The organism is Nitrosomonas sp. Is37 (assembly GCF_033063275.1).
Lineage (GTDB): Bacteria > Pseudomonadota > Gammaproteobacteria > Burkholderiales > Nitrosomonadaceae > Nitrosomonas.
Window position 1 is genome coordinate 1 of sequence record NZ_JAWJYP010000005.1, and the last position, 57,671, is coordinate 57,671.

The window sequence follows — 57,671 nt, forward strand, 5'->3', positions numbered from 1 at the left end:
GATGGTTTTGGCAAAGCAGGCGGCTATACGATCGACGCGCCCAAGAAACCGCTGGCTGCAGTAGGCTGTGAATCCTGCCATGGACCTGGCCGGAATTTCCGTGGCGATCATCGCAAGGCAGGACAAGCCTTTGAGAAATCGGGCAAGACCATGCAACGTAAAGTATTGGCAGACAAAGGTCAAGATTTTACGTTTGAAGAAAGCTGCAATGCCTGTCACATGAACTATGAAGGATCGCCCTGGAAAGGAGCGAAACCGCCTTACACCCCATTTACCCCGGCTGTTGATGCGAAATACACCTTTGACTTTGATAAAATGGTAAAAGATGTTAAGGCAATGCACGAGCACTACAAACTGGATGGTGTTTTTGAGGGCGAACCTAAATTCAAGTATCACGATGAATTCCAGGCAAGTGCTAAAGTAGGTGAAAAAGGAAAAGAGTAAAACTGTAAAAAAGGAAAAGAATAATGACCGCACTACAAAAAGGATCGATTGGTAGTCTGTTGATTGGCGGACTACTGGGAATAGTATTGGTAGCAGTCGTATTCGGCGGGGAAGCTGCGCTTTCCACAGAAGGGTTCTGTACCAGCTGCCACTCTATGGCATATCCGCAAGAAGAATTGAAGCAATCCTCACACTATGGTGCATTAGGGGTTAATCCTGGATGCAAGGATTGCCATATTCCTCAGGGTTTTGAGAATTTTCATTTGGCAGTTGCTACTCATATTGTGGATGGTGCGAGAGAGCTCTACCTTGAATTGGTTAATGATTACTCCACGCTGGAAAAATTTAATGAACGCAGGCTAATCATGGCGCATGATGCGCGCATGAACCTCAAGAAATGGGACAGCATCACCTGCAAAACCTGCCATAAAAATCCGCAGCCGCCAGGAGAGAGCGCTCAAGCTGAGCATAAAAAAATGCAAACTGAGGGTGCGACCTGTATAGATTGTCATCAGAATCTAGTCCATGCGGAAGTTCCGATGACTGATTTGAATGCGAGTCGCGCGGCTGGCAAGATGGTATTGAAGCCAGAGGAAGGCGAGGAAGATACTGAGGAAGAAGACGACGAAGAAGAAGGCAGTGGTGAAGAAGCTAAAGGGGAAGACTCTGCCGAAGAAGACTCCGCTGATGAGGATGATGATTAGTTGTATTTGAGTCAAACAGAAGCTGAGGGATTTTAATTCCTATGAAATCAACACTTCACTCTATTGAGTGAAGTGTTGATTCAAAATCGATGGATTGATGAGTGTAGTAAGCTGTGGTGGGATGCTTTATTAATTTTCTGTTTACTAAGCAATAGTTGATGGAATATAGGTTGATTAACTTCCATAGTACGATTACACATTCCTAGCAAGAAGTTAAGTTATCAGTAGAAAATGGCTAATAGCTTAAGGTTTTTTTATTAGCTATAAATAACATTTTCTGCGAAAACGAAAACTAAATTTATCTGGATCTAACTTACTTCTATAGTTAGCATAGATATTTCATGAATAAACTAATAATTTGAGAAGTTAGAATTGAAATTAGTTTATGATCTATATTTATATATTCAATATAAGCCAATATCTGAATTGATTAGGTATAGAAAGATATTTATTAAATAAATAAAATTATTTAATCATACTTAATAAAAATAAAGAATTAATTTTAATATTTTTTCAATACTTAATATTGATGTAATGCTTGTCATAAAAATGAAATGATTTTTATTTTAAAATAAACACAAATTAAATTTGTACAGAAAATTAATATGTATTCCAAAAATGTAAAGAGTACATGGGAGAAGAAAGATAGATCAACTGGTAATCTTCGGTATAGCTATAGGCGTCATTTAAAAGAAAAATTTATAGAACTGTTGCTGCTTTTAGCAGCTTTTTTTTCGATTTTAATTACCTTCTCTATTATTTTCATGCTGGTAAAAGAATCGATCATATTTTTTCAGCATGTTTCAATTTGGGAATTTCTTACAGACACACAATGGACGCCATTATTTGATGATGCACACTATGGTATCCTTCCCTTAGTTTCAGGAACAGTGGTGAGTTCAGTTATTGCGCTTCTAGTGGCGCTTCCATTAGGTACAACCATAGCTATTTATCTTTCTGAATTTGCATCTTATACAGTACGAGAGACTGCAAAACCATTTCTTGAATTGCTAGGAGGTATTCCTACTATAGTTTATGGTTATTTCGCTCTCTTATTCGTTACACCATTATTGCAGTTAATTATTCCTGATCTACCCGGATTTAGCTTGTTGTCTGCTGGATTAGTAATGGGAATAATGATTATTCCATATGTAAGCTCAATGACTGAAGATGCTATGCGTTCTGTGCCTATGCATTTACGGGAAGGATCTTATGCTATGGGTGCTACGAAATTTCAAACAGCTATCAAAGTTGTAATGCCCGCAGCTTTCTCAGGCATAGCAGCTGCTTATATTTTAGCTATTTCTCGGGCAGTTGGAGAAACTATGGTAGTAGCTATAGCTGCTGGAATGCAACCAAATTTAACATGGAATCCAATGGAACCGGCTGCAACAATTACCGCATATATTGTTCAGGTAAGTTTAGGTGATTTGCCACATGGTAGCATTGGCTATCAAACTATTTTTGCAGCCGGACTAACTTTATTATTGATCACATTGATTTTTAATATACTTGGTCATTTATTACGTAAGCGATATCGTGAAACATATTAAAAAAGATAGTTCTCAATTCTAAAATAATTCAGATTATATTTAAGTTAAGCCTTGATGCTATTAAATCTAATGCAATTATTAACCAATGCTTTATTAAGTATGTTTGAAAAATTTTATTGTGATTGACCAGCGTTTATGAGTGATGAAAAGAAATTAGAAGAACTACGCGTTGTTATTGCGCGACATAAACGTAGGGATTTGATGTTTTTAATTGCGGGTGTGCTTGCTTTAATGATTGCTCTATTGACATTTATAGCTTTATTTACACAAATGCTCATAGATGGTGCGCCTCGTTTATCCTGGGAATTTTTTACATCATTTCCTTCGCGTCGCCCAGAATCTGCAGGCATACTTTCAGCTTGGGTTGGAACTACGCTAGTAATGTTGGTTACAGCAATATCTGCTATACCACTTGGGGTAGCAGCCGGAATTTATTTAGAAGAATACGCACCTAAAAATTTATTCACGGAACTAATAGAAATTAATGTTACCAATCTTGCAGGGGTACCTTCTATTATCTATGGTTTATTAGCATTGGGTCTGTTTGTTTATCAATTGGGTCTGGGGCAGAGTATTTTGGCTGCTGGATTAACTCTGGCTCTTTTGATTTTACCTATTGTTATTGTAGCAACTCGTGAGGCGATACGATCTATTCCAGTTGCAATTCGTGAGGGTTCTTATGCATTAGGTGCCACTAAGTGGGAAACAGTTGCTGATCATTTATTACCTTATTCTGCTCCGGGTATATTGACAGGTATCATCATTGGCTTAGCTCGGGCAATTGGTGAAACAGCACCTATTATAACAATTGGTGCATTGACTTTTATTGCGTTTCTACCCCCCTCACCAATAAAAAGTGAATTTCCATTTATATCATTTGAATGGTTGACAGCGCCTTTCACAGTGATGCCAATACAAATGTTTAATTGGGTATCACGACCTGAAGAGGAATTTCAGTTTAATGCGGCAGCAGCAGGATTGATTCTGGTTGTTATGACACTTGCGATGAATGCATTGGCTATTTATCTCCGTTATCGTATGCGTAAAAAAATCAAATGGTAAAAAATAGTTTAGTAGAATCTGAAGTGAATAGTCTCTCCCTTAACCAATATAAATCAATAGTTAAGAATTTGAATTTCTACTATGGGAGCTTTAATGCGCTGAAAAATATTGATATGGTTTTACATGAGAAGCAGGTAACTGCACTAATAGGTCCATCAGGCTGTGGTAAATCTACTTTTCTGCGATGCTTTAATAGAATGCACGATCTTTATCCTGGTAATCGGTATGAAGGTGATATAGTTCTTTATCCAGATAACGAGAATATTCTTTCTCCTCATGTTGATCCGATCGAAGTAAGAATGCGTATCAGTATGGTATTTCAAAAGCCGAACCCTTTTCCGAAATCGATCTATGAAAATGTCGCTTATGGATTGAAAGTGAGAGGTGTTAAACAACGTGCCATGCTAGATGAAAAAGTAGAAGATGCATTACGTAATGCAGCATTATGGGATGAAGTCAAAGACCGACTGAATGACCTTGCATTTAACTTATCTGGCGGACAACAACAGCGATTATGTATTGCAAGGGCGCTTGCAACTGATCCTGAAATATTATTATTTGATGAACCTACTTCGGCATTAGATCCAATTGCAACTGCTAGTATCGAAGAATTGATTGCTGATCTTAAAAATAAAGTAACTATACTTATAGTCACTCATAATATGCAACAAGCAGCTCGGGTTTCTGATTATACTGCTTATATGTATTTAGGTCAGTTAATAGAATTTGATACAACAGACACTATTTTTATCAAACCAAAGAATAAGCAAACAGAAGACTATATTACAGGGCGCTTTGGTTAGATTTTTTAATTTGGCGTATACGTATATTTAAGCAGATAAATTGTTCAAGATGCGAATGCCGTGAGGTAGATGGTTTTTACCAATGGTTGGTAGGTTGAAAGAAACACATTTACTCAGTTGTTGATAAAGTCAGAGTCCAGCTGCTACTGTTGATTTCTTGTTTGCTGAAGCAGCTTGGGAGCGATAATCAAGTTCTTCCAGGTTTTTGTTTAGGATTATCTATTTTGTCCTGGATAAATCATAATTGATTAATGATCAATTACTTACTTTGATACTCTCTCTTTCTATTAGAAATTTGAGTCACTAATGGAAAATCTGGTTAATCAATTCAACTTCGAGCTGAATCTTTAAGCTATCGTAAAATATTTACCAAGTTCTGTTGACGTTTAAGTGAAGCAAAATCAATGCTGAGATAAACCGTATACATCCTATATAATTTCTGGCCATTTTTATATCATTAGAATATTCTTCTGTAACGTTTAATTTTATTGAAGAAACATTCAGTCAAATAACGCTTGTGTTTAAATTATGTATTATCTTTTTTGGATTGAATAAGCTCTTTTACTGTTTCTAACAGTCGGTCAGCAACTGCCTCAGAATTAACTTTAAAACGACCTTCAATTATTGCCTGCCTAATCTTTGCCACCTTAGCTGCATCTACGATTTCATTATTACTTTCGATGGAATGCGATAAAATAAAAGAAGAATCAATGCGCAAATTATTTTTTGATTGAGAAAAATATGGTGATTTAGTAGAAGTAGTTTTGTCATTATATTTTTGCTCATCACTATTAATGCTAATTGCTTGTGTTGGATTCGTATTATCTATTTTCAAGATAAAATCCTTTTTAATAGAGATTATTGATAATTTAACGATATCTAACCAAACTATTTCAGCTTGGATGGATATAACAAATATTTTCTAATATCTATTGTATTACATGCAATATATTTATGTCCTTAATTAATTTCCAAGAAATGAAAAATAACTGAATGGCTTTGGCTCAGATATTTTTTATATTTTTAAAGAATTTTGAATTCTTAGAGTTGATATTACATGATACAGATCTTTAATGCATTTTCACTAGCTTTCCGTAATCTTTTTAACCTTAAAATTTTATGGATACTAGTTTGGCCTCTCTTGGTAGCTAGTTTATTCTGGCTAATAGTTGGTGTTTTTATTTGGACTCCTTCAATTGAATGGATTACTGAACTTATTCCATTTACCTTTATGGAGAATTGGTTTGATGAGTCTGTTCTACTCAAGATTACTGATAGTATCGGGGGAATATTAAATGTAATTATTCTTGTTATTTTAGTGATTGTGACAGCCATGATAATAACTGCTCTGTTTGTCATGTCATCACTGATTGATTTTGTTGCTAAGCGATACTATCCACTACTTGAGCGAAAAAATGGGGGAAGTCTTGTGGGTAGCCTAATTCACATTATCTCTGCAATTATCGTATTTATCGTGTTGCTGGGTATTGCTTTACCTTTTTGGTTTGTTGGTTTTGGAATATTAGTGTCTTTTCTGGCTGTAGCATATTTAAATCAGCGATTATTTAGCTACGATGCATTATCAGAGCACGCCAGTAAGGAAGAATTAGAAATTTTGCTGACTACAAATAAATTATCGCTATGGGGTTTAGGGTTGTTGACTGGTCTCGTTCAATTTATACCAATACTGAATTTATTTGCTCCGACATTAACAGCATTAGCATTTATCCATTTTGAATTAGCACGTCTAGATAATTACCGTCGTAAATCTAGCTTTGATTCTTCTCGAGAATAAACTTTCTGTTTTGGGGCAAAGCCTCTATGGTAATTTTTAAGGGATTATTGAGATCGAACAAAGTTAACTTTGAAAAATTGAACCAGGGGAATAAGTAAGATAGAAAAAACAAGTATGTCAGATCTTCTTATAGCAAAAACGGAATAGTTGCACCTAGATTTATGTATCACGCTGTTTTTACTTGGAGTATTATGAGAACAAACTGCTGCAATATGCTTTATAACACGCAACGCTCAATAGCCTATTATTTAATTTACTGGACAGTACATTATAATTCTGCTATTAAGAATACCGTCATTCTACATATGAATGGCCAAAGAGGTATTTAAATATAATTAATTCATCATATTTGTTTATATAGGAGATTAAGAAAATGAAATCTGCACTCTTAGTAGCAATACTTGCGGCATTGGCACTGACTGCTTGTGGTGAACCTAAACCAGCACAGTACCCACCTAGCGCTTCGATGGAGCGTGAATCAATGCCTGGCAAAGACGAAGGAAAAAAATAATTAATTTGATTAGATAGAATGATCAAAATTTTAAACCGCTCTACTAAGAGCGGTTTTTTTGATAGTAGTTACTCATAATTAATTTTGAGTACCAAAACTTTACATATATTGTGCCCGTATTACTACTGATAATAAAAGATACTATCGAGGGGATAATGGATTAGCTGTTCACTAAGCGTAAATCACAGGCCTTAGATGACCATCAAAGCACCTGCTGATGAGATACATATAGAGCAATGGTAATTTAGTGTAATCAAGCGGAATCAAAAGGCGATGACCGAGGGTTACTTACTCCTGAGTGCATGGTCATGGAAGGACAGGAATCTACTGAAAGAACCTTAATGTGACCCTATAGGGTAATAGGTATTCGGGAGTGAGGGTCTCGATGCTCGACACGTCAAACAAGCGCTCACAAGCTCACAACGTTATGCGGTTCAGCCACCTTAATGGAAGAATTTTAATAGCAAGTAATTTTATTCATAGCGTAATGCTTCTACTGGCTTTAATGAGGCTGCTTTATTAGCAGGATAGAAACCAAAAAATATGCCAATAATAGCTACAAAAGCAAAAGCTAAACCAATCATGCTGAGTGTAATAACGACAGGCATATCTACAATCTGACTTATCATCCATGCGCTACCGATACCTAACACAGCACCAGTTAATCCGCCCAGAATACAAATCATCAAAGCTTCCAATAAAAATTGCGTGAGGATTGCGCGATGGCTGGCACCTATCGCCATACGAATCCCAATTTCGCGGGTACGTTCCGTAACCGATACCAGCATGATATTCATGATGCCAATACCGCCAACCAACAGTGAGATCGAGGCAATAGCTCCTAGCATCCACGCCATTACTTTTGCTGTAGTGCTTGCAACAGCTGCTATAGCCGTTAGGTTCCGTACAGTGAAATCATTTTCCATTCTGTCAGATATACGGTGGCGTTGCCGCAGTAGCCGAGTAATTTCCATTTCTGCTTCTTCCATCATGTCTGCGGATTTTCCTTGAACTAGCATATGACCAATTGATCCAGGAAATTGGTTGCCTAGAATTTGACGTTGAGCAGTGGTAAGTGGGATAAGTACATTGTCATCCTGATCTCGCCCGCTAAGACTCTGCCCCTTGGCTGCAAGGACACCCACTACCAAAAATGGTTTGTTAGCGATACGAAATGTTTTTCCCGTAGGATCTTCGTTTCCGAATAAATTCTCAGCGGTTACCTTTCCCAGGACAGCAACGCGAGTAGCAGAGCGTAAGTCTGCTTCTGAAAATATCGAACCACTCTCTATAAGCCAATTACCGACAGAAAAATAATCTGGAGTCGTACCTGTTATCGTTGTACTCCAGTTATTTGCGCCATAGTTAAGTTGAGCGATTCCAGAAACAACGGGGGCAGCCGCTTCAACTGAAGATAATTCCGCAATGGCTTGTGCATCACCCGCAGTCAGTGTTTTTACAGTTCCGCTTCCAAATCGTAGCCCACCTGAGGAAGTTGCACCTGGTAGCACCAGTAAAAGGTGACTTCCCATAGAAGCTATTGTGTTGTTAATCTGGATTTGAGCTCCTTGCCCGATTGATAACATTAATACAACTGCTGCAACACCAATGATCATACCAAGCATGGTAAGCCCGGTACGCAAGCGATTGACCCGAAGGGCTTGGAAAGCTTCACCGATAATGGTCAGTAAATTCATGATGAAGTTGGAATTTTATTATCATGAAATAACATAAATTAACGCGTACATTTATTTTTATCTTGGATAATGCGACCATCTTTTAATCGAATGAGGCGGTTGGCATAGGAGGCAATATCATCTTCATGCGTTACCAGAATAATCGATATGCCTTGATTCTCATTAAGCTGCTTGAATAATGTCATGATTTCATGACTGGTTTGTGAATCAAGATTGCCAGTTGGCTCGTCAGCCAGGATAAGCTGTGGTTGATTAACTAATGCTCGACTGATTGCTACTCGCTGTTGCTGTCCTCCAGAAAGTTGATTGGGATAATGTAGCGTAAATTGGCCCAGACCGGTCTGTTGTAATAATGTTAACGCATGCTTGCGGCTTTCTTTGCGATTCATGCCTGCATACAGTAATGGTGTAGCTACATTATCCAGTGCCGTCATGCGCTTGAGTAAATTAAAACCTTGGAATACGAAGCCTATACTATGATTTCGCACATGTGCCAGCTCATCGTTGGAGAGGTATGCAACATTGCGACCTGCCAACCAATAATTGCCGCTTGTAGGTGTATCAAGGCAACCCAGTATATTCATCAAGGTAGATTTTCCTGAGCCGGATTGCCCCATGATAGCAATAAATTCTCCGGAGTGAATTTCAAGATTGATATCAAACAGCACCTGATGGTAAATCGGCTGATTTGCATGGCCCTCTAATTGATAAGCTTTGCACAAATTCTCCACCAGAATCAATGGTTGATTTTGGGTGAGGTCTTTATCTGACACTAGAACATCCTGAATCTAAAATTGCTCATGGATGATTCATTTTGCTTTTTGCCAGCAGCATCATTGATAATTACTTTATCTCCTTCTGCTAGGTCACCCGAAATAATTTCAGTGAAATTTCCATCTGTAATTCCGGTTACAACATTTATTGGTGTAGGTACATTATTTTCGAGGCGATAGAGAAGAGGCTGACGGGATCGTCCAGCAGAGGACAGGTTGGAGGCAGGCATTTCATTTCTTGGCTTATAACGAAGTGCTGCATTAGGTACACGAAGAGCAGTACATTTTTGGTTGACTATGAAGCGAACATTTGCCGTCATGCCCGGTAATAAAGTACTATCATCATTGATGACAGTTGCCACTACGTTATAAGTAACAACATTTTCCTGGATTATAGGATTCAATCGTATTTGTTTAACATGAGCAATGAATTCTCGTTCCCGAAATGCATCTACTGTAAAAGAAATTTCCTGATCAGCGTATATCTGACCAATGTCAGCTTCAGCAACACTGATATTGATTTGCATTTGTCGAAGATCACGGGCAATCTGGAACAGAATGGGTGTTTGGAAACTAGCTGCAACGGTTTGCCCAACGTTTATATCACGTGCAACAACTACCCCGGAAATCGGTGATCTAATAACACTGTAATTCAGATTAGCACGATCACGTTCCACGTTAGCTTTGCTGATAGCTACCTGAGCATGTGCAATGTCTAATTGTTGTTCGATTTCGTCTAGTGCTTCACTGGAAATAAATCCTTTTTGTAAAAGGATGCGACTACGAGTAGCTTTATTGGTTACATTTTTTAAGGTTGACTGTGCGCTTTTAAAATTAGCCTCAGATTGTTGTAGTTGTGCTTTCAGAAGAGCAGGATCAAGTTCCGCTAGTATTTGACCTATTTTTACCTGATCATTGAAATCAACATATATTTTGGATACAGTCCCCGATACCTGGGTACCAACATTGACAAGCTCAAGTGGATGCACTGTGCCATTTGCCGAAATAATCTGAACAATGTCTCCACGATCAACTGTTCTGGTTCGATACTCATCTTTTTCCGATTCTAGCTTTTTGTTTGTATATCCATAAATTGCGCCGGATACTAGAATGACTAATAAAACAATCGATTTATTTTTGAGATTAAGGCGTGTCATTCAGGAGGGCCAAATTAAATCTTATTTGAACAATGAAATTATTAAGCAGGGATTATTATAAGTTGATGGCTGATTTTAGGTATTAGTAGGCAGGGCTTATCGAGGTTACTACTTTTTCTCATTAGCAGCAACGAATTCCTTAAGCTGCCTCAAGCGTGCTTCTACACTGGATAATTGATAAAAATTACCATTATCTTTACGTAAAGCAATCTCTAATTGCTCGATTGCAGCTTTATATTTTCCTTCTCGAATATAAACTTCTGCCTGAGCACGATGTTGGAGCATATGGTTCCCTAGTGCAGAGTAACATTGTGCTTCTAGTCGATAAAGATTGATGTCATCCGAAATAATTTTTGATTGCTTATTGAGGAATTCAAGGGCAGCCTGGGCATTTTGGTGATTTAGTAAGGCCGTTATGTAATCATAAATAAGTGCGCGATGCTGTGGATATGCATTTAATGCAGTTTGGTAAATTTTAAATGCATCTTTAATTTGCTTGTTTGCCAGTTTAACTCGTGCAGCAAGTATTTCAATCATGACCTCGGATTGTAAATATTCACTTTCAACTCGGACGGGCTTACCCAAATAATGATTCTTAAGTAAGCTGATAGAATGATCAGATTGTATTATGCGGTATAATTCGTTTAATTCCTTGTCTGCACGCTTATACTGCTTATCACGTAACAATGCATAAATTAGGCCGTAGCGTTCTGCAATTTCATTTGCATAACGCTTATCTTGTATGCGTGCATCAAATTCCTTTACTGTATCAGTAGAATTTCCCAGAATGGCCTTCAGCTTAGCCCGAACTAAGTGGAAATCGAGACTGTCGGGAACTTGCCGGTAAGAAAATTCCCGTGTGCGATTCTCAATATCCGCTATCCGCTCATGAGTGAGCGGGTGCGTTCTCAGATAAGAAGGGGCTCCGTTTTCATAATATCGCCCAGCATTTTGCAAACGTTCAAAAAAAATCGACATCCCATGAGGATCAAATCCTGCTTTATGCAATATATTAAAACCGATTCGATCCGCTTCCTTTTCATGATTGCGTGTAAAGTTCAATTGAGATTGAATAGCCCCAGCCTGTGCCGTGGCTAGAATAGCTTGCCCTGCCTGGGGATTAGAACGGGAAGCGAGAATAGCTAGAGCAAGAGCAGCAATGGTAGTGATGAGTCCGATATGTTGCTGTCCAGAAATCATTCTTGCTAAATGTTTTTGGGTGACGTGAGCAATTTCATGTGCCATAACGCCCGCTAATTCAGATTCACTTTGTGCTGCGATAATCAGTCCACTGTTGAAACCCATAAATCCGCCTGGCAAAGCAAATGCATTGATGGATGGATCCTGGAGTGCAAAAAAATCGAATGATTGATCCGGTTTTGCTTCATTTGATGATGAAATGAGCCTATTACCTAGGTTATTGAGATAACCGTCTATTTCGGCATCATTTAGATAACTGGGATCTGCGCGAATTTGTCGCATAATCTCTAAACCGATCTGTCGTTCTTGTCGAGGAGTGATCGTGGTTTGTGAGATATCACCCAGATCTGGAAGATCGTCTTCTGCGAAAATATTTGCAGGAAAGAGTAGGGGTAATACTATAATCAGGTAGTAAAATTTCATGACAATTTGATGATTACTCACAAATCAAGTTCCCCTCTTTTGTGGGAGCATATTGCTGACCTGCTGACCTGCTGACCTGAAGAAAATGATTGAGTTTAACTTGACGGGTAGAATGTCATTGTAGAGCTGACTAACTTGATCGGTTGGGTTAACGCATAATCTAGAGATTGTCCTCGTAGTCCGATTGATATAGAAACGGTTATCCTGACCAGTGAGTTAATGACAAGTGGTTTACAAGTAACTTCGAGTACAGCAAAAAATTTTACTAAGCATCCGTTTAAAAGTTTCTATGTTTTTATTTAAAATTATCAGCCACCATTAGCCTCATTAACCTTTATGGTAGTAATTTACCTCAACTCAGGAAGACATAATTAATGTGTCTAATACCACTTAACTTTTGCTACCCTGCAGATTTTAGAAAGGTAATACAGCGTTAGGTTTAAACTGCAGGATAACATTACGAAAGTCATGCTGTATTCGTTGCATCGCTTCTGAAGTATCAGCTTCAAAGCGTAAAACTAAAACGGGGGTTGTATTCGAAGCGCGTATCAAACCAAATCCGTCCTTGTATTCGACTCTTAATCCATCAATGGTAACTATTCGTTCTGGGTTATCAAAGTGCGCATTTTTCTGAAGCTGTTCTATTAAGGCGTGATTTTCTCCTTCCTTTAGTTTGATTTGTAATTCCGGTGTATTAAGGGTATCTGGGAGAGCATGCAAGATAGCATTAATATTATTTTGCTTACTCAGCAACTCTAGTAATCTTGCTGCTGTATAAAGCGCATCGTCAAACCCATACCAGCGTTCCTTGAAAAAAATGTGACCGCTCATTTCTCCAGCTAGTAGTGCGCCAGTTTCTTTTAGCTTCCCTTTAATGAATGAATGGCCGGTTTTCCACATGATAGGTTTGCCCCCATGTTGCTCGATCCATTTTGCTAAATTGCGCGTGCATTTAACGTCGTAGATAATTTGTCCGCCTGGGTTTCGAGATAATACATCTGCAGCAAATAACATGAGTTGGCGATCAGGATAGATAATGCACCCATCTTTGGTTACCAAACCAAGCCGATCGCCATCACCGTCAAATGCAAAACCAATTTCTGCGTCGGTAGTAGCTAAAGCGTGAATGACATCCTGCAGATTTTTGGGTACTGATGGATCGGGATGATGATTGGGAAACGCCCCATCTACATCGCAAAATAACTCTATCACTTCACAACCTATATTCCGAAAGAGGGTCGGCGCAAAGGCTCCTGTTACCCCATTGCCACAATCGACAACGATTTTTATTGGGCGAGCTAATTTGACATCGCTGATAATGCGCTGTAAATAGGTTGGAGTAATATCGTGCGTTTTGTAGTTACCCTTACCATACATCAGGTTATTGTTCTCTATGCGAACACGTAATGCCTGAATTGTCTCAGCTGCTAGCGTCTCGCCACCTAAAACCATTTTTAGGCCATTGTAATCCGGAGGGTTATGACTGCCGGTGATCATTACGCCGCTATAGTTGCATAGCTCGTGTGCAGCGAAATAAAGGATCGGCGTGGGCACCATGCCCACATCGATGACTTGAATGCCGCTTTTTTGTAGCCCTGCTGCCAATGCTCGAGCAAGGGAGGGGCTAGATAGTCTGCCATCCCGTCCAATCGCAATAGAATTGAGTTTACGCTCACGCGCTTCAGAGCCAATGGCGTGACCAATCATTTCAACTACGTCGTTGGTTAGCGCGGTGTCTACGATACCTCGGATATCGTATGCTTTAAAAATTTCGTTTGGAACTTTATTCATGACGTAATAGCTTGATAGATTAGGATGTTAGAAGCAGATCAGAATAAAAATTATCTTTTGAAATTTACCATCAGCATCTCGATTGTTAATCGATCAGGAATATAATTTCCGTTTGATTCAATGATGGGCTGCTTTCGCCCCGCCTTTCAAGATATAGAGCGTACCGCAATAAGGGCATAGTGCTTCACCGGTGGCTTCAATAGGTAAGAATACACGTGGATGACCATTCCATAGTCGCATTGACGGTATTGGGCAATGCAAAGGTAAATCATCTTCAGTAATTTCAATTTGTCGTTGATTAAGGGTAGTTGGTTTATCCATGAAGTGCTCCATTAAACTAAGTCAAACATGATGTAGCCAATCGGTATGATTGGTTGCTTTACCGCTGACACAATCGAAAAACAAAGCTTGCAGTTGCTGAGTAATTGGGCCACGTTTGCCATTACCAATGATACGATTATCGAGTTCTCGAATTGGGGTGATCTCTGCTGCTGTTCCTGTAAAGAAAGCTTCATCCGCGCAGTAAACCTCATCTCTGGTAATGCGTTTCTCGATTACAGGAATATTCATTTCTTGTGCTAACTCGATTACTGAATTACGTGTGATACCTTCAAGGCAAGAAGTCAAATCTGGGGTGTAAAGCTTTTCCTGTTTGATGATAAAAATATTTTCTCCTGAGCCCTCAGCAACATATCCATCTACATCTAAGAGTAATGCTTCTTGATAACCATCCTGCGCAACTTCCTGGTGCGCTAAGATGGAATTGGTGTAGGTTGCTACTGATTTGGCACGACACATATTAATATTTACATGGTGACGGCAAAATGAAGAGGTTTTAACACGAATACCATTTTCTAAGCTATCTGGCCCTAAATAAGTACCCCATGGCCAAGCAGCAATTGCGACATGGACAGATAAGTTCTTGGCTGATAATCCCATTGCTTCTGCACCGTAAAAGACAATAGGCCGAATATAACCAGATTCAAGGTGATTTTGTTTCACTACTTCTTTTTGCGCTTGCATCAATGTAGCTTTGTCAAAAGGGATAGTCATTCTGAAGATATGCGCTGAATTAAACAGGCGATCAGTATGTTCAACTAAACGGAAAATAGCCGGTCCCCTGCTTGTTTGATAAGCACGTAGGCCTTCGAATACGCCCATTCCATAATGTAGAGTATGAGTAAGTACATGCGTGGTAGCATCTCGCCAAGGAATTATTTTTCCATCGTACCAGATTGCTCCATCGCGGTCTGCCATTGACATTAAAAGGCCCTCGATAAAAGTTCAAAAGCTACATTCTATCGTATTTTTCGGCAAGCAATGAAAGCTTGCTAATTACCTAGCAGTGCTGACTATAGAGAAATCATTTGGCTCATTCATTTATTATAAAAATCAAGAGAAATTCTAGTAAGACGAATGCCTAAGTAAAAAAGAAAGTAATAGATTTTGATTTAAAATGTAATATTTCTGATCAGTGAATACATGGGAAGTCAGTTAGCAATAAGGATTTACTTATTTTTATGGTTCTTTTGTTTGGCTGGGCTCTATATCTAAGAAGTATATGATTTAACGATGCGTAGTTATATTCCTTGGGGCCATGTTACCGCCTTGGTGATCTGGTTAACTGTTTTTGGCATAGCCTATTTATTTTTTGAGAATTTGCAAGCACCCAAAATTGCTGTGATTCAAGATGGCCTAGCGGACAGCGAAGTCATGATTTCTAGATCATGGGATGGGCATTATTATGTTCAGGGAGAAATCAATGGATATCCTATTGATTTTATGGTTGATACCGGGGCAAGTATGGTTTCTGTAAGCTATGAGTTAGCGCGCGAGGCGAATTTGCCAGCCGGTAGACCCGCAAGTTTTTCAGCTGCGGGCGGTAAATTTTTGGGTGAGATTGTATCGGGGCAAGATATCAAGGTGGGCGGTATTTTGGTAAAAGGACTAAGTGTAGGGATAGGTATGCAGGGAAAAGTAGGTCTGCTTGGGCAGAATTTCTTGCGTAGAGTTGAAGTTGTTCAGTCCGGGGATAAAATGATATTACGAGTTAGTATTGCTGATCAGACAAGAATTGAATGAATGGCAAATAGCAATTAAGGAAGTATCTGTATTGTTATTGATTTATCCAGCTTTATTCAAGATTAAATTAAAATATGTTCTTCTGTAACCTGTTATTTTATTGGAGATTTTATGTTTCAACATATAAAAGTGCCCCCTAATGGCGAAAAAATCCTTGTCAATAAGGATCTCTCGCTGATTGTGCCAGATTACCCAATTATTCCATTTATTGAGGGAGATGGAATAGGAATCGATATTACGCCTGTGATGATAAAAGTTGTGGATGCCGCAGTGAATAAAGTGTATGGCGATAGGCGAAAAATTTTCTGGATGGAGATTTATGCTGGAGAGAAATCAACCAGATTATATGGTGAGAATGTTTGGCTACCAGATGAAACATTACAGGCTGCAACTGAATATGTAGTTTCTATCAAAGGTCCTTTGACGACACCCGTAAGTGGAGGTATCCGCTCTATTAATGTTGCACTACGCCAATTGCTTGATTTATATGTTTGCTTGCGTCCTGTTCGTTATTTCGAAGGTGTGCCTAGTCCGGTAAAAAATCCAGAGAAAGTCGATATGGTTATTTTTCGTGAGAATTCAGAAGATATTTATGCAGGAATAGAATGGGAAGCAGAATCAGCATCTGCGAAGAAAGTAATCGATTTCTTGATAAAAGATATGCAAGTAAAGAGTATCCGCTTTCCTCAATCTTCTGGTATTGGTGTCAAACCTGTCTCAAGAGAGGGAACTGAGCGGTTAGTACGGAAGGCAATACAGTATGCGATCGATAATGAACGAAAATCGGTAACTTTGGTACATAAAGGTAACATTATGAAATTTACCGAGGGAGCTTTCAAGAATTGGGGCTATAACGTGGCCATGAAAGAATTCGGTGCTGAGTTGTTAAATGGAGGGCCGTGGATGAAATTGCCTGAGGATAAGGGAGGGATTGTAATAAAAGATGTTATCGCCGATGCTTTCCTACAGCAAATTTTATTGCGTCCTGATGAATATGATGTGATTGCTACCTTAAATTTAAATGGTGATTACATTTCTGATGCTTTAGCCGCGCAGGTAGGGGGAATTGGTATTGCCCCCGGGGCAAATTTAAGTAATTCAGTTGCGATGTTTGAGGCTACGCATGGAACTGCTCCTAAATATGCAGGCAAAGATCAGGTCAATCCTGGATCAATTATTCTTTCAGCTGAAATGATGTTAAGGCATATCGGCTGGAATGAAGCTGCAGATATGATTATTAAGGCGATGGAAAGAACTGTCCAAGATAAAATTGTAACTTATGATTTTGCGAGACAAATGCATGGAGCAACTGAAGTGACATGCTCTGGATTTGGAAATGCAATGATAGCAAGAATGGGCTAGATGTAGTGCGATCCAGTAAATTATATTTAATTTACTATATTCAGACGACTGCTCATCGCCAGCACAAAACTGGCGATGAGTATTTAGGATAACTAAAAGCAATTAGCTAGTTTTTGTACTGCTAACTACTTCTTTAAAAGAATGACCTATGAGTGTTGCAATATCTTAGGCAGACTGAATGTTTGAAGCTTGCTTTCCTTTGGGCCCTTGAGTAACTTCAAAGCTCACTTTCTGGCCTTCCTTGAGAGTTTTAAAACCTGTCATATTGATCGCTGAGAAATGAGCGAATAAATCTTCGCTACCATCATCAGGAGTTATAAAACCGAACCCTTTGGAGTCATTGAACCATTTTACTGTACCTGTTGCCATTTTTACTTCCTATTAAAAAAACTGGGCCGGAAACCCTAATACTATTTGAATTTCAAGACCGCAAACGGCTCTAACCAGTACTGCAGAAAACTTGAAGCCAAACGCCAGTTGCTGTTTTACGCAAATTTTTGACTTAAGTCAAGATGTCGTGTGAATTTTATCGTATAAATTTTAAGCTGGTTTTTGGATAAAGATAGAAAGATTTGTTTTAAGGCGCTTGAAAATTTTGTCGGAATCGTCAAATATGATAAAAATAAAAACTAAAAAAGAAATTATTTGATTTTTTGCTCGCGCTTTTCTTTTTTAAATTAAGTAGGTGAATCATGGTGACAAAAGATCGTGAGAGTGGAGTGCTAGAAGAAAATAAAAATAAGATTAAATTACCTCCCCTGTACAAAGTTATGTTATTAAATGATGATTTTACTCCGATGGATTTTGTAGTGATTGTGTTGCAAACATTCTTTTTTATGAGTCAAGAAAAGGCAACTCAAGTTATGCTTAAGATTCATACTGAAGGAGTTGGTATTTGCGGTATTTATCCCAATGATATTGCAATGACTAAAGTCCAACAGGTAAATAAATTTTCTAGACAGAATCAGCACCCATTAATGTGTGTTATGGAGAAAAACTGACATGATCGCACAAGAGTTAGAAGTAAGCTTACATATGGCATTCGTCGAGTCACGCCAGAAGCGCCATGAATTCATCACGGTAGAACATTTATTGCTCGCCTTGCTTGATAATCCTAGTGCTTCAGAAGTGTTGACTGCTTGCGCGATTGATATCGAGGATTTGCGAACTTTACTTCAGGATCATATTAATCGCCATACACCTATTGTAAGCGGGAGTGGAGAAGTAGACACTCAACCTACCCTTGGTTTTCAGCGTGTAATCCAACGCGCAATATTGCATGTTCAATCATCTGGGAAAAAGGAAGTTACCGGAGCTAATGTTTTGGTAGCGATTTTCGGTGAAAAAGATTCTCACGCAGTTTATTTCCTGCAGCAGAAGGGCGTAACACGATTGGATGTGGTGAACTATATTTCGCATAAGATTTGTAAGGTATCACAAAATAATGATCATAAGATTGAAGATGAAAATGATAACGAACAGCAACAGAATTCAGCCAATACGCTTGAGAGCTATACCATTAATCTCAACAATTTAGCACTTACGAATCGGATTGATCCTCTGATTGGGCGTGAAAAAGAAGTTGAACGTGTTATACAGATTTTATGTCGTCGCAGAAAGAACAATCCTTTACTGGTGGGCGAAGCTGGTGTGGGTAAAACAGCCATCGCAGAAGGGTTGGCTAGAAGAATTACTGAAGGAGAGGTGCCAGGGGTACTAGCATATCATCAGGTTTATGCTCTAGATATGGGTGCATTGTTAGCAGGCACAAAGTATCGGGGCGATTTTGAGCAGCGTTTCAAAGCAGTATTAAAACATTTGGTTGATAATCCAAAGGCTATTCTGTTTATAGATGAAATTCATACTTTAATCGGTGCAGGAGCTGCATCTGGCGGCACATTAGATGCTTCTAATTTGCTAAAGCCCATGTTAAGTGCGGGTCGCCTAAAATGTATTGGTGCTACCACTTATAACGAATACCGAGGAATTTTTGAAAAAGATCATGCATTATCGCGACGCTTTCAGAAGATTGAAGTTTCTGAACCAAGTATCGAGGAGACAGTGGCTATTTTACGCGGTCTGAAATCTCGTTATGAAAAGCATCATAATGTCAAATATACTGCAGGAGCGCTAACAGCTGCCGCGGAATTGTCAGCTCGCTTCATTGGTGATCGACATTTGCCGGATAAAGCAATTGATGTGATTGACGAAGCAGGTGCAGCACAACGTATTTTACCGAAATCAAAACAGCGCAGAATTATCGGTAAGCATGAGATCGAAGATATTATTGCCAAGATTGCTCGCATACCTCCACAAAGTATTTCAACCGATGATCGTAACAAACTGAAAACGCTCGACCGTGATCTGAAATCTATAGTTTTCGGGCAAGATGCGGCCATTGATGCGCTTACAGCAGCTATAAAAATGTCTAGAAGCGGCTTGGGAAATCCGCAGAAGCCTATTGGCTCATTTCTTTTTTCTGGCCCAACGGGTGTAGGAAAAACTGAAGTGGCGCGTCAGCTTGCCTATATTCTGGGTGTGCCTTTGCATCGTTTTGATATGTCTGAGTATATGGAACGCCATGCAGTCTCGAGACTGATTGGCGCCCCTCCTGGCTATGTCGGTTTTGAGCAAGGAGGATTGCTTACTGAAACGATTACTAAGCAACCTCATGCAGTTTTGTTGCTTGATGAAATAGAAAAAGCGCACCCAGATATATTCAATGTTCTGCTCCAAGTAATGGATCACGGTACGTTGACAGATAATAACGGACGCAAGGCAGATTTCCGCAATGTGATTATCATTATGACGACAAATGCTGGAGCTGATTCGTTGACCAAATCTACTATCGGATTTGCCAAATCTGCCAGAACAGGGGATGAAATGACGGAAATTAAACGCTTGTTTACTCCTGAATTTCGTAACCGATTAGATACAATCATTTCTTTTGCGCCATTGAGTAAAGAAATCATTTTACGTGTTACTGATAAGTTTTTAATGCAGCTTGAGACGCAATTACATGAGAAAAAGGTAGAAACCGTCTTCACTGATAATTTGCGTAACTACCTAGCTGAACACGGCTTTGATCCACTGATGGGTGCACGCCCAATGGCACGCCTTATTCAGGACATGATACGTAGCGCGTTAGCAGATGAATTGCTTTTTGGACGACTTTGCAATGGGGGTAAAGTAACGGTAGATATCAGTAGTGATGAAAAAGTGATACTTCAATTCGAAGAAGATAAAGTTGACGCTCTTTGAATGGAGAATTTCATGAGTGAAGTTAAAGTATTTTACTCTGAGTATATAAAGAAAGAGTAAAATTTAATTTACTTTCCTCGCTGCCATTATGCTGATTTTTATTTAAATCTTAGGCTGTCTTTTAAGGTGTTTGCTTGAGGATTTGCAAATACTTTCTGGTGTGCTCAAGACTTTATGATCTTCTTTTCTAGTAGTTTTACTTGATGAGCACTCATTATCTGTGTGGCTTTGCTTTATATGCTGTTACCATTCTAAATGGTAGAATGTATTATTTTAAATATCTAAATTTTTCAAAGAGTAAATGCTGTCATGTTTTCCTATAAAAAAACAATAGAAAGTGTCGATCCAGATTTGTGGCAAGCAATTAAAGGTGAAATGCAGCGACAGGAAGATCATATTGAATTGATTGCTTCTGAGAATTATGCAAGTCCCGCAGTTCTCCAAGCACAAGGATCAGTTCTTACTAATAAATATGCAGAGGGATATCCCGGCAAACGTTATTATGGTGGTTGCAAGTATGTTGATAAAGTGGAGCAGCTTGCTATTGATCGTTTAAAAGTGTTATTTAATGCTGAATATGTTAATGTGCAACCCCATTCCGGTTCTCAGGCTAATGCGGCAGTATATTTATCTGCATTAAAACCTGGTGATACGTTGTTAGGAATGTCTCTTGCACATGGCGGACATCTCACTCACGGTGCTTCAGTTAATCTTAGTGGTAAGATTTTCAATTCTGTGACTTATGGACTTGATCCTGAAACTGAAGAAATTAACTACCAAGAAGTGGAACGATTGGCGCATGAACATCGACCAAAGATGATTGTTGCTGGTGCTTCTTCATATGCAAGAATAATTAATTGGAAGCATTTTCGTAAAATAGCTGATGAGGTTGGCGCCTATTTATTTGTAGATATGGCTCATTATGCGGGATTAATCGCTGCGGGCTTCTATCCTAATCCAGTGGGGATTGCTGATTTTGTTACCAGTACTACCCATAAAACACTGCGCGGTCCTCGAGGTGGCGTTATTATGGCCAAGCAGGAGTATGAGAAATCGCTTAATTCGGCAGTTTTTCCTCAAATTCAGGGTGGCCCACTTATGCATGTCATAGCGGCCAAGGCAGTTGCTTTTAAAGAAGCGGCGAGTAAGGAATTCAAAGATTATCAGGAACAGGTTATTGAGAATGCACGGGTTATGGCAAAGGTCTTACAAAATCGTGGTTTGCGTATAGTTTCTGGGCAAACTGATTGCCATATGTTTTTAGTCGATCTTCGCGCTAAAAATTTAACAGGTAAGGAAGCTGAAGAAGCCTTGGAAATCGCCCATATTACTGTCAACAAGAACGCTATTCCAAACGATCCTCAGAAGCCCTTTATAACTAGCGGCATACGACTGGGTACTCCGGCAGTAACAACACGTGGTTTCAAAGAAATTGAAGCGGAGCAATTAGCAAACTTAATTGCGGATGTATTGGATTCCCCGAATGATTCAACGGTTCTGACTCGTGTTGCGCAAGAAGCGCAGATGCTGTGCGCAAAATATCCAGTCTACGTAAATTAATGTATTTAAGTAGTTAGGCATCTTTTGGCTGCTGCCTAAAGATGTCTTTATAGATTTGTTTTGAGATAGTAAAAAGCTAATTAGTTAATTAGCTTAACTGATATTAAATAATGAGATGTCCTTTCTGTAACGCTGAAGATACCAGCGTAATTAATTCACGCGTCAGTGAAGAGGGGGATCGTGTTCGTCGACGCCGACATTGTACAGCTTGTGGCAAACGTTTTACTACCTATGAAACAGTAGAACTACGTTTGCCACAAGTAGTTAAGCAAAATGGCACTCGTGCAGAATTCAGTCGGAACAAGCTTCTTACTGGGTTCATGCGTGCGCTGCATAAGCGTCCAGTTCCAACTGAACATGTGGATGCTGCCATTGATCGTATTGTTCAGAAGTTGCTGAGTTCAGGCGCAAGGGAAATATCTTCACGTAGTATTGGCGAGTTAGTGATGCAGGAGCTTTATAAGCTCGATAAAGTGGCTTATATACGCTTTGCCTCTGTGTACAAGAGTTTTCAGGATGTTGGTGATTTTCAGGATGTCATCAAAGAAGTTCAGAACCAACACTAAAATTGATTCTTAAGAAACTCCAATCCAGTGCTCCAATAACGACCAGGATCGTCAGTTTAAAGTAGTGTGTGCATTCAGGATCTATTTGTGCTCGGAGATTCCCCAATTTTTTCCTCAACTGATTATGCCTTTATGGCTCAAGCATTAAAGCTTGCAGAAAAAGGTTTATACACAACCAGTCCAAATCCCCGGGTAGGTTGTGTCATTGTTAAAAATAATCGAGTAATAGGCAGTGGCTGGCATGAACGTGCTGGCCAACCGCATGCTGAAATCAATGCACTTTATGCTACGGATGGTACAGCCGAAAATGCTACCGTTTATGTAACATTGGAGCCATGCAGCCATTATGGGCGTACCCCCCCTTGTGCACAGGCGCTAATCAATGCGGGTGTGGCGAAGGTCGTTATCGCGATGTTGGATCCGAATCCTTTGGTAGCAGGAAGTGGTGCAGCAATGTTAAGGCAGACAGGCATCATGGTGCAATCCGGTTTGTTGGAGGAACAAGCAAGGGCACTTAATATTGGCTTTGTTTCTCGCATGGTTCGCCATCGGCCGTGGGTAAGATTAAAAATAGCTGCGAGTCTAGATGGAAAGATTGCATTGGAGAATGGTGAAAGCCAATGGATTACTAGCAAGGCAGCTCGTTTGGACGGGCATCGATTACGTGCTCTTTCTTGTGCAATCTTAACAGGTGTGGGCACAGTAAAAAAGGATGATCCACAATTAACAGTCCGCCATGTTGAGACTTCCCGACAACCACTGCGTGTAGTCATTGATAGCCGACTCGAGATATCAACTAATGCAAAGCTGTTACATGGAGGAAAGGTATTGATTTTCTCTGCTGTGCAAGATGAGAACAGAAAAAAGTCGCTGGAAGAAAAGGGAGCGAAAGTAATCATTATGCCGGGAGTTGGCGGCAAAGTGAATCTGATTCAGCTAATGGCTAAATTAGCAGATTTTGAGATCAACGAAGTGCTCGTGGAAGCAGGGAGTACTTTGGCTGGCGCGCTGGTGCAAGAAGGATTAGTGGATGAGTTAATCATCTATCTTGCACCTTGTCTGCTTGGTGATAAAGCACAGGGCATGTTGAATTTACCGATACTGACCAAGCTATCCGATAAGCGTAAGCTTGAATTAACTGATTTTCGTATGATTGGACAAGATATTCGGGTAACTGCAAAATTCTCCAGTCTTGAGCAATATGATTAAATTTTAAACTGGCTTCTTAGCAAGCTTACGTTGCAGGGTTCTGCGATGCATATTCAAAATTCTTGCGGTAACGGAAATATTATTATTATTTTCAGTCAGGATACGATGGATATATTCCCATTCCAGACGTCCAACTGATAACGGATGCAAGCTTATCGGTGCCTCAGTATCACCGCTGGTACGCTCAAAAGCTGCCATAATGTCATTAACATCAACTGGCTTGGCTAGATAATGGGTAGCACCAAGCTTGATCGCTTCAACTGCGGTTGCAATACTAGCATAACCGGTCAACATGACGATCCGAGTTCCAGGATCTAGTTTCTTTATTTTATCAACGAGTATTAATCCAGACTCATCCGATAGTTTGAGGTCGATAATCGCGTATTCAGGCATGATGGATTCGACTTTTTCCAAGGCAGATGCAATGGAGTGTGTGTAGGTGACATCAAATCCTCGTTTGGTCATTGCCTTAGCTAGCACATCACAGAAAACTGGATCGTCGTCGACAATGAGTAAACTTGGATGCTCAATGGGCCCGGTCATAAAATTTACCTCTTTGTGCTGACTTAGTGGAAGAGCAGTTAAGTAATTCTAGGAATCAGGGGAAGCGTGACATGGATGCAAGCGCCACCTTCCGGATGATTAAACAAGCGTACATTACCACCGAAACGTTCAATATTTGCGTTGGCGAGAAACAAACCAATCCCAAACCCTTGACCGGACGCCTTGTTGGTAAAAAATGCCTCCCCTGCGCGTTGAGCTGCTTCTCCAGTCAAACCTTCCCCGTCATCATGGATTTCTAGATTCAGAGTATGCTGATCCCAATTGCTTTTAATTCTGACTTGATCAGTTGAGGCGTCTGCAGCATTGTTCAGTAAATTCAGGATGGACTGATTCAGTAATTGCGTATTCATGATAAGGGGAGCAGGTTGGACCCCATGCCATTGATAACTGAATTTGGTCGAAGGGCGAATGAGTTGCCATTTATCAAGTACCTGTTTTAGAAAATAATCAACCGACTGACTATTTCCGTCTTCTGTTCGTGCTTGCCCCGCTTTAGCGAGTAGCTGCGTCAGGGTTTGCTTGCAATGAGTAATTTGATTGCGCAAGATACGGATATTATTCTGGAATTCTTCGTTCTGAAGATATTCTTGCTGCAGCTCTCCAGCAATGACCGCCATCGTTGAGAGGGGGGTGCCCAGTTCATGTGCTGCGCCCGCAGCCAGCGTGCCTAGCGCAATGATTTGTTCGTTGCGTAATGCTTGCTCTCGTGCCTGAGCGAGATTCTTGTCACGATCGCGAATGGAAATACTCATTTTGACAACGAACCAAGCAATCAAGAGAGTACTTAACACAAAAGTCAACCACATACCTGAAATATGGAGATTGAACTCCATCAGATGCGTGCTATGATCGCCCGAGTGGTCATGGGGCAATGGGATATATTCAAACAGAAGAATGGTATAACAAGTAATCGTGATTCCTGCGATCGCCCAAGTATAACGCCATGGCAGAATGGCTGCGGCAATGGTAAGGGGCAGCAGGTAGAGCGAGATAAAAGGGTTAGTTGAGCCGCCAGTGAAATAGAGTAATGCGGTTAAAGCAAAAATATCAACTAGCAATTGGGCAAAAAACTCAAGATTCGAAACGGGAAAGGTATGATGGAGCCGAACCCAGGTAAAAAAATTGAGGATGGTGAGTATTACCACTACGATGATCATCTTTTCCCACGGCACATCTAATTCAATGATTGAATATACCAGAGCAAATAGGATGCATTGCGCGACAATTGCGATACTTCTTAAAAGAAATAGTCTTTGCAAGTTCTTGCTAAGCGGTGACTGATGAAGAATATTAAACATTAAAATGACTCATCTGGAATTTCTTTTTGATACAACATTAGCGCAAATTAAAAATTTAGGCTATGTGACAAATTGTCACACCTTATTCCATTTTCTAAATCAAACCTGACTTTGTCGGCTTCTCCGCCGTATTATTTATACTGTCTGCGGCTCGCTCTTGCGTCATGTTTGATTTGGAAATGAAATTAGACTATCCGGGTCGTGAAATGCTCAAAAATTTTGATAAAAGAATGCGCTATGGTTAATGCTTTTTTTAGGACTTTTGTCAATGAGGATTGGCTAGAGACTTCATTAGCTTCTCGTGTATTCCGCCAAAACCACCGTTACTCATAATGAGGACATGATCAGCAGGGCGAGCAGTAGCCACAATGGCGTTGATTAACTGGGTCATCTCATAATGCACACTGGCTTTTTTCCCCAAGGGGCTGAGAGCTGTCTGTAAATCCCACTCTGACTGATTGGTATAACAAAAAATTTGGTCTGCTATTTCAAGGCTTGCTGCCAAACTGTCTTTCCAAATGCCCATTTTCATCGTGTTGGAGCGTGGTTCTAAGACAGCGATAATCCGCGCATTGCTTACTTTATGGCGCAAACCATTTAAGGTCGTTTTAATCGCAGTAGGGTGATGCGCAAAATCGTCATATACTGTGATGCCATTAACTACGCCACGTATTTCCATTCGTCGTTTGACATTCTTGAACTGTGATAAGGCGGCAATGGCAATATCAGGAGGAATGCCAGCATGACGAGCTGCTGCAATGGCGGCCAGTGCGTTCATGCGATTATGTTCTCCCAATAAATCCCATTGCAGTATTCCATAAGATTTCTCTTGGTAAACAATTTCGATATTTTGCTCAGTCAAGGTTTTGGCGCACCACCCCTCGTCAACACCAAATTTCTCAATAGGTGTCCAGCAACCTTGGGCAAGTACCTGCTGCAAGCTTTTTTCGAGACCATTGGAAACAATTAATCCATCGCCAGGAATGGTTCTTACAAAATGATGAAATTGTCGTTGAATTGCGGCTAGATCAGGAAAGACATCAGCATGATCAAATTCAAGATTATTTAATACTGCAGTTCTGGGATGATAATGGATAAATTTGGAGCGCTTGTCGAAAAAGGCCGTATCGTATTCATCAGCCTCTATTACAAAAAATGAAGAGGATTCTTGCCAATCTGGATGATGCCTACTTTCTGCGCCTAATCGTGCAGAGATTCCAAAATTTTCTGGTATGCCGCCAATGAGAAAGCCTGGGGCTAGCCCACCATATTCCAATATCCATGCTAGCATCGAACTCGTCGTTGTTTTCCCGTGAGTGCCTGCCACCGCTAGCACCCATTTGTTTCTCAAAATATGTTCCGAAAGCCATTGGGGGCCGGAGGTGTAAGGCAAATTCCTGTTTAAGATTTCCTCCATTAAGGGATTGCCACGTGAAATGGCATTACCGATCACAAACAGGTCTGGCTTCAGTTGTATCTGCTGGGGAGCGTAATCCTCAATCAATTCGATTCCCTGAGAAATCAGTTGAGTGCTCATGGGTGGGTAGACGTTGGCATCACAACCTGTGACTCTATAACCAGACGCGCGCGCCAGTACAGCAAGGCCGCCCATGAATGTACCGCAAATACCGAGGATATGAATATGCACCGTATACCTTCTTGAAGAAAAATTGACGAATTGACTTGTTTGAATGACTAGTTTATTACTTTGAAGCTTAAATTATACTTGTTAAGCTTAACAGGAAGATTTTAGTGGATTACTTTCTAACAGCTAAAAGCATTTTTATAAAATAAACTTTTGAAAGTAATGAGCTATCAGCTAGATCCTCAACACTAACTGAGTGCTGATTATTCATCATCCTATGCAATTATCAGTTTATCGTGGGCGCTTTGCTCCATCACCGACAGGTTCCTTGCATTTGGGTTCATTAGTGACTGCAGTAGCAAGTTATCTTGAAGCAAGAATTCATAATGGTGAATGGCTGGTCAGGATTGAAGATGTGGATTCAACGCGTGTTATTCCTGATTCATCCCGGCAAATATTGCATGCGCTTGAATCTCTTGGAATGGATTGGGATGGTGAAGTTGTCTATCAAAGTCAGCGTCATACTGCTTATCAAACCACACTGACTAAGCTTAATAAAAATGGATTAATTTATCCTTGTGCTTGTTCGCGCAGAGAAATTGCTGATTCCGCCATGAGAGGTGTGGAAGGTCCTGTTTATTCCGGAAGTTGTCGTAATGGTCTGCCTAGCAATCATGCTGATCGTCCCCATGCGCTGCGAGTCAAAACCGAAAACAGCCAGATTGAATTTGTAGATAATTTGCAAGGAAAGGTTCATCAATGTGTAGAAAGTGAAATCGGTGATTTTGTTTTGCGTCGGGCCGATGGTATTTATACCTATCAATTAGCCGTAGTGGTGGATGATGCCTGGCAGGGGATTACTCATGTCGTGCGGGGTGCTGATTTACTTCATTCAACTCCGCGTCAGATTTATCTACAGAAGCTGCTAGGCTATAAAACTCCTGCCTATCTACATTTGCCCGTTGTAGTGAATAAGCAAGGAGAAAAGCTGAGTAAGCAAACACAGGCGGCACCCATTGATCTAACTAAACCACTCCCTCAACTGGTTGCAACACTTCGTTTTCTTGGCCAGAATCCACCTGATGAGTTAGTTGAGGGCGATATAAATTCCTTCTGGCAATGGGCGCTAGCTCATTGGCAAGCAGAAAAAATACCTAAAGGAAGCCATTTTATTAATGAACCGTGAATGATCATTCTAAATATACCATGGTTATGGCTTTTTCATGCTACGCTAGGTATGCTTCTTGCTCTAATGTAGGTAATAGCATCATTTCAGGAAAATAAGGAGAATATGTGGCTTTTCTGCCATTTTATATACCTGCTCGCAAACAGTTAAAGATAGTCATTGTAGGTGGAGGTTATGCCGGAATCGCTGCACTGACAACGCTCGTGCAATATATGCCAGATGCAGAAATCACGATTATTGATCCGCGGATGCATCATCTCAAGATCACACATCTTCAAGAAACGTTCCGTTATCCTTTATCTGATTTTCTCGTGCCCTTTACAGCGCTTGGGCAACGATTTGGCTGTCGCCATGTTTGTGCTGAACTCATGCCCGATGAAGTAACGCTGCAGCAATGGCAGAATGATAAATGCATAACATTTGATGATCATTCATTGCCATTTGATTATCTGTTGATTGCAACTGGAGCACCCGCAAAAGGTTTAGTCAATCATGATTCAGACTACATACTGGATTTGAATGATTTTATGGAAACTGCCGGTTCAGAATTGCTAAGCAAACTTCTGACTGGGCAAGGTGACAGGAAAGACCCTATTTCTGTGATTGGAGGAGGTGCCACTGGTATACAGTTTCTGTTTGAGATTGTGCATTTTCTTCAACGCCACAAATTTGAAAACAAACTACGCTTGATTGAAAGTGGAGAGCGGGTGCTTAGACAGTTTCCTGATAGGTTTGCTCACTATGTGCAATCGAGTATGACCGAGCTTGAAATCGATTTTTGTCCAGATACCTATTTCCGCGGACAGCAGGAGAACATCATACTGTTGGAAGAAAAGAATACTGGCAGACGCTATGAGCTTCCTTCCAGTCTATCTCTATTATTTGCTGGCAAGCAGCAGGGTAACCAGTTTACTGCAAATGCCTTTGGACAAGTGATTGTGAATCATCGGGTATTACCGCATATTTTCGTTGCGGGTGATTGCTCTCATTATCAATCTTTTGGCTCTAACGCGTTGACCGCACAATCAGCGGTGCGTAAAGGAAAGCTTGCAGCACGTAATATTTTGCGACATTCAGGATTGCTCAAAATACTTGAACCTTATATGCATCATGATATAGGCTATGTAGTCAGCCTTGGATCGACAGATGCAGTTGGCTGGTTGGCGGTGGAGAATAATGTGGTAACTGGTATTGCAGCTTCGGTTATTAAAGAAATTGTAGAGGCACAATATGATTTGCTTTTGACAGGAATAGATACTTATCTGATTTGAGATATCAATAACAATAAGCAGGAGGCTGGGCTATGTTTAATTTGTCTAGCGATAAGGCGGTCGTGGGGAGGGCAAGCATAATAATTGAGAAGCCTGAGGAGCATATTTTCAATTTTATCGGTACTGAGCTGCTTGCTAATTACCCAAGGTGGTCGCCGGAAGTGCATGAGTTGGAGAAACTGACCGAGGGTCCGCTAGGATTGGGAACTATATGTCGGCAGGTCCGTGTTGATCAAGGAAATCGCTCAGAATCTACCTTTAGAATTATTACCTTTGAACCTCATATACATATTTGTTTCGACGGCGTATCTAATTCTTTCCGTTGCGATTATTTATTGGAGCCAGCCGATCCAGCAGCTACGCAAATCACGTTTACTTTCGAGTTGCTTAGCCTCGAGCTGCATATGAGACCGTTTGAGAAGCTTATACATATAGCCATCCAGGATGGTGCTGAAAGAACAGTCAGAAACATCAAGCATCTAATAGAAGCTGACTCGTTTTAATTAACCTTGTGACCTGCCAAGCTATAAAAATTTTGGAGAAAAATTGGACTTTATCGTTGAGAAAGACTTTGGGTTGATTCCAACAGTATTATCCAAAATTCTTGATTCATGTGTTAATGGCATCACATTGGCTGGCCCTGATCTAGAGGATTTATCCCCTGGTTTATGTCTATAAAGCGTTTAAGAAAATAAGAGGTTATAGCCAAGAAGAAACAATATGGAAAAATTGTCGTTTACGGCAGAGCACTAATCGTGACCAGGAAGAGCGATATCAGTTGAAAGAAACCATTGAAAATAAACAACCTATTGAAATCACGCTCAGAAATTACAGAAAAAATAGCGAAATGTTTTACAACTATTTGACCTTCACTCCTCTGTTTGATGCTCACGGCAATATCCTTTACTATCTGAGCGTACAATACGACGTGACGCAACAGCGACGCGCTGAGGAAGAGATCAAGCGATTAACTGAGAAGCTCGCTACAATAAGAAAATAATTAATATATATGGTGGGTTCTGCTGGAAAAACTGATCCTAAAAAGGTATCATTCAAGGCTGTCTGATGTGTAGCATTACCCAGCATCAACTATCCCTGCATGTGATGCAGTCAGTGATCGGAAGCGTGGCAGAGTGGTCGATTGCACCGGTCTTGAAAACCGGCAACGGGCAACCGTTCGTGAGTTCGAATCTCACCGCTTCCGCCATGAGTTTGATATAATTAATTGAAATTAAATAGTAATTATAATTTAATCAGATTCTACGCAGCTTTTTACGCATCTTTTAGTGCTGGATAGGAGCGGACGCTACCGGATAAACGCGGTGTAAGTGCTACAATCAAGCATAAAATTGGAACAACCCTGCCACTTTGAGCTTTTTAGTTAAAAATACTTATTTGTACTAAAAACTGCATTAATAATCCAATCCCAGCCAATTATACTTTCTGTCAACCACGCGGTTATGAAAGTATTTTTTCGCAGTTCATCCCAAAGATGTTCCTGCGGATTCAATTCAGATGAATTCGATAGGGGAATAATAAACGGATGTCCTCAAGCAAATGGAAATCCTTGTTTTTATGCCAGCTGGCGCCATCAAGGATCATAACGATACTATCACCAGGGTAACGGTTGGCAATCTCATTGATGAAAATCTGTATGCAATTGCTGTTGATAGGGGCAACACCAGGCTATTGAAGGCTCCATTGAGGGAGCTGACTGCGCCGTAAGCATAAATATATGCTTACGTCACCATGGCACTCACCATCGGTCGATCTGGACGGCAGCGGCTCCATCAGCATCACCTGAAACTCATGCGATTAATTGACAACATATTGCGTTAATTGCCCAGGCGCTGGCTAAGCTCCCGGAACGTACCAAGCGGATGTTTGAGCTTTATGAGATAGAAGGGTATAGCCATCGGATGATTGCCGATGAATTAGCTATTTCGACTTCATTAGTATATATCCTCATACATGAAGCTATGAATCATTGCAGAAACGCTCCCCAACCATGTACTAAGGAATAGAAATAATTGTTATTGTTTTATTCATTTCGCTTATTAAAATGATCCATCAATCGATTATTTTTAATAGCTTAAGCCGCAACTATCTGAGCCAGGTGTTAAGGTATCGGCGGTCCTATTTTCCAGGGTTAGTGAGCAAAAATACTTTGTTGAGCTGCTCTCTGGTGCGTTTAATGCCCCTATGCTGTTTTCTGGTTAGCCACGATTGTTGCTAATACAACAGGATTTCATATTTCCTTATCCTCGTTTTTTTCGATATATTTTCCCAGTAATAATCCTTGCAGAACAACAAAAGCCAGCATCAGACCCATAAAGCCGAACATCTTGAAATTAACCCAGGTTTCAGTAGAGTAGTTGTATGCTACGAAGAGATTGGCGGCACCCATTGATGCAAAAAATGCTGCCCAGCTAGTATTGAGGTGAACCCATATCTGCTCGGGTAGTTTGATCTGTTCTTTCATCATGGTACGGATCAAATTTTTCTTAAAAAACACTTGCGCCAAGAGCAATGCGATGGCAAACAGCCAGTAAAGCACTGACGGTTTCCATTTGATGAAAGTCTCGTCTTGCAGGATTAATGTTGCACTGCCGAAAATGACAATGATCACGAGACTTATCCATAATATGTTGTCGACTTTATGATGACGGAACCATACCCAGCCGATTTGCGCAAAAGTGGCGGCAATGGCTACTGCAGTTGCAGCGTAAATGCCATAAACTTTAAAAGTAATAAAAAAAAGGATTACTGGAAAGAGATCAAAAAGAAACTTCATAAAATGGTGTCAGTAGTGTAGTTGGAGAAGTTATTATCGCAGTAATTATGCTTGAGTTGTTATGTCTCATCGCTATTCTGGTCAAGCTTGAGTAATGCAGGATTAATACAACAGCGCAAATTTGGTTTCGTGCTGTTAAGAGATAAAAGATGTATGCATTTGTATTATCCTATTTTCCTCAGTTGCAGTCTCTTATTCCACTTCTAAATCAAACCTGATAATCCTCTAGCCAGCCTCCTCGCAGCCAGTTGTTAGACTGGTTTTACTGGAATGTTAATCAAGAGCAATTGAATCAAATTTGTTTTTACCGATGCAAGATAATTTCCAGCACAAATTTACTACCGATATAAGCAAGCAGAAGAATGATAAAACCGGTTAAAGTCCAACGTATAGCAGTACGTCCACGCCAGCCATAAAAATGCCTGCCTATAAGCAGGGCTGCAAATACTCCCCAAGAGATAAAACTGAAAAGTGTTTTGTGTGAAAATGTTACGGATTGGCCAAAAACTTCTTGTGAGAATATTATGCCGCTAAGAAGTGTCAAAGTAAGGAGTATGAAACCTGCCCAGATAATGCGAAACAGCATTTTTTCCATAACGAGAAGGGGTGGGAGATTCATCAATACCCGTGACATGGCAGGATGGTGAAGGCGATACTCCAATATCGTCATGAGGATCGCATGGAGTGCTGCGATAGTAAACAGACTATAGGCAAGCAGAGCGACCAGCAGATGTGCTTTAAATGCAGGTAATTCAGTGTTGGCAAGGGGGCGCAGTGAAGGAAGCGCCAAGGGCAATAATACTGCTATTGCTGCCACAATGGCGATCGGTGCAATCAAATTCTGTAATTCACGCAGCCGTGAAAAGAAACCTGAGAACCAGTAAATCAAGGCAGTCAGCCATACAATCGATGAGATTGCATTACCCACACCAAAACTGAGTCCAGTATTTATAAAAATAGTTTGATAAAGTATAAGACCATGAAGTGTAAGCGGGGCAAGCATGATGAAATGCTCTCCCTTGGCAATTGATGAGGTACTTACTTCAGCACTGGGTGAGATGGGTTGATTCTTCCAGCGGGTGGGCCAGAAATACCATCCAACTAATGTATAAAACAAAAAAGCTGAAATATAAACTAGAATGCTGAGCATTTATAAAACAGATCTAAAAACTGATTTATTCAGTCTACCTTGCACTTGTATAAATTCAAAGCGTTATTATTAGAATTTGAGAAATTATCATTTTATGGTGCTATGTGATTAGCATCAATTTTTTGAGGAATAAATATGTTTGATAATCTGACGAGTCGACTTTCTGGTGTTATCAAAACGCTGCGTGGAGAAGCGAGATTAACTGAGAGTAACATACAGGAAGCAATGCGTGAAGTGCGCATGGCGTTACTTGAAGCTGATGTTGCTTTACCTGTTATCAAGGATTTTATCGAGCGGGTAAAACAAAAAGCGATCGGTCGGGAGGTAATAGAAAGTCTTTCTCCTGGACAGGCATTAGTAGGAGTTGTTCATCAAGAGCTCATGACCATCATGGGAGGGGAAAAAGCGGATCTCAACCTCAACACTGTACCGCCTGCTGTTATTCTCATGGCAGGGTTGCAAGGTGCGGGAAAAACCACGTCTAGTGGAAAATTAGCTAAATGGCTGATAGATAATAAAAAGAAAAAAGTAATGCTGGTATCTTGTGATATTTATCGACCTGCTGCTATTGATCAGTTAGAGCTGCTATCCAGTCAAGTTGGTGCTGACTTTTTCCCAGTAAAAGCAGGTCAACAGCCAGCGGAAATCTGTACTGCTGCGCTGGATTATTCTCGCAAACATCATCATGACGTAATGATCGTCGATACTGCAGGTCGCCTCGGTATTGATCAAGCAATGATGGACGAGATTACTGAACTTGAGGCTCTGCTGAAACCAATTGAGACACTTTTTGTCGTCGATGCAATGCAAGGGCAAGATGCTGTCAATACGGCAAAGGCATTTGCTGATGCGCTTCCTTTGACGGGTGTTATCTTAACCAAGCTGGATGGAGATGCACGGGGAGGAGCAGCCTTATCGGTGCGGCATGTGACGGGTAAACCAATCAAGTTTACCGGGGTAGCTGAGAAATTGACTGGACTGGAGCCTTTTTATCCTGACCGGATGGCTTCTCGTGTCCTGGGCATGGGCGATGTATTGGGGCTGATTGAAGAAGCGCAGCGTAGCGCAGATCAGAAAGAAGCTGAAAAGCTGATGAAAAAAATGAAATCAGGCAAGGGGTTCGATCTTGATGATTTCAAAATGCAATTCCAGCAGATGAAAAAAATGGGCGGAATGAGTGCAATGTTGGAAAAACTGCCGCATCAATTGACGCAAGCAGCCCAGAATATGAAGGTAGACGATAAAATAATTAATCGCACTGAAGGAATTATCAATGCCATGACACGACAAGAGCGTGCCAAACCAGAAATCATTAAGGCGTCACGCAAACGCCGTATTGCGGCCGGTTCGGGTGTCTCTGTGCAGGAGGTAAATCGCTTGCTCGCGCAATTTGAGCAGGCACGCAAGATGATGAAAATGGTCAATAAAGGTGGCATGGCCAAGATGATGCGTGCAGTAAAAGGCATGCTACCGCAGATGCGCTAGTATCAAGAACGATCGAGGAGGAAAATTTTTTAGGTTTGATTATTCTGCTTTAGGCGCCTGCTCGAGTCCTTCTACCTGAATTCCAGTTGTGATATCTTTTTCAGCAAACCAGCCAAGATTCATTTCAAGTGCATATTTTGCTGGTTTGGCTGAATAATGGGTATTGATTGAGAGCGGGGCCATATCGGCAATATTGAGAATCACCCCTTGTTCGTCAAGAAATGCCACGCTGAGAGGGATAGAGGTATTGAGCATCCACATGCCGTAAATATTTGTTTTGGGAAAAACGAACAGCATGCCACTATTTTTATCCAACTGTGAGCGATACATTAATCCTTTGGAGCGCGCAGTTGGAGTATGCGCTATTTCTGCCGAGAGTGTATGATCTAAAATCTTAAGAGAAATCGCTGGGGGCTTGGTTGGGGTAGCTGAGCTTTCTGCTGTCGGTGGCAGCAAAATAATGATCACTAAAAAGAAGTACTTTAACATTTACCTGTACTTCCAAAACCACCTTCACCGCGGGTGGTCGGTTGAAAGTTTTCTACTATATTGAATTGAGCTTGCAGGACAGGAACAATAACCAGTTGGGCAATACGTTCCAATGGGTTAAGAAGGAAGCCTGTTTGCCCCCGATTCCAGCAAGAAACTAAAATCTGTCCCTGATAATCCGAGTCGATCAATCCAATCAGATTCCCTAGTACGATGCCATGCTTGTGGCCAAGACCAGAGCGGGGTAACACCATTGCCGCTAAACCTGGATCATTCAAATGAATCGCAATACCAGTTGGAATTAATTGTGATTCGCCGGGCTGTATTTGAATGGGATGCTCAATACATGCGCGCAGATCTAATCCCGCAGAACCTGGCGTAGCATAAGCGGGTAGCTGATCTCTTAGCCGCAGATCAAGAATTTTGATGTCGATTTTTTTCATACCAAAAGAGTTAGCTATGATGTTGTTTATGTAAGGCAGCGATGTGCGCGATTAAGCGGCGTGCTTGATCAATTTTAGGTGCTTTGGGTAGTATATGTTTACCATTATCATCAAACAGTAGCAAGGTACTGTCATCTGCACCCATCGCCTCCTGGGCCAAATTTGCAACAAGCAAAGGCAGCTTCTTTTTGTGACGCTTGCTTTCTGCATTTTGATCAATATTTTCTGTTTCAGCAGCAAAACCAACGCAGAATGGTGGATTAGGCAAATTAGCGACATATTGCAAGATATCGGGATTAGGAATGAGCTCCAGCATCAGATCATTATCGGATTTTTTTATCTTTTGGGTGTGAGCGATAGCGGGACGATAATCTGCTACTGCGGCGACGCTGATAAAAATATCGTTAAAGATCACCTCATTTTTGACTGCAGTCAGCATATCGTTAGCACTGGTGATGGGGATGAATTTTTTAACGGCAGGGTAAGTCAAGCAGACCGGTCCTGAAATTAGCGTAACTTCCGCGCCTGCCCCAAGTGCAGCTTGCGCGAGTGCGTAGCCCATTTTACCCGAACTTAAATTAATAATGCCGCGAACTGCATCAATCGCTTCAAAGGTAGGCCCAGCTGTAATGAGGATACGCTTTTTCTCTAATAATCTGGGTTGAAAGAAATTCTGCACAGCTTCAAAAAGTTCTTGTGGCTCCAGCATGCGTCCCATTCCTGTTTCACCACAAGCCTGAATGCCATGAGCAGGGCCGAGTACAGTAATATCATCTTTTTGTAAGGTAGTCAGATTGCGCTGTGTTGCAGGATTTTCCAGCATCTGGCGATTCATGGCAGGTGCAACCATCAACGGACAATTACGAGCAAGGCATAACGTTGACAGCAGATCATCTGCCAGGCCATGAGCAATTTTGGCAATAAAATCAGCACTTGCGGGCGCAACTAAAATAACATCAACAGCACGTGATAGATCGATATGGGCCATGCTGTTATTGACACTTTCATCCCAGAGTTGAGTATGTACCGGTTTGCCGGTCAATGCCTGTAATGTGGTTGATCCTAAAAAATGACAAGCTGCCTCAGTCATAACGGTTTGTACTTCAATACCATCTTGTATGAGTAAGCGTGCAAGTTCAGCAGCCTTATACGCTGCGATACCGCCAGTTATTCCAAGTAACACACGTTTTTTTTTCTGGGAATTTGTCACAATTATCTATGCGCGCTGATTAATTGAAAATAGGAAAAAAGATTTGGTCCGAGTTAAAACACAAAAATTGATAAGCATAAGTAATTTACTACATTGTTGGAAAAATTAGCCGTTAATTTGATAACGATGATTTTTTACATGTTTTATTAAACAATGGCAATTACAGATTGGCCTGAGTCCGAGCGCCCGCGTGAGAAGCTCCTGAAAAAAGGAGCAAAAAACCTTTCAGATGCTGAGTTATTAGCTATTTTCTTACGTACTGGTATTGCGGGTAAAAGTGCAGTGGATCTGGCAAGAGAATTATTAAAACATTTTGGAAGTTTGACAGAATTATTCCTTGCTGATCAAGATGCACTATGTCAATTGCCTGGTATGGGAGTGGCCAAATATACTCAATTACAAGCTGTTCTGGAAATGGCTCAGCGTGCACTCAGAGAAGAACTAAAAAGTGGCGATATCATGGATTCGCCTCAATCAGTTCGCGATTACTTGCGCCTTAGTCTGGTTGGGAAGGAGCACGAGATATTTATGGGCATTTTCCTGGATGCTAGAAATCGTACTATTGCTACTGAGGAATTATTCACAGGTACGCTGACACAAGCCAGTGTATATCCGCGTGAAGTAGTCAAACGTGCATTATATCATAATGCCGCAGCCATGATTTTTGCTCATAATCATCCCTCTGGTGTCGCGGAACCCAGTAAGGCTGATGAGATACTTACTCAATCGTTGAAACAAGCGCTTGCACTGGTCGATATCAAGGTATTGGATCATTTTATTATCGGTGATAGAGACACACTCTCATTTGCAGAGCGTGGTCTGATATGAATTGAAGAATACCTCTGAATCAGGATATAATGCTTAGTTTTATAAATCTAGGAGTACGTAACCATGGCGCGAGTATGTGAAGTGACTGGTAAAAAACCTATGACTGGTCATCATGTTTCCCATGCAAATAACAAAACAAAACGTCGTTTCCTACCAAATTTGCAGCATCGCCGATTCTGGGTAGAAAGTGAGAAGCGATGGATCACTTTACGCTTGACTAATGCGGCATTGCGTACTATTGATAAAAATGGAATTGATGCTGTGCTTGCCAAAATGCGTGCGCGTGGTGAGAGTGTTTAGTGTATAAGGTAAAGTATTTACTTTAATTAAGACGGGAATTTAATTATGCGTGAAAAAATCAAACTTGAATCTTCAGCTGGAACTGGTCATTTTTATACCACAACCAAAAATAAGCGCACTAAACCTGAAAAACTAGAGCTTATGAAATATGATCCAGTAGTAAGAAAGCATGTCAAATACAAAGAAACAAAATTAAAATAACAGAAAGTGCTCAGTAATAAACCTACTATTTTGGTTTAATTTATCAATAAGAACTAGCTGCTCTTTAGGTGAGTATTTTCTCTCGCTAACCTATAAGATCGTTGCATGCATCTTTTCTGGTGGTATCGTTTTGTTCGTGTGAATGCCAGTCTAGTATTTTGATTTATGTCACAACTTCACTACTTCTGCTATTGTTTCTTCCTTTCTGTCTAGTAGTGATTTAAGATATTCAAGAAATTCGTAATGTCTGCTCACAAATTTCTTCATGTGAAAAATTACTTAGCCTGAACTAATTCAGTATGAGCTAATACTGAGCTACCAGCAAAGTAGCGTTTAATTCCAGCAGTGATCGCATTGGCCATTTTATCCTGATATGCTTGGCTCCTCAATTTTTCTTCTTCTGTTGGATTACTGATAAATGCAGTTTCCACCAAGATGGATGGAATATCTGGTGATTTGAGAACAGCAAAACCTGCTTGTTCTACATTTCTCTTATTTAGAGGATTAATGCTGCTAATTGCTGATAGTACGTTCCCGGCAAGCTTGATGCTGTCATTAATAGTCGCATTTAAAGATAAATCTATTAACGTCTTTTTAAGATAGTGATCTTTGTTATCAAGTTTAACTCCTCCGATTAAATCGGACTCATTCTCTTTTTTTGCTAGCCAATTTGCTGTCGTGGAAGTAGCTCCATTTTCAGATAATGCATATACAGAAGAGCCGCGTGCCTGAAGCCTCGGGACGGCATCTGCATGAACAGATATAAACAAATCGGCATTTACCCGACGTGCTTTTGCACGTCGTTCTTCGAGAGGTAAAAAATAGTCATCATCCCGAATTAATACGGCACGCATATTGGGTTCTTTGTCTATGCTGGTTTTGAGCTTTCTTGCAATAGCAAGGGTTACATCTTTTTCTCGAGTGCCATTTGGTCCAATTGCGCCAGGATCTTTCCCGCCATGTCCCGCATCAATTGCTACAATGTAAGTTTTTGATAATTTACGAGGATTGCGATCAAAAGTTGTTGGTAATACTTCTGATTGCTTGTGGCTATTATGTTTCGTAGGTACCCTGCTTTCAAATTCTTGTACCAGTGCCATTAATGGATCTTCTTTTTTATTGGATGCAGCCGCAGGGTGTCGAGCTGCATTGCCTTCGCCACCGTGTGCCATTAATGGATCTTCTTTTTTATTGGGTGCAGCAGGCTCTTCAGGTGGATAGATATCCAGTACAAGACGGTGACCAAATCCATCCATTGGATCAAGAGTAAATGTCTTAGGCACAACGCTGGTTTTTAGTCCTAAAACAAGGCGCAGTGTGTGTGGTTTTGGGCGTTCTATACGTGCTACCTGAATAAAAGGATCTTTTTTATTAACTTTTCCTGACAGACTTTCCAGCGCAGGGGTTAATGCCACCCCTTCCAGATTCATAATAATTTTTTGAGGATTATCTAGTGTATCAAGGGTATAGTTGATAGGTGAGTTGGATTCAAGTGTCAGTCGGGTATATTCCGGGCCTGCCCAGAGACGCGTAGAGGTAATCTTTGTGTTTGCCAGAGCACTATTGCTAAATAAGGAAATGAGGATGGAAATTAATGAGAAAAAAGCTAGAAATAAAACCTGATAATACCCAGTCGCAATGATATTAAAAGTAGCTCCAGATTTTACCAGGGTTTTAAGCATTGTTTTCCTTTCTCAGTTCCAGCTTGAATTCTAATTTCCCGGCCTAATTCATTGAATCGAAGAAAAATCTCTATATCCGCAGCTGGCAATAATTTGTCAGCTTTCTCTGGCCATTCGATTAAACAAATTGTTTCTGCATTAAAGAAATCGCGGAAGCCAGCTTCCTCCCATTCAATAGGATCATTGAAGCGATAAAAATCAAAATGATACAAGTATAACCTAGAAAATTTATAGATCTCAACCAGATTATACGTTGGGCTTTTCACTTTCCCCAAATAACCCATTGCGTGCAAAATACCGCGAGTTAATGTAGTTTTCCCAGCACCTAGCTCACCAGAAAGAAAGATAATTAAGCCAGGATGCAAAATGCTGGCAATTTTCTCACCAAGCGCTAGCGTTGCTGTTTCATTGGCAAGCTGTAAAATAAAAGGTTGCTCTGTATCAGAATTGGAAAGAAAAGGATTATGCAAGAAGAGATCTCCACAAATTCATCATTAGATGTTGCTTCGTTAAAAGAATCTATCAAAAATTGGGGTAGACAACTTGGTTTTCAAGATGTTCGTATCGCTGATGCTAATGCTGACATGTCTTTAGTCGAAGCAGAACTATTCGCGTGGCTGGATAAAGGCTTCCATGGCGACATGGATTATATGGCAAAACATGGTACCAAGCGTACCCGCCCTGCAGAGCTAGTACCTGGGGTGTTGCGAGTGATCTCTGTGCGTATGAATTATGCACCGCCAGAAGTGAAGGAAAGTTGGGGCATTATCCATGACGGCAATAAAGCATTTATTTCACGCTATGCTGTCGGACGTGATTACCATAAAGTATTGCGTGCGCGACTGCAGAAACTGGCTGACAATATTTCCAGTAAGATAGGTCAATTTAATTATCGTGTTTTTACTGATAGCGCGCCCGTAATGGAAGTAGAGTGGGCAAAAAAATCAGGACTGGGATGGCGTGGCAAGCATACATTGCTGTTATCCAGAGAAGGGGGATCGTACTTTTTCCTTGGGGAAATGTATACTGATTTACCGCTACCTGTAGACGATCCTGTCGAGAGCTATTGCGGTAGCTGTACTCGCTGCATTGATATCTGTCCTACCCAGGCGATTATTGGTCCTTACCAGTTAGATGCAAGACGATGTATTTCTTATCTCACCATTGAGCTAAAGGGTAGTATTCCTGAAGCTTTGCGCCCGCTAATCGGCAATCGGGTATATGGTTGTGATGATTGTCAATTGATCTGCCCCTGGAACAAATTTGCTAAGATCACACAGGAAGCTGATTTTGCTGTGCGCAATGGATTGGATAATGTCTCACTGGTGGAATTATTTCAATGGAGCAAGGAAGAGTTTGAATCAAAACTTGCGGGTAGTCCCATTCGTCGCATCGGTTATGAGCAATGGTTGCGCAATCTTGCGGTTGGTTTGGGTAATGCTCCCTCATCTCCAGCGGTCATTGAGGCGCTGCAAGCACGCAGTAATGATCCTTCCCCTTTAGTACGTGAACATGTCCAATGGGCGCTGCGGCAGCATGATAAATAGTTGATGACTGCAGTCGTTTGATTTTTATTATAAAATTCTCAAAGACACGATCCTTTCCAGAATCCACCACGAGGGTGATTCCGGAAAATTATGTAAAAATTACGTTGTATCCTAGCGCATGCGCCAAGCGGTGTAAGTCGTTTCTCTGTTGAAATCATCCCAGATATAGGCAGGATTTACTATGGGTGTGGTTGGAATCAGAAAGGTAGCGATATCGAGTGCTCCGGTTAAGGAGCGTCCTACTGCATGGACAAGACCGGTAAAGAAACCAGCAGTCATGCCATAGGTAGCGCCATGACTACGGCCTTTGACCATCATGGTTTTAGGAATTTCTACAAAACCAGTCACTGCATTGGCGACACCATTAGCAAGTTTTTCTCCAACTTTAATGGGGTAATCAGTTGCCATTGACGCGGTTGGGAAAAAGAATGCTAATGCGAACAATACCAACAGTGATGCGATAGATTTTTTCATTGAGTTCTCCTAAATCAAAATAATACAGTAAATACACCCGCTTAATGCAGCTGCAATGCTAAAGTGACACCATCAAACATGACGATATCACAATTTATCGCATTCCTTAAATGAGTTGTTATTACTAGAATGGTAGATTTCAATTATTTACCAATTGATAATCGGTGTGTTGTGAGCGTTTCGAGCGATTCAGTCAATCAATAATAATCTGCTTTAGATTTACTTAGAGCACCCTTTGTTTATTATCGTATGTGCCTGCACATTAGCTATTTTCCCCACGTATCGCGTAAAGTAACAGCGCGATTAAATACTGGTTTTCCTGGTTTTGCATCGATGCGATCCGCCACGAAATAGCCATGACGTTCAAACTGGAAGCATTGTTCAGCTTGTGCGTCAAGCAGCGAAGGTTCGATCAAGGCGGTTGTGATTTGTTTTGAATGAGGATTCAAGTGGGATTTAAAGTCTTTATCGCCACTATCAGGATAGGGATGATTGAACAGACGATCGTATACTCTGATTTCCGCTGGTTGTGCATGCCTGGCAGATAGCCAATGAATATTTCCCTTGACCTTGCGGATATCGGCACCTGCCGTACCACTTTTGGTAGCTGGATCATAAACACAGTGTATTTCTTCTATTTCGCCCTGGTCATTTTTTACCACAGAGACACATTTTATCAGGTAGGCATAGCGTAAACGAACTTCTGCTCCAGGCGAGAGCCGGAAATAGCCTTTGCTGGGAACTTCCATAAAATCATCCTGCTCAATATAAACAGTTTGGGTAAGAGGTAATATTCGTTTACCCCATTCTGGTTTTTGCGGATGATTCGGTGCATAACATTCTTCTTCCTGATCCTCCGGAAAATTATCAATTATAAGTTTCAATGGTTTTAATATTCCAATTCGCCGTAAAGCATGCTCATTGAGATCTTCTCTCAGACAATCTTCTAGAACTGTCATATCTATCCAAGAATCAGCTTTGCTGATACCGATGCGTTCAGTAAACAGGCGAATCGATGCAGGGGTATATCCACGGCGACGCAGGCCTGCTAAGGTATTCATACGTGGATCATCCCATCCCTCCACAAAATGACCTTCTACTAACTCAATTAGCTTGCGCTTACTCATCACGCAATAAGTGAGATTTAATCGAGCAAACTCGATTTGCTGAGGGTGGCAAGGGATTTGGTCAACTAATTGGTCTAGTACCCAATCATACAGTGGTCGATGGTCTTCGAATTCCAGCGTGCAAAGAGAATGGGTGATATGTTCAAGTGCATCAGATATGCAGTGCGTAAAATCATACATGGGGTAAATGCACCACTTGTCACCGGTTCGCTGATGATGAATATGGCGAATACGATAAATGACTGGATCGCGCATATTAATGTTGGGAGAAGTCATGTCAATTTTGGCGCGTAATACATGCGCGCCATCTGGGAATTCACCAGCACGCATGCGACGGAACAAATCCAGGCTTTCTGCTGCGGAGCGATCGCGATATGGGCTATTTTTTCCTGGCTGAATCAAGGTGCCGCGTAATTGCCGGATTTCCTCTGCGGACAGGCTATCTACATACGCCTTATCTTTTTTTATCAGATATTCAGCAAATTCGTATAGTTTCTCAAAGTAATCAGATGCATAGTAAATATGCTTTCCCCAATCAAAACCCAACCATTTGACTGAATCACAGATGGCATCCACGTATTCTTGTGCTTCTTTTTCTGGATTAGTATCGTCAAAGCGCAGATGACAGATACCACCATAATCCCGAGCAAGACCAAAATTGAGGCAGATGCTCTTGGCGTGACCGATATGGAGATAACCATTTGGTTCTGGTGGAAAACGTGTTTCTACTCGCCCGTCCCATTTACCGGTACGGTTATCCTCATTAATAATGGTACGAATGAAATTTGAAGAAATAGGTAATGTGCTCACAAATTTGTCTTTCTAATTGGGTTGGGAATGCGATCATTAAAAGAACTATAATACAAAGTCGCAATATTATAGAGTGTGTTTGACCAGCCAAAACCAGAATAAATTAGTGAAATAAATGCAGCGCAAACAACCTAAACAGCCCGGAATCTAAATTTTATTAAGCAAATTAAATTGTTATGACTCAAGAAACTCAATCTGCCACTCCTCAAGACGAGAACCATATTATTGCAGAACGGCGCGCTAAGCTGACCGAGTTGCGTAAAAGCTGTAATGCTTTTCCTAATGATTTTCATCGCGATAACCTGGCGTCAGAATTGCACCACCACTATAACGCGCATAGCAAAGAGGCGCTGGAGGCAGATCCGATTGTGGTTAAGGTAGCGGGACGTATGATGTTCAAGCGCGTCATGGGCAAGGCAAGTTTTGCTACTATTCAAGACATGAGTGGACGAATCCAGCTTTATGTCTCTAATGATCATACAGGTCAAACTGTGCATGAAGCGTTCAAGCATTACGATTTGGGTGATATTTTGGGGGCTGAGGGTGTTTTGTTCAAAACCAAAACAGGCGAATTATCTGTACGCGTCACTTATTTGCAGTTACTGACTAAATCGTTACGCCCACTGCCGGAGAAATTTCATGGTCTGGCTGATCAAGAGCAGAAATACCGCCAACGTTATCTCGATTTAATTACCAATGAAGAGACACGTCGGGTTTTCTCAATACGCTCCAAAGTGATCCAGGCTATTCGAGAGTTTCTGGTGGAGAGGCATTATCTCGAAGTAGAAACACCCATGATGCATACCATTCCAGGGGGTGCGGCTGCGCGACCTTTCATAACTCACCATAACGCACTGGATATGGCGCTCTATTTGCGAATTGCACCTGAATTATACCTGAAGCGCCTGGTAATCGGTGGCATAGAGAAAGTTTTTGAGATTAATAGGAATTTCAGGAATGAGGGAATTTCTACCCGACACAACCCTGAGTTCACCATGTTGGAGTTTTATGAAGCTTACCGGGATTATGTCTACCTGATGGATTTAACCGAGTCCATGTTGCGGGAAGTTGCGATGAAGGTGCTGGGAACAACTCGAGTTACCTACCAGGAGCGTGAGATCGATTTATCTCAACCATTTGCCAGAATAACCATCACTCAGGCGATACAAAAGCATTACCCGGAATATACAATTGCTCAGCTTAATGATCGCAATTTTCTGATTGGTCGAATGGAGGAATTGAATATTGCGTATAATCCTAAAGATGGGGTAGGTGGATTGCAGCTTTCCCTCTTTGATGAAACCACAGAACATCTATTATTCGAACCGACTTTTATCATTGATTATCCCGCAGAGGTATCACCCTTGGCGCGCCGAAATGATCATAGCCCAGAAATTACGGATCGTTTCGAGCTTTATATTGCCGGACGTGAAATTGCAAATGGTTTTTCAGAATTGAATGACCCGGAAGATCAAGCAGCGCGTTTTCTAGAGCAGGCCAAAGCTAAAGAAGCGGGCGATGTAGAGGCCATGCATTATGATGCTGATTACATTCGTGCGCTGGAATATGGTTTACCCCCAACTGCAGGAGAGGGGATTGGTATTGATAGATTGATCATGTTGCTGACCAATAGCCCCAGTATTCGTGATGTTATCTTGTTTCCCCAATTGCGACGGGAAGACTGAGAGGTTGTGAAAACGTAGTTTCGCCAAAAAATCGTAGCGAACACTCCAAGCGCAAGGCGGATGGAACGCAGCGACAAGAAAACGAACGGAGTGAGTTTCGATAAAATGAAGTTTTAGCGAAACTACGTTTTAGCGTAGCTACATATCAAATAGATAGGCGAGAAGCGAGAAGCGATTTCTTCCAGGTAACTTAGAATGGAATCATTATTTCAAAGGTAATTCCATTTTCATGACGTCCGGTTTTTCCTCTTTGCGAGCTGAAATATAAGCGTGATCCATCTGGGCTAAAAGCTGGCCCTGTTATTTCAGAGCGGTCATGACCGACAAGTTGTAGCAAGGGTTTGATTGTTTCACCTGATAAAATCACGATCTGCATATCTCCGCCATCCTCTGCGACCAGCAGCTCGCCTGCGGCATTGGCAGTAATATTGTCAACCCCGCTCAGTACGGGTGAAGCATAGTGTGCGGCGTCGTAAATGATATCAAGGTTGTTATCAAGGGTATCATAAGCCCATACCCGATTATCGCCTTTGGTAGTGAAGTAAACGATTCCCTGGTGATACCAGATCCCTTCACCGCCATTAAAATGACTGCTTTGTTTTATTTGCTTGCGTGTGGCAATTTTTGTCGCCTCAGGGTCAGGCAGGCGATGCCAGCATACTGTTTTCTGACGATCACCCAGTATTTCCGCTACTTCCAGAAAACCATCTTCCAGATCAGGGTGGCCAGCTGCGTTGAGTAAATTGGGGGTATAACGATAGAGACAGCCATCAGGCTCATCTTCGGTGAGGTAAAGCTGTTTATTTTTTGTGTCGACGGCCACGGCTTCATGGTTGAAGCGTCCGAGAGCTCTTCTGACTTGTGCCGGTTTTTCCCCAAAAGGATCACATTCCCAAACTAGACCGTGTTCAATTTCTTCGCAAGACAGCCATGTTTGCCAGGGCGTAGCTCCACCGGCGCAATTGCGGTTGGTATTTTCCAGAATAGAATAGGCGTTGATCAACTTCCCATTTTGATCAAAGTGAAGCGCGCCTACTCCGCCAGCGTTATTTTTCATTTCGCTATTGGAGACATAAATCCAGCCACCCTCATCGGTAGCAAAGGTGGCGCCCCCATCGGGTGCAGCGTGCCAGGAATAACCAAACAAATTTTGCCCTGAATAGGTAACGATGCGAGAGGAATAGCCTTGGGGTAGGCGAACCCCATTCTGGTCAGGTGCTTGCAGGGGACCAATTGATGCAAGGTTTGGCATGACTGCTTTGCTAGTGCTGACAACCAGCAAGTTGTGCACTAGCAGGGTAGTTAACCCGACACCGCCATATCGAAGCAATTTGCGGCGCTGAAAATCGACATGACTATTTCTCATAAAAAATTATCGGCTAATTTGTTTCAAAAACAGTGATAGGCGATTGACACTGCTGCATCAGTTGTACAAACGGAATAAGTGGATCAGGGTTCTTGATTAATCGATCGAGTAGCTGCCTTTTGGCAATACCGGTAACGACAAGAGCAATATGACAGCTGCTGGCCAGTGCCGGCAGTGTCAGGCTGATGCGCAGACTCGGTGCGAGCGGTGGTTCAACTGCCTGACATAAATAGGGAGTATCTTGATCGAGAATCATTCCAGGAAACAAGGAGGCAATATGTCCATCTTGTCCCAATCCTAATACTGTTAGATTAAACGGTCGGGGGAGTTGGCAGAGTCGTTCATGAACCGTAGTCAGTGCCTCGGATGAATGAGCATGCGAGGTCTTCAATCCGATGAAGTGGGCTTTCTCTGCTTGGTCTTTTAAAAAATAGTTGCGCACCAGCCGTTCATTGGAGGCGTCTGCTTGAGTTTCTACCCAACGTTCATCGCTTAACGTAATATAGACACGTTCCCATGGCAAGGCCTGGCGAGCTAGTGCAGGCAGGTAGTCACGTGGCGTTTGCCCACCTGGTACAACCAAGCTTACTTTATTGTTTTGCATGAGCGCATTGCGCAGAATCAAGGTAGCAAAATCAGTAAAAGCAGCAACCAGCTCATGCATGCTGTTATGGAAGCGACGTTCAATCATATTGTGAGCGAGCACAAATCAGGAACAATCTTGACATGCCCGGGAAAAGGATTCTCATCACCTGGGCGGACCCGGCCCAGGAATGCAGTTCCGTTCAAAGTGGCGCCCTGATAGTCAGCCATGGCATCACCAATCATCAGAACTCGCTCGGGAATGAGCGCATAGGTAGTCAATATATTAGCAATCAAGGTCTGTTTGGATAGCGGAGAGCCCCGCACTTCAGTAAAGTAAGATGACAGACCACGTCGTTCAACAATCGTTTTGAGTTCATTTTCCGGTGTGCCAGAAGCGACAAAGAGGGGAATCGTTGTAGCTGCCTTTTGAATCAATGCTTCAGCACCTGGCACAGCTTGGCTCGCGATAACAGCTTCAATCACAAGTTCGGAAAAACGTTGATCAAGTAATTGTTCTTCTTCCATTGTCAAGAATGGTTTACCCAACAAATGCTGCTGAAAATAACGGAACTTGTGGTAACGGGACATCCCGCCGTTTTGTCGGTGATAGCGAACGACTTCTGTGACCACATGCTCGCCATGGGAGCGATATAGTTCAGCAAAAGCCTGAGTTTTGATATCGCCGGATTCAGCGATTACGCCATCAAAATCGAAGATAATGGCTTGCCAGTTTTTCATGCTCATCTTCAGGCTTTATTGTCAGAGGTGGAAGGTGTAGCGTCATCATCTTCATCAGCATGATGGATGTACTGGTGAATTTCCCTAAGGCAATCGAGTAACCCTTGCCCCAGATCAACGTGTTCATTGAGTACCAGTTTACGTCCGATGCGAGGCTGAAATGCATAAGGAGTGATCTCGTAATGGTGCACAACGTTAGCCTCCTCAAAATGCAATTCAACTGGCCATGGCATGATTTCAGAGATCATGGTCATTACGTCGCGGATGCGCAGTTTTTCTTGACCTGTCAAGATCAAGTGGCGATTGGCAAACTCTGGAGCGAGCACTTGCACACTCATCCGGGCAGCATCTTCGACATGGATGTATTCGCGCATGGCGTTTCCACTGCCGTGATAGGTGATAGTATGTTTTTGAACGGCTTCATGCAGCATCCGATAAATTCCATTACGCAGATCGGCACGTCGACCATATAATGAGCCATAGCGCAAAATGGTATATTCCAATCCATAACGTTCATGATAAGTTTCGGTGAAGCGTTCAGCTGCCTGTTTGCTGGCGCGATAAAATGAGCCAGATTCAGAATACACATACACGCTGCTGGCAAAGATGAAACGGCGTGCGCCAACTAATCGTGCTGCTTCTAGTACATGCATGTTCCCAAGAACATTAATGGTAGCAGTAGCCAGCGGTTTATCATGCGCTTCATCGATATCGGCAATGGCAGCAAAATTGTAGACGACAGAAGCGCCTTTTGCCGCTTCGATCGCTTGCTCGATATCCATTATGTCGCCAACGATCATTTCCTGATCGGGTTTTTGGTAAGGGGAGGATGAACGATCAAATAGGCGAACCCGATAGCCTGCTTCCGATAGCGCATCTGCAACATGGCTACCTAAAAAGCCACTAGCACCAAACACGACAGCAATTTCATCAGATGCTAATTTATTTTCCATCAATTAACCCTATGTTGACTAAGCCACGCAATAAATTGTCCGCTGCTTCCAATTCCATGCGATGGCGTGATTCTTTGGCAAGTGAGCCAATGTGTGATGTTACCGTGATATTGTCGCATTGGAGTAGAGGACCTTGATATGGTTCCTGTTCGAATACATCGAGTGCAGCTCCACCTAAATGTCCCGAAACCAACGCTTGATACAGGGCGGTTTCATCAACTAATCCTCCCCGTGCTGCATTGATAACGATAGCGCCTGCTTTCATGCGTTTGAACGCAGCAGCATCTAATAGATGATGGGTAGCGATGCTATAGGGTAGATGGAGGCTAATGATATCTGCCTCTGCCAAGAGTTGTTCCAATGGCATAAGCGTTACACCAGCGGGCGCTTGCGGTAGATAAGGATCATGCGCGATTACGGTCGCTTCAAAAGCTTGACACAACCGTGCGACACGCCGGCCAATATGCCCCAGGCCGATAATGCCAACTGATTGAGCAGCGAGCAAATGTCCTTGCATGCGTGGCCATTCGCCAGCGCGCAACATACGGTCAGTCTGGTTTATTTGTCTGAGTATGGTGAGTATCAGCCCCAGTGTCAGTTCGGCGACTGCCTGGGCTGGCGCTTCAGGAGTATTAGAAACAGCTATGTCATGCTGTTTGGCAGCAGCTAAATCAACGCTATCAAGGCCGGTTCCGCAACGCGAGATAACCTTGAGGCAGTTAGCAGAGGCAAAAACACGTTCAGTGAGGGGTTCAATACCTGCTAACAAGCCCACCGTGTCATTATCCAATAGTGCAATAATTTCTTCTTCAGTTAACTTGCGGCGATGAGGATTAGTGATAATAGTTATTCCAGCTTTGAGCAAATGCTGGATGTACGGGTTGTTGTCAATATCGAATGAAGAAGTGGAAATAACGACTTTACTCATAGCTGGGATCTTATGGTTTGCATGTGATTGCGGCAGAGCGTATCAAGAATGCGGATATCGAGGCTGTAGCCAAGAAAATTAAAGCCTGCGTTAATACGTTGCTGTAACACATTCGGCTCAGGCTCAATGACATGAATGCCTCCTGGTTTGCGCAGGCGATGTCCAGCATCCAATATCTGCTTGATGGCATCTTGCACTTGTGGATGATCAAGCTCGCCTGGTCGCCCCATTGATCCAGATAAATCATAAGGACCAATGATATAAGCATCTATACCTGGAACTGAAAGAATCGAATCAATGTTATAAACAGCGTCTACATGTTCGATCATGACGATGATCACTGCATTATTTTTCAACCACTGCCGATATTCATGAAAACGAGCACCATAACCTTGTGCACGTGCTAATCCTACCCCTCGTTTTCCTTCCGGAGGATAATACACGGATTCTACTGCTGCTTGAGCATCTGCGGCAGATTTGATCATAGGCACCATAATGCCCGCTGCACCTGCATCCATGACGCGCTTAATCTGATCCGGATGATTGGAGGTGAGTCTGACAATTGCTGGGCAACGCTGACCATCGAGCACCTGTATAATTGTCTGCACTTCGCTTAATTCCAGCACGCTATGCTCCATATCCAGTACTAACCAGTCAAAGCCAGCTGAAGCCATGATTTCGGCAATGGCGGGATGTCCAAGCGTAATCCATGAACCAATAGTCAATTCGGAGCGTGCAAGCTTTGCTTTCAATTGCATGAAAAGTCCTTAAAAATCGTTAATAGCTGCTAAGCAATGGATCTGATTCCATCAGCTTGGCGACACGTGCTAGATCGGCTTCAGTATCGACGGCTTGGCTGTTGAATTCAGTTTCTACCATCTTGACTCGGATGTTGTGTTCCAGTAGACGCAGCATATCAATTGATTCAAGCTGCTCCAGTGGCGTAGTGGGTAATTGAGCATATTCAAGAAGGGTGGCGCGTCTAAAAGGAATGATACAAACCTGCTTATAGGCAGAAGTTGAGGCAAAACCTGATTTGGTCAATGTAGGAATAGGCTGGCGCGACATATAGAGTGCATCACCTCGTTGATTCATAACGACCTTAATAGTATTGACGTCATAGAAATCAGCTTCGTTTTCAATGCGCCGAACAAGGTTGACACAGCCCAGTTGTGGATCTGCACGAAACGGGGCGACCGCAGTGTCGATCATGTGAGGGTGGGTCATGGGTTCATCACCCTGGACCATCACAATGAGTTCTGCATCCATGCCAGCGACAGCTTCTGCGACACGATCACTCGCACGCTCATGCTTATCTGAAGTCATGATGGCAGGTGCACCAAAAGCTTCTGCCGCTTGACGAATTTCTTCATCACAGGTAGCAATATAGGTAGCATCAAGTGCGTTACTTAAAGCAACGCGTTTATAAACATGCTCTAGCATGGTGCGCCCAAGCAATTTAGCAAGGGGCTTGCCTGGGAAGCGTGATGATCCCATTCGTGCGGGGATAATTGCAATTGTTTTCATGATAAGTTAATGGTTGGTAATGATTTATTTATCGGGATTAATAGGCTGAAGCGGCCAAGTTTAAGCTATAAGAAGACTATTTCATTTATCGCGAAAGAATTTATTGAGGATGGTCAAACGTCTTGAAAAATAAAGTAGCTTGGCTGCTTTTTTGATAAATAAGGAACTGGACGTGTAAAATTGCTCATATGGATTTTACGCATAATTTCTACTGCCTGATTTTCAGAATATTTATTATTTCTGATCTGACTCATAAAAATTGTAGACATATTATTTTTCTTAAACGCTTGTAATCATAACATAGGTATGAAAGCTCTCTTTTTTCTTCGTCATTATAACGACATTGATCATATTACTCCCATCATCTCCAAGTGGATCGATGCGGGTCATACTTGTGATGTGATTTTGATTGGCGCTAAGCGATTCCGTAATGATTTTCGTATTTCTTTTTTAAGTAAACTCGCAGGAGTTAGGGTCGCGCATATCCGCGAATTATTCCCATCTTTTCAATTTCTCAAGTGGCGATTGCAGATGTTATTGTTGACGGGCAACTTACGTCGCTTGTTTATCGGACCTTTCATCCGCTTGTTAGCAGATATTTACGATGCTAAGCGACGTGCACCATTATGGCGAGCTACTGCAGAGCACATACTGTCGCGTAGTTTTGAACATTCCGACAAGGGTGTGGTTGCTTTTGACTGGATTGAAAGAAACTCTGTGATTGCTGTGGAATGGGTTGAGACTGTTGTTGTCATGGCGCGAGAAAAGGGGTTGGGTACGGTTTCATTGCCACACGGTGATAGTCCGCATGCCAACCAGCTTATTCGTCGAGGAGAGTGGCGTGTTGGCCCTGATTCTTTATTCTCAGCTGCGCAGATCTTCGATAAGCTGGTAGTTCCAAATGAACTTTGCGCTAAGCGCTTCCGACCTTTTTTGAAAGAACGCTCGATCGCCATATTGGGTTCACCTCGCTATAGTGAAGAGTGGTTAACCAAATTGGCAAAACTGATGCCCCTTTCGCCCTTAACTTGCTTGGATGGTCGCCTCAAGATAGTCATGTTTCTGAGAAAGGCGAACTTTACGACGTTCTGGGAAGAAGTGAATGAGGTCGTACACATGATTGCTGCGTTTCCCGAGGTAGAGCTTGCCATCAAACCTCACACGCGCAGTGGATGGAAACAGTCTTTGACCAAGGACAGAACCCTGAAGCAATTACCGAATGTAACCATAGCAGGCGATGAGGTGCATTCCATTCATTTAATGAACTGGGCGGATATTTGTATTGATTTGGCTACTTCAGTGGTCTTTGAAGCTGTCAGAGTTAAGAAACCGGTATTGGCTGCGGATTATCTTCATGCAGGTCGATCTGCCATCGCCGTTTACATGCCCGAGACTGAATTACGTTGCCGTGATGATGTGTATGAAAAAATAAATAAATTTCTTTCTCAGGGCTGTCATGATTTCTACATTGAAAAACATCGTCAACATTTTCTGCGAGAAATGCTCGATGTATCAGGACCAGAGGTATTGCCTCGTTATGTAGCATTGCTTGAGGCAGTTGCGGAGCGCGACTGAAGTTATTAGCAAGATTTTATTTTGATGAGGTAAATGAGTTTATGCGATCCTTATGGACTGCAATAAAATATGTCTTTTCGATTAATTTTCTGAAAAACTTGGCAGTAACTGCTTATTGGGTTAAAGGCGGCTATACCAATATAAATGTCAGAGGGTTATCTATTCTGATCTCTATAGATCACTGGCGGATTCTTAAACGAGCAAAGACTTATACGATTAAAGAACCGGATACCTTGGATTGGATTGATAGTTTTGATCCAGGGTCATGCTATTTCGACATCGGTGCCAATATAGGTCAGTATTCGCTTTATCCGGCCAAGAAATATGGTCGTGAAGTTGAGATATATGCATTCGAACCCCAGAGCAATAATTACTACGCGCTCAACAAAAATATTTTTTATAACAATCTTAAAGATTACATCAGTGCTTATTGTATTGCTGTATCAGGCAAGAGTGAATTCTCCAAATTGTATGTGCCTAAATTTATTCCAGGTGGAAATCGTTCCCAATTTGGAGAAGAATCGCTGGATACCATGAAAGTACCTACTTCACATATTCAAGGTATGTTCGGTGTAACTTTGGATGATTTATGTAGCAAGTGGGGCTTTCCTTATCCAAACTATATGAAAATTGACGTCGATGGGATAGAAATTTCTATCCTTAAGGCGGCAGAGAAAGTATTAAGTCACCCCAATCTTAAATCAGTGATTATTGAACTTGGCACGCCTGCAGAACAACAAGAGGCAATTACAATCATGAAGCAGGCAGGGCTTGAGTTGAAACAAAAATCGACTAAAAATTGGGGTGAAACCTGTTTTATATTTGAGAAAAATAAAATTTCTTAAATCTCTTCTTGAAGTTTCTATTAACTTGATTTTCGTTCATGAAAGCCCTTTTTTTCCTTCGCCATTATAACGATATTGATCACATGACGCCGGTTATTGCTAAATGGGTGGAACGAGGCCATGTTTGCGATATTGTCATGATTGGTAAGAAGCGATTTGATGGAGATTATCGTATCGAATTTCTAAAAAAATTAGCAGGTGTACGGATTGCTCATCTGCGTGATTTATTGTCATTGGTGGAATTCACGAAATGGCGTTTGCAAACGTTACTGCTCGTTAGAAGTTCGTATAGATCTTTTTTTGGCCCGCTGGTCAAGGTATTGGCTAGGCTTTATCACGCTAAGCGACGCAAAGCGACTTGGTTGCGCACTACTCGATATTTACTGGAAAGAAGCTTTTCCGACGGTAGAAAGGGGGTAGTTGTATTTGATTGGATCGAGAGAAATTCAGAAATTTGTGTCGAATGGGTAGAGATTCTGGTGGGTATAGCTCGGAGCCAAGGGCTTGGAACGATTTCGCTTCCGCACGGCGACAGTCCTCATGCAAGTCAATTGATACGACGTGGTGAATGGCAGCTGAAGCCAGATACGTCATTTTCAGCCGCAGGAATATTTGATAAAGTTGTTGTGCCGAATGAGTTGTGTGCCAAGCGTTTCCGCCCTTTTCTAGATAATCAGAAGCTCATCGTGTTAGGTTCACCTCGATACTGCGAAGAATGGTTAGCTAAACTGGAAACGCTTATGCCTTCATCACCGTTAAAGCGCTCTGATAGCCAACTCAAAGTTGTAATCTTTCTAAGAAAAGCCAATTTCACAACTTTCTGGGAAGAAATGGGTGAAGTAGTGCAAATGATTGCAGCATTTCCTGGTGTGGAATTGGCGATTAAGCCTCATACGCGCGGTGGCTGGAAACAATCCTTAACTAAGGATGCTGCTCTGCGACGTCTGACAAATGTAACCATGATAGGAGATGACATTCATTCCGTCCATTTGTTGCAATGGGCTGATGTCATCATTGATCTAGCTACTTCAGTTGCGTATGAAGCAATTAGAGCAGGTAAGCCTGTCTTGGCTGCTGATTATTTGCATGCAGGGCGTTCTGCTGCAGCGGTGTATATGCCGGAAACTGAACTGTATTGCCGCGATGATGTGTATAAAAAAATCAATGAATTTCTTACAAATGGCTATCAGTCTCATTATGTCGAATCACATCGGCAACGATTCATAAAAGAGATGTTAGATGTACCGGGTACTGATGTTTTGCCTCATTATGTGGCGTTGTTGGAATCCCTGGTTGAGGGAAAATAGCTTATTTAGGTTTTATTGATCAAACTCGTTTCTCGTTTCGCATCTTCAATTTCTTTAAGAAAACAGATTTTCAAGGCATCAGAGCCTTTCCTTTTTAAAAAGTAATTTATTAATGACTGACATTTCAAATGCGTGAAAATCGAATCAGTCTATTTTGCCCGGGAGAGGGAATACGTGTGAGCGGTTGGCGTGACATGTTTGCAAAATGTGCGCTAGCCTTCTTTTGTATAGCTTTGTGGCAGAAGGGGTCACTTTCTTATGCTTTCTTTCTTTTAGCATTTGCATGGATAATTGATGGAGGTTTCCAGAAATTCAGCAGACTGATTGAGGAGCCTTTAGTCTTGGGCATACTGGTATTTTGTGGCGTATTAGTTTTGGGATTGCTTTGGGGTGACTATTCAGATACTGGTCAGAATAAATGGAAAAAATATTTTATTCTTCTGACATTTATTCCTTTTCTTTCCTTGCTAAATAAAGAGCGATTACCTTGGGTGATTGCTGCTTTCTTGATCGGCTATTTATGTGTGTTATTGACGGGTGGCTATCAGTGGATAGTTTCAGGGGAAAGTGGAATACCCTTTTTCGAGATCTCATACCTTGCTTTTTCAGCCATGTTAGGAATTGGAATCATTTTGATGGCTTTCTTAGGTAGTATCTGCCAAGTAAGGAAAATAACATTATTATGTTGGTTTATTGCATTTGTACTACTTTTTTTACAATTTCATCAGAGCGCAAGGGGATTGCTGCTAGCTACGGTACTTGCTTTATTACTTTTAATTTTTCTACGCTATAGATCTCAAGGTAAGATATTTCTTGGTATTTTAGCTTTGTTTATGACTGTGATTCTCTTGATTGCGATGAGCAGTAATGTTTTCCAGGAAAGATTAAAGCTCATAGAAAGAGATCTGAGTTCAGTCTTGCAAGGCAACTATATGACTAGCTTAGGTTATCGTCTCGCAATATGGGATGTTGGTGTGCATGGGGTTGCAGAGCGACCTTTGTTGGGGTATGGAACAGGTATGCCGGAAATATATTTTGAAGAGACCATACAAACCTACAAAAATGGTATATATAAAAATCTACCAGAATTCCAAAAAACTTCGCATTACCATAATGACTGGATTGAGATCGGTATGCATTTGGGAGGACTTGGTATTTTTGCACTCGGTTTTCTACTGTGGAGCTGGTTTCAAACATTAAAGATCCACCAGCTGAGTTTGCTAGGGGTCATATTAATTTGCTATGTATTTCTAGCAGGATTGACAGATACATTTCTACTTTACAACAGGATACCAATCATCCTGCTAGTCGTCACGGCAATAGTGATTTGCTGGCAAAAACCAATAGAGCCAAAACGCACAATCAGCTAAAAATATAAAAAATTTATAGTGATCTAATTTTAGTTTAAATTTAGGTTTTTATGTTTAAGGAAGAGTGGATAATGGCAAAAATACAGTCTCCAACAATGGAAAACCCAAATGTTTTGCTTCCAGTAAATCCTGCAATTGAGAAATATATGCGCAGCCTAGTGAAACAAACTGATCATCCAGTATTGATTGAAATGGAAGCCTTGGCAAAGCAGAAAAATTTTCCGATTGTCGATCGTTTGGTAGGTGTTTCCTTGGAAGTGCTGGCAAAAATGATTAACGCCAAGCGTGTGTTTGAGTTTGGCAGTGGTTATGGTTATTCTGCTTACTGGTTTGCAAGAGCAGTTGGTCCCGAAGGGGAAGTGGTATGTACTGATGGTAATGCTGCTAACAAAATG

59 protein-coding genes and 1 tRNA gene (1 of these 60 running past the window's edge) are annotated in these 57,671 nt (G+C 41.4%); 32 read left to right on the forward strand and 28 right to left on the reverse strand.

The window, feature by feature from the left end; translation table 11 throughout:
* From R2Q26_RS03420 to pstB, 5 genes are all read left to right on the forward strand, one after another.
* Positions 1-444: multiheme c-type cytochrome (locus R2Q26_RS03420; protein ID WP_317534985.1), on the forward strand; the 444-nt coding region annotated here is incomplete at its 5' end.
* 23 nt (positions 445-467) lie between these two features.
* A complete protein-coding gene (locus R2Q26_RS03425; protein ID WP_317534986.1) occupies positions 468-1,148 on the forward strand; it encodes a NapC/NirT family cytochrome c in 681 nt (226 codons plus the stop codon).
* Between the two features lie 605 nt (positions 1,149-1,753).
* Positions 1,754-2,701: a phosphate ABC transporter permease subunit PstC gene (pstC, locus tag R2Q26_RS03430; protein WP_090570552.1), complete on the forward strand. Its 948-nt coding sequence runs from the start codon at positions 1,754-1,756 to the stop codon at positions 2,699-2,701.
* A gap of 135 nt (positions 2,702-2,836) precedes the next feature.
* Entirely contained in the window at positions 2,837-3,763 is a 927-nt protein-coding gene (pstA, locus tag R2Q26_RS03435) for a phosphate ABC transporter permease PstA (RefSeq protein WP_317534987.1), read from the forward strand.
* On the forward strand, positions 3,757-4,566 hold the full coding sequence (gene pstB, locus R2Q26_RS03440; RefSeq protein ID WP_090570547.1) for a phosphate ABC transporter ATP-binding protein PstB: 810 nt from the start codon (positions 3,757-3,759) through the stop codon (positions 4,564-4,566). Before pstA ends, pstB begins: the two co-directional genes overlap by 7 nt.
* A gap of 526 nt (positions 4,567-5,092) precedes the next feature.
* Here the strand turns inward: pstB and flgM are convergent.
* The gene (gene flgM, locus R2Q26_RS03445) at positions 5,093-5,401 is read right to left on the reverse strand and encodes a flagellar biosynthesis anti-sigma factor FlgM (RefSeq protein ID WP_317534988.1); all 309 of its coding nucleotides are present in this window, start codon (positions 5,399-5,401) and stop codon (positions 5,093-5,095) included.
* A gap of 222 nt (positions 5,402-5,623) precedes the next feature.
* On the opposite strand from flgM, the gene R2Q26_RS03450 reads away from it, so the two are divergent.
* A complete protein-coding gene (locus R2Q26_RS03450) occupies positions 5,624-6,361 on the forward strand; it encodes an EI24 domain-containing protein (RefSeq protein WP_317534989.1) in 738 nt (245 codons plus the stop codon).
* 373 nt (positions 6,362-6,734) lie between these two features.
* Positions 6,735-6,872, forward strand: a complete 138-nt coding sequence (locus R2Q26_RS03455) for a hypothetical protein (protein WP_176969716.1) — start codon at positions 6,735-6,737, stop codon at positions 6,870-6,872.
* A gap of 473 nt (positions 6,873-7,345) precedes the next feature.
* On the opposite strand, the gene R2Q26_RS03460 is transcribed toward R2Q26_RS03455, so the two are convergent.
* The 7 genes from R2Q26_RS03460 to R2Q26_RS03490 all read right to left on the reverse strand — a co-directional run bounded on the left by R2Q26_RS03460 (position 7,346) and on the right by R2Q26_RS03490 (position 15,176).
* Complete coding sequence (locus R2Q26_RS03460) at positions 7,346-8,569, reverse strand: ABC transporter permease (protein WP_317534990.1); 1,224 nt, start codon at positions 8,567-8,569, stop codon at positions 7,346-7,348.
* Between the two features lie 38 nt (positions 8,570-8,607).
* On the reverse strand, positions 8,608-9,342 hold the full coding sequence (locus tag R2Q26_RS03465) for an ABC transporter ATP-binding protein (RefSeq protein ID WP_317534991.1): 735 nt from the start codon (positions 9,340-9,342) through the stop codon (positions 8,608-8,610).
* On the reverse strand, positions 9,342-10,499 hold the full coding sequence (locus R2Q26_RS03470) for an efflux RND transporter periplasmic adaptor subunit (protein WP_317534992.1): 1,158 nt from the start codon (positions 10,497-10,499) through the stop codon (positions 9,342-9,344). The genes R2Q26_RS03465 and R2Q26_RS03470 overlap by 1 nt, the downstream gene beginning before the upstream one ends.
* A 108-nt stretch (positions 10,500-10,607) precedes the next feature.
* The gene (locus tag R2Q26_RS03475) at positions 10,608-12,143 is read right to left on the reverse strand and encodes a M48 family metalloprotease (RefSeq protein ID WP_317534993.1); all 1,536 of its coding nucleotides are present in this window, start codon (positions 12,141-12,143) and stop codon (positions 10,608-10,610) included.
* 393 nt (positions 12,144-12,536) lie between these two features.
* On the reverse strand, positions 12,537-13,913 hold the full coding sequence (locus R2Q26_RS03480) for a phosphomannomutase/phosphoglucomutase (protein WP_317534994.1): 1,377 nt from the start codon (positions 13,911-13,913) through the stop codon (positions 12,537-12,539).
* A 117-nt stretch (positions 13,914-14,030) separates the two neighbouring features.
* Positions 14,031-14,234 carry a zinc-finger domain-containing protein gene (locus R2Q26_RS03485; protein WP_090570528.1) on the reverse strand — a complete coding sequence of 68 codons (204 nt, stop codon included), beginning with the start codon at positions 14,232-14,234 and terminating at the stop codon, positions 14,031-14,033.
* Positions 14,235-14,255: 21 nt separating this feature from the next.
* Positions 14,256-15,176 carry a branched-chain amino acid transaminase gene (locus R2Q26_RS03490; protein WP_317534995.1) on the reverse strand — a complete coding sequence of 307 codons (921 nt, stop codon included), beginning with the start codon at positions 15,174-15,176 and terminating at the stop codon, positions 14,256-14,258.
* A 309-nt stretch (positions 15,177-15,485) separates the two neighbouring features.
* Between R2Q26_RS03490 and R2Q26_RS03495 the strand changes: the two genes are divergently transcribed.
* Together R2Q26_RS03495 and icd are read left to right on the forward strand one after the other, a co-directional pair.
* Positions 15,486-15,995: a retropepsin-like aspartic protease gene (locus tag R2Q26_RS03495; protein WP_317534996.1), complete on the forward strand. Its 510-nt coding sequence runs from the start codon at positions 15,486-15,488 to the stop codon at positions 15,993-15,995.
* 111 nt (positions 15,996-16,106) lie between these two features.
* Positions 16,107-17,357, forward strand: coding sequence for an NADP-dependent isocitrate dehydrogenase (icd, locus tag R2Q26_RS03500; RefSeq protein ID WP_090570519.1), 1,251 nt, complete (start codon positions 16,107-16,109; stop codon positions 17,355-17,357).
* 165 nt (positions 17,358-17,522) lie between these two features.
* Here icd and R2Q26_RS03505 read toward each other — a convergent pair whose 3' ends face one another.
* On the reverse strand, positions 17,523-17,726 hold the full coding sequence (locus R2Q26_RS03505; RefSeq protein ID WP_011112285.1) for a cold-shock protein: 204 nt from the start codon (positions 17,724-17,726) through the stop codon (positions 17,523-17,525).
* Positions 17,727-18,049: 323 nt separating this feature from the next.
* Here R2Q26_RS03505 and clpS point away from each other — a divergent pair, with 323 nt between their 5' ends.
* The 5 genes from clpS (at position 18,050) to ribD (ending at position 23,953) form a co-directional block, all read left to right on the forward strand.
* A complete protein-coding gene (clpS, locus tag R2Q26_RS03510; protein WP_317534997.1) occupies positions 18,050-18,358 on the forward strand; it encodes an ATP-dependent Clp protease adapter ClpS in 309 nt (102 codons plus the stop codon).
* 1 nt (position 18,359) lies between these two features.
* Positions 18,360-20,618, forward strand: a complete 2,259-nt coding sequence (gene clpA, locus R2Q26_RS03515) for an ATP-dependent Clp protease ATP-binding subunit ClpA (RefSeq protein ID WP_090570513.1) — start codon at positions 18,360-18,362, stop codon at positions 20,616-20,618.
* A gap of 309 nt (positions 20,619-20,927) precedes the next feature.
* Complete coding sequence (gene glyA, locus R2Q26_RS03520) at positions 20,928-22,178, forward strand: serine hydroxymethyltransferase (RefSeq protein ID WP_317534998.1); 1,251 nt, start codon at positions 20,928-20,930, stop codon at positions 22,176-22,178.
* A gap of 110 nt (positions 22,179-22,288) precedes the next feature.
* Entirely contained in the window at positions 22,289-22,744 is a 456-nt protein-coding gene (gene nrdR, locus R2Q26_RS03525) for a transcriptional regulator NrdR (protein ID WP_090570508.1), read from the forward strand.
* Positions 22,745-22,831: 87 nt separating this feature from the next.
* On the forward strand, positions 22,832-23,953 hold the full coding sequence (gene ribD / locus R2Q26_RS03530; RefSeq protein WP_317534999.1) for a bifunctional diaminohydroxyphosphoribosylaminopyrimidine deaminase/5-amino-6-(5-phosphoribosylamino)uracil reductase RibD: 1,122 nt from the start codon (positions 22,832-22,834) through the stop codon (positions 23,951-23,953).
* Between the two features lie 3 nt (positions 23,954-23,956).
* Here ribD and R2Q26_RS03535 read toward each other — a convergent pair whose 3' ends face one another.
* From R2Q26_RS03535 to mpl, 3 genes are all read right to left on the reverse strand, one after another.
* Positions 23,957-24,496, reverse strand: coding sequence for a response regulator transcription factor (locus R2Q26_RS03535; RefSeq protein ID WP_317535000.1), 540 nt, complete (start codon positions 24,494-24,496; stop codon positions 23,957-23,959).
* Between the two features lie 38 nt (positions 24,497-24,534).
* The gene (locus R2Q26_RS03540) at positions 24,535-25,815 is read right to left on the reverse strand and encodes an ATP-binding protein (protein ID WP_317535001.1); all 1,281 of its coding nucleotides are present in this window, start codon (positions 25,813-25,815) and stop codon (positions 24,535-24,537) included.
* 265 nt (positions 25,816-26,080) lie between these two features.
* Positions 26,081-27,463 carry a UDP-N-acetylmuramate:L-alanyl-gamma-D-glutamyl-meso-diaminopimelate ligase gene (gene mpl / locus R2Q26_RS03545; protein ID WP_317535002.1) on the reverse strand — a complete coding sequence of 461 codons (1,383 nt, stop codon included), beginning with the start codon at positions 27,461-27,463 and terminating at the stop codon, positions 26,081-26,083.
* A gap of 214 nt (positions 27,464-27,677) precedes the next feature.
* Between mpl and gluQRS the strand changes: the two genes are divergently transcribed.
* The 7 genes from gluQRS to R2Q26_RS15460 all read left to right on the forward strand — a co-directional run bounded on the left by gluQRS (position 27,678) and on the right by R2Q26_RS15460 (position 31,881).
* Positions 27,678-28,586 (forward strand): tRNA glutamyl-Q(34) synthetase GluQRS, encoded by a 909-nt coding sequence (gene gluQRS / locus R2Q26_RS03550; RefSeq protein ID WP_317535003.1) that lies wholly within the window; start codon positions 27,678-27,680, stop codon positions 28,584-28,586.
* Between the two features lie 107 nt (positions 28,587-28,693).
* Positions 28,694-29,857, forward strand: a complete 1,164-nt coding sequence (locus R2Q26_RS03555) for an NAD(P)/FAD-dependent oxidoreductase (protein WP_317535004.1) — start codon at positions 28,694-28,696, stop codon at positions 29,855-29,857.
* Positions 29,858-29,889: 32 nt separating this feature from the next.
* Entirely contained in the window at positions 29,890-30,360 is a 471-nt protein-coding gene (locus tag R2Q26_RS03560; protein ID WP_317535005.1) for an SRPBCC family protein, read from the forward strand.
* 215 nt (positions 30,361-30,575) lie between these two features.
* Positions 30,576-30,857, forward strand: a complete 282-nt coding sequence (locus R2Q26_RS03565) for a PAS domain-containing protein (protein WP_317535093.1) — start codon at positions 30,576-30,578, stop codon at positions 30,855-30,857.
* A 119-nt stretch (positions 30,858-30,976) separates the two neighbouring features.
* Positions 30,977-31,064, forward strand: a tRNA-Ser gene (locus R2Q26_RS03570).
* Positions 31,065-31,414: 350 nt separating this feature from the next.
* Positions 31,415-31,582, forward strand: a complete 168-nt coding sequence (locus R2Q26_RS03575; RefSeq protein ID WP_317535006.1) for a hypothetical protein — start codon at positions 31,415-31,417, stop codon at positions 31,580-31,582.
* 113 nt (positions 31,583-31,695) lie between these two features.
* On the forward strand, positions 31,696-31,881 hold the full coding sequence (locus tag R2Q26_RS15460; protein ID WP_411182317.1) for a sigma factor-like helix-turn-helix DNA-binding protein: 186 nt from the start codon (positions 31,696-31,698) through the stop codon (positions 31,879-31,881).
* Between the two features lie 224 nt (positions 31,882-32,105).
* Here the strand turns inward: R2Q26_RS15460 and R2Q26_RS03580 are convergent, their stop codons facing one another.
* Complete coding sequence (locus R2Q26_RS03580; RefSeq protein ID WP_317535007.1) at positions 32,106-32,651, reverse strand: septation protein A; 546 nt, start codon at positions 32,649-32,651, stop codon at positions 32,106-32,108.
* A gap of 304 nt (positions 32,652-32,955) precedes the next feature.
* On the reverse strand, positions 32,956-33,801 hold the full coding sequence (locus R2Q26_RS03585; RefSeq protein ID WP_317535008.1) for an inner membrane protein YpjD: 846 nt from the start codon (positions 33,799-33,801) through the stop codon (positions 32,956-32,958).
* Between the two features lie 135 nt (positions 33,802-33,936).
* Between R2Q26_RS03585 and ffh the strand changes: the two genes are divergently transcribed.
* Entirely contained in the window at positions 33,937-35,286 is a 1,350-nt protein-coding gene (gene ffh, locus R2Q26_RS03590; RefSeq protein ID WP_317535009.1) for a signal recognition particle protein, read from the forward strand.
* A gap of 39 nt (positions 35,287-35,325) precedes the next feature.
* Here the strand turns inward: ffh and R2Q26_RS03595 are convergent, their stop codons facing one another.
* From R2Q26_RS03595 to coaBC, 3 genes are read right to left on the reverse strand one after another with little or no spacing between them, the layout of a single operon-like run.
* Positions 35,326-35,775, reverse strand: coding sequence for a DUF192 domain-containing protein (locus tag R2Q26_RS03595; protein WP_317535010.1), 450 nt, complete (start codon positions 35,773-35,775; stop codon positions 35,326-35,328).
* On the reverse strand, positions 35,769-36,218 hold the full coding sequence (gene dut, locus R2Q26_RS03600) for a dUTP diphosphatase (RefSeq protein WP_317535011.1): 450 nt from the start codon (positions 36,216-36,218) through the stop codon (positions 35,769-35,771). The genes R2Q26_RS03595 and dut overlap by 7 nt, the downstream gene beginning before the upstream one ends.
* Positions 36,219-36,228: 10 nt before the next feature.
* On the reverse strand, positions 36,229-37,434 hold the full coding sequence (gene coaBC, locus R2Q26_RS03605; protein WP_317535094.1) for a bifunctional phosphopantothenoylcysteine decarboxylase/phosphopantothenate--cysteine ligase CoaBC: 1,206 nt from the start codon (positions 37,432-37,434) through the stop codon (positions 36,229-36,231).
* Between the two features lie 147 nt (positions 37,435-37,581).
* Here coaBC and radC point away from each other — a divergent pair, with 147 nt between their 5' ends.
* The 3 genes from radC (at position 37,582) to rpmG (ending at position 38,757) form a co-directional block, all read left to right on the forward strand.
* Positions 37,582-38,256: a RadC family protein gene (gene radC / locus R2Q26_RS03610; protein ID WP_317535012.1), complete on the forward strand. Its 675-nt coding sequence runs from the start codon at positions 37,582-37,584 to the stop codon at positions 38,254-38,256.
* Positions 38,257-38,319: 63 nt separating this feature from the next.
* On the forward strand, positions 38,320-38,556 hold the full coding sequence (gene rpmB / locus R2Q26_RS03615; RefSeq protein ID WP_090568923.1) for a 50S ribosomal protein L28: 237 nt from the start codon (positions 38,320-38,322) through the stop codon (positions 38,554-38,556).
* A 45-nt stretch (positions 38,557-38,601) separates the two neighbouring features.
* Positions 38,602-38,757 carry a 50S ribosomal protein L33 gene (gene rpmG / locus R2Q26_RS03620; RefSeq protein WP_090568927.1) on the forward strand — a complete coding sequence of 52 codons (156 nt, stop codon included), beginning with the start codon at positions 38,602-38,604 and terminating at the stop codon, positions 38,755-38,757.
* A 275-nt stretch (positions 38,758-39,032) separates the two neighbouring features.
* Here rpmG and R2Q26_RS03625 read toward each other — a convergent pair whose 3' ends face one another.
* Positions 39,033-40,439, reverse strand: a complete 1,407-nt coding sequence (locus R2Q26_RS03625; RefSeq protein WP_317535013.1) for an N-acetylmuramoyl-L-alanine amidase — start codon at positions 40,437-40,439, stop codon at positions 39,033-39,035.
* Positions 40,421-40,909 (reverse strand): tRNA (adenosine(37)-N6)-threonylcarbamoyltransferase complex ATPase subunit type 1 TsaE, encoded by a 489-nt coding sequence (tsaE, locus tag R2Q26_RS03630; protein WP_317535014.1) that lies wholly within the window; start codon positions 40,907-40,909, stop codon positions 40,421-40,423. Before tsaE ends, R2Q26_RS03625 begins: the two co-directional genes overlap by 19 nt.
* On the opposite strand from tsaE, the gene queG reads away from it, so the two are divergent.
* Positions 40,904-41,986 carry a tRNA epoxyqueuosine(34) reductase QueG gene (queG, locus tag R2Q26_RS03635; RefSeq protein ID WP_317535015.1) on the forward strand — a complete coding sequence of 361 codons (1,083 nt, stop codon included), beginning with the start codon at positions 40,904-40,906 and terminating at the stop codon, positions 41,984-41,986. The two genes, tsaE and queG, sit on opposite strands and share 6 nt — an antisense overlap.
* Before the next feature lie 111 nt (positions 41,987-42,097).
* Here the strand turns inward: queG and R2Q26_RS03640 are convergent, their stop codons facing one another.
* Positions 42,098-42,460, reverse strand: coding sequence for an exosortase system-associated protein, TIGR04073 family (locus R2Q26_RS03640; protein WP_317535016.1), 363 nt, complete (start codon positions 42,458-42,460; stop codon positions 42,098-42,100).
* 266 nt (positions 42,461-42,726) lie between these two features.
* Positions 42,727-44,397: a glutamine--tRNA ligase/YqeY domain fusion protein gene (locus R2Q26_RS03645; protein WP_317535017.1), complete on the reverse strand. Its 1,671-nt coding sequence runs from the start codon at positions 44,395-44,397 to the stop codon at positions 42,727-42,729.
* A 176-nt stretch (positions 44,398-44,573) separates the two neighbouring features.
* Between R2Q26_RS03645 and lysS the strand changes: the two genes are divergently transcribed.
* The gene (gene lysS / locus R2Q26_RS03650) at positions 44,574-46,082 is read left to right on the forward strand and encodes a lysine--tRNA ligase (RefSeq protein ID WP_317535018.1); all 1,509 of its coding nucleotides are present in this window, start codon (positions 44,574-44,576) and stop codon (positions 46,080-46,082) included.
* Between the two features lie 190 nt (positions 46,083-46,272).
* Here lysS and R2Q26_RS03655 read toward each other — a convergent pair whose 3' ends face one another.
* Genes R2Q26_RS03655 through R2Q26_RS03685 form a run of 7 tightly spaced genes read right to left on the reverse strand, consistent with a single transcriptional unit; the run spans position 46,273 to position 52,179 of the window.
* Complete coding sequence (locus tag R2Q26_RS03655) at positions 46,273-47,448, reverse strand: alkaline phosphatase PhoX (protein ID WP_317535019.1); 1,176 nt, start codon at positions 47,446-47,448, stop codon at positions 46,273-46,275.
* Positions 47,449-47,461: 13 nt separating this feature from the next.
* A complete protein-coding gene (gene pgl, locus R2Q26_RS03660; RefSeq protein ID WP_317535020.1) occupies positions 47,462-48,154 on the reverse strand; it encodes a 6-phosphogluconolactonase in 693 nt (230 codons plus the stop codon).
* A complete protein-coding gene (locus R2Q26_RS03665; RefSeq protein ID WP_317535021.1) occupies positions 48,136-48,771 on the reverse strand; it encodes an HAD family hydrolase in 636 nt (211 codons plus the stop codon). Before R2Q26_RS03665 ends, pgl begins: the two co-directional genes overlap by 19 nt.
* An 8-nt stretch (positions 48,772-48,779) precedes the next feature.
* Positions 48,780-49,724, reverse strand: a complete 945-nt coding sequence (locus tag R2Q26_RS03670) for an NAD-dependent epimerase/dehydratase family protein (protein ID WP_090568954.1) — start codon at positions 49,722-49,724, stop codon at positions 48,780-48,782.
* Complete coding sequence (locus tag R2Q26_RS03675; protein WP_317535022.1) at positions 49,714-50,652, reverse strand: phosphoglycerate dehydrogenase; 939 nt, start codon at positions 50,650-50,652, stop codon at positions 49,714-49,716. The genes R2Q26_RS03670 and R2Q26_RS03675 overlap by 11 nt, the downstream gene beginning before the upstream one ends.
* Positions 50,649-51,410: an HpcH/HpaI aldolase family protein gene (locus R2Q26_RS03680; RefSeq protein ID WP_317535023.1), complete on the reverse strand. Its 762-nt coding sequence runs from the start codon at positions 51,408-51,410 to the stop codon at positions 50,649-50,651. Before R2Q26_RS03680 ends, R2Q26_RS03675 begins: the two co-directional genes overlap by 4 nt.
* Positions 51,411-51,429: 19 nt before the next feature.
* On the reverse strand, positions 51,430-52,179 hold the full coding sequence (locus R2Q26_RS03685; RefSeq protein WP_317535024.1) for a 3-deoxy-manno-octulosonate cytidylyltransferase: 750 nt from the start codon (positions 52,177-52,179) through the stop codon (positions 51,430-51,432).
* 306 nt (positions 52,180-52,485) lie between these two features.
* On the opposite strand from R2Q26_RS03685, the gene R2Q26_RS03690 reads away from it, so the two are divergent.
* From R2Q26_RS03690 to R2Q26_RS03710, 5 genes are all read left to right on the forward strand, one after another.
* Positions 52,486-53,754 carry a hypothetical protein gene (locus tag R2Q26_RS03690; protein ID WP_317535025.1) on the forward strand — a complete coding sequence of 423 codons (1,269 nt, stop codon included), beginning with the start codon at positions 52,486-52,488 and terminating at the stop codon, positions 53,752-53,754.
* Positions 53,755-53,852: 98 nt separating this feature from the next.
* The gene (locus R2Q26_RS03695) at positions 53,853-54,599 is read left to right on the forward strand and encodes an FkbM family methyltransferase (RefSeq protein ID WP_317535026.1); all 747 of its coding nucleotides are present in this window, start codon (positions 53,853-53,855) and stop codon (positions 54,597-54,599) included.
* Between the two features lie 38 nt (positions 54,600-54,637).
* A complete protein-coding gene (locus R2Q26_RS03700; protein WP_317535027.1) occupies positions 54,638-55,906 on the forward strand; it encodes a hypothetical protein in 1,269 nt (422 codons plus the stop codon).
* Positions 55,907-56,034: 128 nt separating this feature from the next.
* A complete protein-coding gene (locus R2Q26_RS03705; RefSeq protein WP_317535028.1) occupies positions 56,035-57,276 on the forward strand; it encodes an O-antigen ligase family protein in 1,242 nt (413 codons plus the stop codon).
* Positions 57,277-57,347: 71 nt separating this feature from the next.
* A protein-coding gene (locus R2Q26_RS03710; RefSeq protein WP_090568979.1) for an O-methyltransferase crosses the window boundary here: on the forward strand, positions 57,348-57,671 show its start. It continues 366 nt past the right edge of the window; 324 of the gene's 690 nt are visible here — the first part of the coding sequence; it begins with the start codon at positions 57,348-57,350; the stop codon falls past the right edge of the window.

Coding starts and splice junctions, on each gene's coding strand:
- R2Q26_RS03425 (WP_317534986.1), top strand. CDS start 468: ATGACCGCACTACAAAAAGGATCGATTGGTAGTCTGTTGATTGGCGGA.
- pstC (WP_090570552.1), top strand. CDS start 1,754: ATGTATTCCAAAAATGTAAAGAGTACATGGGAGAAGAAAGATAGATCA.
- pstA (WP_317534987.1), top strand. CDS start 2,837: ATGAGTGATGAAAAGAAATTAGAAGAACTACGCGTTGTTATTGCGCGA.
- pstB (WP_090570547.1), top strand. CDS start 3,757: ATGGTAAAAAATAGTTTAGTAGAATCTGAAGTGAATAGTCTCTCCCTT.
- R2Q26_RS03450 (WP_317534989.1), top strand. CDS start 5,624: ATGATACAGATCTTTAATGCATTTTCACTAGCTTTCCGTAATCTTTTT.
- R2Q26_RS03455 (WP_176969716.1), top strand. CDS start 6,735: ATGAAATCTGCACTCTTAGTAGCAATACTTGCGGCATTGGCACTGACT.
- R2Q26_RS03460 (WP_317534990.1), bottom strand. CDS start 8,569: ATGAATTTACTGACCATTATCGGTGAAGCTTTCCAAGCCCTTCGGGTC.
- R2Q26_RS03470 (WP_317534992.1), bottom strand. CDS start 10,499: ATGACACGCCTTAATCTCAAAAATAAATCGATTGTTTTATTAGTCATT.
- R2Q26_RS03480 (WP_317534994.1), bottom strand. CDS start 13,913: ATGAATAAAGTTCCAAACGAAATTTTTAAAGCATACGATATCCGAGGT.
- R2Q26_RS03485 (WP_090570528.1), bottom strand. CDS start 14,234: ATGGATAAACCAACTACCCTTAATCAACGACAAATTGAAATTACTGAA.
- R2Q26_RS03490 (WP_317534995.1), bottom strand. CDS start 15,176: ATGTCAATGGCAGACCGCGATGGAGCAATCTGGTACGATGGAAAAATA.
- R2Q26_RS03495 (WP_317534996.1), top strand. CDS start 15,486: ATGCGTAGTTATATTCCTTGGGGCCATGTTACCGCCTTGGTGATCTGG.
- icd (WP_090570519.1), top strand. CDS start 16,107: ATGTTTCAACATATAAAAGTGCCCCCTAATGGCGAAAAAATCCTTGTC.
- R2Q26_RS03505 (WP_011112285.1), bottom strand. CDS start 17,726: ATGGCAACAGGTACAGTAAAATGGTTCAATGACTCCAAAGGGTTCGGT.
- clpS (WP_317534997.1), top strand. CDS start 18,050: ATGGTGACAAAAGATCGTGAGAGTGGAGTGCTAGAAGAAAATAAAAAT.
- clpA (WP_090570513.1), top strand. CDS start 18,360: ATGATCGCACAAGAGTTAGAAGTAAGCTTACATATGGCATTCGTCGAG.
- glyA (WP_317534998.1), top strand. CDS start 20,928: ATGTTTTCCTATAAAAAAACAATAGAAAGTGTCGATCCAGATTTGTGG.
- nrdR (WP_090570508.1), top strand. CDS start 22,289: ATGAGATGTCCTTTCTGTAACGCTGAAGATACCAGCGTAATTAATTCA.
- R2Q26_RS03535 (WP_317535000.1), bottom strand. CDS start 24,496: ATGACCGGGCCCATTGAGCATCCAAGTTTACTCATTGTCGACGACGAT.
- R2Q26_RS03540 (WP_317535001.1), bottom strand. CDS start 25,815: ATGTTTAATATTCTTCATCAGTCACCGCTTAGCAAGAACTTGCAAAGA.
- gluQRS (WP_317535003.1), top strand. CDS start 27,678: ATGCAATTATCAGTTTATCGTGGGCGCTTTGCTCCATCACCGACAGGT.
- R2Q26_RS03560 (WP_317535005.1), top strand. CDS start 29,890: ATGTTTAATTTGTCTAGCGATAAGGCGGTCGTGGGGAGGGCAAGCATA.
- R2Q26_RS03575 (WP_317535006.1), top strand. CDS start 31,415: ATGGAAATCCTTGTTTTTATGCCAGCTGGCGCCATCAAGGATCATAAC.
- R2Q26_RS03580 (WP_317535007.1), bottom strand. CDS start 32,651: ATGAAGTTTCTTTTTGATCTCTTTCCAGTAATCCTTTTTTTTATTACT.
- R2Q26_RS03585 (WP_317535008.1), bottom strand. CDS start 33,801: ATGCTCAGCATTCTAGTTTATATTTCAGCTTTTTTGTTTTATACATTA.
- ffh (WP_317535009.1), top strand. CDS start 33,937: ATGTTTGATAATCTGACGAGTCGACTTTCTGGTGTTATCAAAACGCTG.
- R2Q26_RS03595 (WP_317535010.1), bottom strand. CDS start 35,775: ATGTTAAAGTACTTCTTTTTAGTGATCATTATTTTGCTGCCACCGACA.
- dut (WP_317535011.1), bottom strand. CDS start 36,218: ATGAAAAAAATCGACATCAAAATTCTTGATCTGCGGCTAAGAGATCAG.
- radC (WP_317535012.1), top strand. CDS start 37,582: ATGGCAATTACAGATTGGCCTGAGTCCGAGCGCCCGCGTGAGAAGCTC.
- rpmB (WP_090568923.1), top strand. CDS start 38,320: ATGGCGCGAGTATGTGAAGTGACTGGTAAAAAACCTATGACTGGTCAT.
- rpmG (WP_090568927.1), top strand. CDS start 38,602: ATGCGTGAAAAAATCAAACTTGAATCTTCAGCTGGAACTGGTCATTTT.
- R2Q26_RS03625 (WP_317535013.1), bottom strand. CDS start 40,439: ATGCTTAAAACCCTGGTAAAATCTGGAGCTACTTTTAATATCATTGCG.
- queG (WP_317535015.1), top strand. CDS start 40,904: ATGCAAGAAGAGATCTCCACAAATTCATCATTAGATGTTGCTTCGTTA.
- R2Q26_RS03640 (WP_317535016.1), bottom strand. CDS start 42,460: ATGAAAAAATCTATCGCATCACTGTTGGTATTGTTCGCATTAGCATTC.
- lysS (WP_317535018.1), top strand. CDS start 44,574: ATGACTCAAGAAACTCAATCTGCCACTCCTCAAGACGAGAACCATATT.
- R2Q26_RS03655 (WP_317535019.1), bottom strand. CDS start 47,448: ATGAGAAATAGTCATGTCGATTTTCAGCGCCGCAAATTGCTTCGATAT.
- R2Q26_RS03665 (WP_317535021.1), bottom strand. CDS start 48,771: ATGAAAAACTGGCAAGCCATTATCTTCGATTTTGATGGCGTAATCGCT.
- R2Q26_RS03670 (WP_090568954.1), bottom strand. CDS start 49,724: ATGGAAAATAAATTAGCATCTGATGAAATTGCTGTCGTGTTTGGTGCT.
- R2Q26_RS03675 (WP_317535022.1), bottom strand. CDS start 50,652: ATGAGTAAAGTCGTTATTTCCACTTCTTCATTCGATATTGACAACAAC.
- R2Q26_RS03680 (WP_317535023.1), bottom strand. CDS start 51,410: ATGCAATTGAAAGCAAAGCTTGCACGCTCCGAATTGACTATTGGTTCA.
- R2Q26_RS03685 (WP_317535024.1), bottom strand. CDS start 52,179: ATGAAAACAATTGCAATTATCCCCGCACGAATGGGATCATCACGCTTC.
- R2Q26_RS03690 (WP_317535025.1), top strand. CDS start 52,486: ATGAAAGCTCTCTTTTTTCTTCGTCATTATAACGACATTGATCATATT.
- R2Q26_RS03700 (WP_317535027.1), top strand. CDS start 54,638: ATGAAAGCCCTTTTTTTCCTTCGCCATTATAACGATATTGATCACATG.
- R2Q26_RS03705 (WP_317535028.1), top strand. CDS start 56,035: ATGCGTGAAAATCGAATCAGTCTATTTTGCCCGGGAGAGGGAATACGT.